Annotated in this window: 52 protein-coding genes and 1 other RNA gene (1 of these 53 running past the window's edge); 14 read left to right on the top strand and 39 right to left on the bottom strand. The window is 64.0% G+C overall.

The window, feature by feature from the left end; genetic code table 11:
* The 6 genes from lnt to C84B14_RS15830 form a co-directional block, all read right to left on the bottom strand.
* Nucleotides 1-759, bottom strand: partial view of an apolipoprotein N-acyltransferase gene (gene lnt, locus C84B14_RS15855; protein WP_353225533.1) — the start only. The gene continues 762 nt to the left of window position 1, outside the view; the window shows 759 of its 1,521 coding nt (coding positions 1-759); the start codon lies at nt 757-759; the stop codon falls past the left edge of the window.
* Between the two features lie 3 nt (nt 760-762).
* Nucleotides 763-1,623 (bottom strand): CorC family transporter, encoded by an 861-nt coding sequence (locus C84B14_RS15850; RefSeq protein ID WP_348765804.1) that lies wholly within the window; start codon nt 1,621-1,623, stop codon nt 763-765.
* 73 nt (nt 1,624-1,696) lie between these two features.
* Nucleotides 1,697-2,164, bottom strand: a complete 468-nt coding sequence (gene ybeY / locus C84B14_RS15845) for an rRNA maturation RNase YbeY (protein WP_353225531.1) — start codon at nt 2,162-2,164, stop codon at nt 1,697-1,699.
* Nucleotides 2,165-2,175: 11 nt separating this feature from the next.
* Nucleotides 2,176-3,159, bottom strand: coding sequence for a PhoH family protein (locus tag C84B14_RS15840; RefSeq protein WP_353225529.1), 984 nt, complete (start codon nt 3,157-3,159; stop codon nt 2,176-2,178).
* 30 nt (nt 3,160-3,189) lie between these two features.
* The gene (miaB, locus tag C84B14_RS15835; protein ID WP_353225527.1) at nt 3,190-4,572 is read right to left on the bottom strand and encodes a tRNA (N6-isopentenyl adenosine(37)-C2)-methylthiotransferase MiaB; all 1,383 of its coding nucleotides are present in this window, start codon (nt 4,570-4,572) and stop codon (nt 3,190-3,192) included.
* A 109-nt stretch (nt 4,573-4,681) separates the two neighbouring features.
* Nucleotides 4,682-5,428, bottom strand: a complete 747-nt coding sequence (locus tag C84B14_RS15830) for a helix-turn-helix domain-containing protein (protein WP_348765800.1) — start codon at nt 5,426-5,428, stop codon at nt 4,682-4,684.
* Nucleotides 5,429-5,666: 238 nt separating this feature from the next.
* Between C84B14_RS15830 and C84B14_RS15825 the strand changes: the two genes are divergently transcribed.
* The 3 genes from C84B14_RS15825 to C84B14_RS15815 all read left to right on the top strand — a co-directional run bounded on the left by C84B14_RS15825 (nt 5,667) and on the right by C84B14_RS15815 (nt 7,613).
* Nucleotides 5,667-6,347: an OmpW/AlkL family protein gene (locus tag C84B14_RS15825; RefSeq protein ID WP_353225525.1), complete on the top strand. Its 681-nt coding sequence runs from the start codon at nt 5,667-5,669 to the stop codon at nt 6,345-6,347.
* Nucleotides 6,348-6,635: 288 nt separating this feature from the next.
* Nucleotides 6,636-7,118, top strand: a complete 483-nt coding sequence (locus C84B14_RS15820; RefSeq protein WP_353225523.1) for a universal stress protein — start codon at nt 6,636-6,638, stop codon at nt 7,116-7,118.
* A gap of 51 nt (nt 7,119-7,169) precedes the next feature.
* The gene (locus tag C84B14_RS15815; RefSeq protein ID WP_353225521.1) at nt 7,170-7,613 is read left to right on the top strand and encodes a universal stress protein; all 444 of its coding nucleotides are present in this window, start codon (nt 7,170-7,172) and stop codon (nt 7,611-7,613) included.
* A gap of 48 nt (nt 7,614-7,661) precedes the next feature.
* Here the strand turns inward: C84B14_RS15815 and C84B14_RS15810 are convergent, their stop codons facing one another.
* From C84B14_RS15810 to C84B14_RS15795, 4 genes are all read right to left on the bottom strand, one after another.
* Nucleotides 7,662-8,255: a pyridoxine/pyridoxamine 5'-phosphate oxidase gene (locus C84B14_RS15810; RefSeq protein WP_353225519.1), complete on the bottom strand. Its 594-nt coding sequence runs from the start codon at nt 8,253-8,255 to the stop codon at nt 7,662-7,664.
* A 131-nt stretch (nt 8,256-8,386) separates the two neighbouring features.
* A complete protein-coding gene (locus C84B14_RS15805) occupies nt 8,387-9,115 on the bottom strand; it encodes a Crp/Fnr family transcriptional regulator (RefSeq protein ID WP_353225517.1) in 729 nt (242 codons plus the stop codon).
* 399 nt (nt 9,116-9,514) lie between these two features.
* A complete protein-coding gene (gene ssb / locus C84B14_RS15800; RefSeq protein ID WP_353225516.1) occupies nt 9,515-10,045 on the bottom strand; it encodes a single-stranded DNA-binding protein in 531 nt (176 codons plus the stop codon).
* 18 nt (nt 10,046-10,063) lie between these two features.
* The gene (locus C84B14_RS15795) at nt 10,064-11,446 is read right to left on the bottom strand and encodes an MFS transporter (RefSeq protein ID WP_353225514.1); all 1,383 of its coding nucleotides are present in this window, start codon (nt 11,444-11,446) and stop codon (nt 10,064-10,066) included.
* 285 nt (nt 11,447-11,731) lie between these two features.
* Between C84B14_RS15795 and uvrA the strand changes: the two genes are divergently transcribed.
* Nucleotides 11,732-14,701 carry an excinuclease ABC subunit UvrA gene (gene uvrA / locus C84B14_RS15790; protein WP_353225512.1) on the top strand — a complete coding sequence of 990 codons (2,970 nt, stop codon included), beginning with the start codon at nt 11,732-11,734 and terminating at the stop codon, nt 14,699-14,701.
* Between the two features lie 19 nt (nt 14,702-14,720).
* Here the strand turns inward: uvrA and pgeF are convergent, their stop codons facing one another.
* Nucleotides 14,721-15,473, bottom strand: coding sequence for a peptidoglycan editing factor PgeF (gene pgeF / locus C84B14_RS15785; RefSeq protein ID WP_353225510.1), 753 nt, complete (start codon nt 15,471-15,473; stop codon nt 14,721-14,723).
* Complete coding sequence (rluD, locus tag C84B14_RS15780) at nt 15,466-16,443, bottom strand: 23S rRNA pseudouridine(1911/1915/1917) synthase RluD (RefSeq protein WP_348767768.1); 978 nt, start codon at nt 16,441-16,443, stop codon at nt 15,466-15,468. Before rluD ends, pgeF begins: the two co-directional genes overlap by 8 nt.
* Before the next feature lie 116 nt (nt 16,444-16,559).
* Between rluD and C84B14_RS15775 the strand changes: the two genes are divergently transcribed.
* Nucleotides 16,560-17,471, top strand: coding sequence for an outer membrane protein assembly factor BamD (locus C84B14_RS15775; RefSeq protein ID WP_348767769.1), 912 nt, complete (start codon nt 16,560-16,562; stop codon nt 17,469-17,471).
* Between the two features lie 81 nt (nt 17,472-17,552).
* Here the strand turns inward: C84B14_RS15775 and C84B14_RS15770 are convergent, their stop codons facing one another.
* From C84B14_RS15770 to sucC, 6 genes are all read right to left on the bottom strand, one after another.
* Nucleotides 17,553-19,178: an NAD+ synthase gene (locus C84B14_RS15770; RefSeq protein ID WP_353225508.1), complete on the bottom strand. Its 1,626-nt coding sequence runs from the start codon at nt 19,176-19,178 to the stop codon at nt 17,553-17,555.
* Nucleotides 19,179-19,320: 142 nt separating this feature from the next.
* Nucleotides 19,321-19,749, bottom strand: a complete 429-nt coding sequence (locus tag C84B14_RS15765; protein ID WP_353225506.1) for a GFA family protein — start codon at nt 19,747-19,749, stop codon at nt 19,321-19,323.
* Nucleotides 19,750-20,232: 483 nt separating this feature from the next.
* Nucleotides 20,233-21,102 carry a DNA-3-methyladenine glycosylase family protein gene (locus tag C84B14_RS15760; protein WP_353225504.1) on the bottom strand — a complete coding sequence of 290 codons (870 nt, stop codon included), beginning with the start codon at nt 21,100-21,102 and terminating at the stop codon, nt 20,233-20,235.
* A 4-nt stretch (nt 21,103-21,106) separates the two neighbouring features.
* A complete protein-coding gene (locus tag C84B14_RS15755) occupies nt 21,107-22,186 on the bottom strand; it encodes a bifunctional transcriptional activator/DNA repair enzyme AdaA (RefSeq protein WP_353225502.1) in 1,080 nt (359 codons plus the stop codon).
* 868 nt (nt 22,187-23,054) lie between these two features.
* The gene (gene sucD / locus C84B14_RS15750) at nt 23,055-23,924 is read right to left on the bottom strand and encodes a succinate--CoA ligase subunit alpha (RefSeq protein ID WP_348767772.1); all 870 of its coding nucleotides are present in this window, start codon (nt 23,922-23,924) and stop codon (nt 23,055-23,057) included.
* A 54-nt stretch (nt 23,925-23,978) separates the two neighbouring features.
* Nucleotides 23,979-25,142 (bottom strand): ADP-forming succinate--CoA ligase subunit beta, encoded by a 1,164-nt coding sequence (sucC, locus tag C84B14_RS15745; RefSeq protein ID WP_353225500.1) that lies wholly within the window; start codon nt 25,140-25,142, stop codon nt 23,979-23,981.
* A gap of 171 nt (nt 25,143-25,313) precedes the next feature.
* Between sucC and C84B14_RS15740 the strand changes: the two genes are divergently transcribed.
* The 8 genes from C84B14_RS15740 to C84B14_RS15705 all read left to right on the top strand — a co-directional run bounded on the left by C84B14_RS15740 (nt 25,314) and on the right by C84B14_RS15705 (nt 32,625).
* Entirely contained in the window at nt 25,314-25,559 is a 246-nt protein-coding gene (locus C84B14_RS15740; RefSeq protein WP_353225498.1) for a hypothetical protein, read from the top strand.
* Nucleotides 25,559-27,205, top strand: coding sequence for a sensor histidine kinase (locus C84B14_RS15735; RefSeq protein ID WP_353225496.1), 1,647 nt, complete (start codon nt 25,559-25,561; stop codon nt 27,203-27,205). Before C84B14_RS15740 ends, C84B14_RS15735 begins: the two co-directional genes overlap by 1 nt.
* The gene (locus C84B14_RS15730) at nt 27,192-28,616 is read left to right on the top strand and encodes a sigma-54-dependent transcriptional regulator (RefSeq protein WP_348766326.1); all 1,425 of its coding nucleotides are present in this window, start codon (nt 27,192-27,194) and stop codon (nt 28,614-28,616) included. The genes C84B14_RS15735 and C84B14_RS15730 overlap by 14 nt, the downstream gene beginning before the upstream one ends.
* 86 nt (nt 28,617-28,702) lie before the next feature.
* Nucleotides 28,703-29,917: a type II secretion system F family protein gene (locus C84B14_RS15725; protein WP_348766327.1), complete on the top strand. Its 1,215-nt coding sequence runs from the start codon at nt 28,703-28,705 to the stop codon at nt 29,915-29,917.
* Between the two features lie 46 nt (nt 29,918-29,963).
* Nucleotides 29,964-30,845 carry a prepilin peptidase gene (locus tag C84B14_RS15720; protein WP_353225493.1) on the top strand — a complete coding sequence of 294 codons (882 nt, stop codon included), beginning with the start codon at nt 29,964-29,966 and terminating at the stop codon, nt 30,843-30,845.
* Nucleotides 30,846-30,929: 84 nt separating this feature from the next.
* Nucleotides 30,930-31,571 (top strand): dephospho-CoA kinase, encoded by a 642-nt coding sequence (gene coaE / locus C84B14_RS15715; RefSeq protein ID WP_348766329.1) that lies wholly within the window; start codon nt 30,930-30,932, stop codon nt 31,569-31,571.
* An 80-nt stretch (nt 31,572-31,651) separates the two neighbouring features.
* Nucleotides 31,652-32,422, top strand: coding sequence for a cell division protein ZapD (gene zapD, locus C84B14_RS15710; RefSeq protein ID WP_348766330.1), 771 nt, complete (start codon nt 31,652-31,654; stop codon nt 32,420-32,422).
* A complete protein-coding gene (locus C84B14_RS15705; protein WP_348766331.1) occupies nt 32,422-32,625 on the top strand; it encodes a DNA gyrase inhibitor YacG in 204 nt (67 codons plus the stop codon). The genes zapD and C84B14_RS15705 overlap by 1 nt, the downstream gene beginning before the upstream one ends.
* A 367-nt stretch (nt 32,626-32,992) precedes the next feature.
* Here C84B14_RS15705 and C84B14_RS15700 read toward each other — a convergent pair whose 3' ends face one another.
* From C84B14_RS15700 to secA, 3 genes are read right to left on the bottom strand one after another with little or no spacing between them, the layout of a single operon-like run.
* Complete coding sequence (locus C84B14_RS15700) at nt 32,993-33,964, bottom strand: Nudix family hydrolase (protein ID WP_353225490.1); 972 nt, start codon at nt 33,962-33,964, stop codon at nt 32,993-32,995.
* A 6-nt stretch (nt 33,965-33,970) separates the two neighbouring features.
* Complete coding sequence (gene argJ, locus C84B14_RS15695) at nt 33,971-35,185, bottom strand: bifunctional glutamate N-acetyltransferase/amino-acid acetyltransferase ArgJ (RefSeq protein WP_353225488.1); 1,215 nt, start codon at nt 35,183-35,185, stop codon at nt 33,971-33,973.
* A gap of 6 nt (nt 35,186-35,191) precedes the next feature.
* Entirely contained in the window at nt 35,192-37,993 is a 2,802-nt protein-coding gene (gene secA / locus C84B14_RS15690; protein ID WP_353225486.1) for a preprotein translocase subunit SecA, read from the bottom strand.
* Nucleotides 37,994-38,147: 154 nt separating this feature from the next.
* Here secA and C84B14_RS15685 point away from each other — a divergent pair, with 154 nt between their 5' ends.
* Nucleotides 38,148-38,597, top strand: a complete 450-nt coding sequence (locus tag C84B14_RS15685; protein WP_348766335.1) for a DUF721 domain-containing protein — start codon at nt 38,148-38,150, stop codon at nt 38,595-38,597.
* Nucleotides 38,598-38,606: 9 nt separating this feature from the next.
* Here C84B14_RS15685 and lpxC read toward each other — a convergent pair whose 3' ends face one another.
* The 18 genes from lpxC to C84B14_RS15595 form a co-directional block, all read right to left on the bottom strand.
* Nucleotides 38,607-39,524 carry a UDP-3-O-acyl-N-acetylglucosamine deacetylase gene (lpxC, locus tag C84B14_RS15680; RefSeq protein ID WP_348766336.1) on the bottom strand — a complete coding sequence of 306 codons (918 nt, stop codon included), beginning with the start codon at nt 39,522-39,524 and terminating at the stop codon, nt 38,607-38,609.
* A gap of 279 nt (nt 39,525-39,803) precedes the next feature.
* Nucleotides 39,804-40,949, bottom strand: a complete 1,146-nt coding sequence (gene ftsZ, locus C84B14_RS15675) for a cell division protein FtsZ (RefSeq protein ID WP_293628475.1) — start codon at nt 40,947-40,949, stop codon at nt 39,804-39,806.
* Nucleotides 40,950-41,050: 101 nt separating this feature from the next.
* On the bottom strand, nt 41,051-42,286 hold the full coding sequence (ftsA, locus tag C84B14_RS15670) for a cell division protein FtsA (protein ID WP_348766337.1): 1,236 nt from the start codon (nt 42,284-42,286) through the stop codon (nt 41,051-41,053).
* Complete coding sequence (locus C84B14_RS15665) at nt 42,270-43,016, bottom strand: cell division protein FtsQ/DivIB (RefSeq protein WP_353225483.1); 747 nt, start codon at nt 43,014-43,016, stop codon at nt 42,270-42,272. Before C84B14_RS15665 ends, ftsA begins: the two co-directional genes overlap by 17 nt.
* Nucleotides 43,003-43,968 (bottom strand): D-alanine--D-alanine ligase, encoded by a 966-nt coding sequence (locus tag C84B14_RS15660; protein WP_353225481.1) that lies wholly within the window; start codon nt 43,966-43,968, stop codon nt 43,003-43,005. The genes C84B14_RS15665 and C84B14_RS15660 overlap by 14 nt, the downstream gene beginning before the upstream one ends.
* Nucleotides 43,965-45,419 (bottom strand): UDP-N-acetylmuramate--L-alanine ligase, encoded by a 1,455-nt coding sequence (murC, locus tag C84B14_RS15655; RefSeq protein WP_353225479.1) that lies wholly within the window; start codon nt 45,417-45,419, stop codon nt 43,965-43,967. Before murC ends, C84B14_RS15660 begins: the two co-directional genes overlap by 4 nt.
* Nucleotides 45,416-46,519: an undecaprenyldiphospho-muramoylpentapeptide beta-N-acetylglucosaminyltransferase gene (gene murG / locus C84B14_RS15650; RefSeq protein ID WP_353225477.1), complete on the bottom strand. Its 1,104-nt coding sequence runs from the start codon at nt 46,517-46,519 to the stop codon at nt 45,416-45,418. The genes murC and murG overlap by 4 nt, the downstream gene beginning before the upstream one ends.
* A complete protein-coding gene (gene ftsW, locus C84B14_RS15645) occupies nt 46,516-47,667 on the bottom strand; it encodes a putative lipid II flippase FtsW (protein WP_348766342.1) in 1,152 nt (383 codons plus the stop codon). Before ftsW ends, murG begins: the two co-directional genes overlap by 4 nt.
* A complete protein-coding gene (murD, locus tag C84B14_RS15640; protein ID WP_353225476.1) occupies nt 47,664-49,004 on the bottom strand; it encodes a UDP-N-acetylmuramoyl-L-alanine--D-glutamate ligase in 1,341 nt (446 codons plus the stop codon). The genes ftsW and murD overlap by 4 nt, the downstream gene beginning before the upstream one ends.
* Nucleotides 49,001-50,083, bottom strand: a complete 1,083-nt coding sequence (mraY, locus tag C84B14_RS15635) for a phospho-N-acetylmuramoyl-pentapeptide-transferase (protein WP_353225475.1) — start codon at nt 50,081-50,083, stop codon at nt 49,001-49,003. Before mraY ends, murD begins: the two co-directional genes overlap by 4 nt.
* Entirely contained in the window at nt 50,077-51,459 is a 1,383-nt protein-coding gene (locus C84B14_RS15630) for a UDP-N-acetylmuramoyl-tripeptide--D-alanyl-D-alanine ligase (protein ID WP_353225473.1), read from the bottom strand. The genes mraY and C84B14_RS15630 overlap by 7 nt, the downstream gene beginning before the upstream one ends.
* Entirely contained in the window at nt 51,456-52,946 is a 1,491-nt protein-coding gene (locus C84B14_RS15625) for a UDP-N-acetylmuramoyl-L-alanyl-D-glutamate--2,6-diaminopimelate ligase (protein WP_353225471.1), read from the bottom strand. The genes C84B14_RS15630 and C84B14_RS15625 overlap by 4 nt, the downstream gene beginning before the upstream one ends.
* Nucleotides 52,943-54,703 carry a peptidoglycan D,D-transpeptidase FtsI family protein gene (locus C84B14_RS15620; RefSeq protein WP_353225469.1) on the bottom strand — a complete coding sequence of 587 codons (1,761 nt, stop codon included), beginning with the start codon at nt 54,701-54,703 and terminating at the stop codon, nt 52,943-52,945. The genes C84B14_RS15625 and C84B14_RS15620 overlap by 4 nt, the downstream gene beginning before the upstream one ends.
* Nucleotides 54,700-54,969: a cell division protein FtsL gene (gene ftsL, locus C84B14_RS15615; protein WP_348766348.1), complete on the bottom strand. Its 270-nt coding sequence runs from the start codon at nt 54,967-54,969 to the stop codon at nt 54,700-54,702. The genes C84B14_RS15620 and ftsL overlap by 4 nt, the downstream gene beginning before the upstream one ends.
* Nucleotides 54,966-55,916, bottom strand: a complete 951-nt coding sequence (gene rsmH, locus C84B14_RS15610) for a 16S rRNA (cytosine(1402)-N(4))-methyltransferase RsmH (RefSeq protein ID WP_353225467.1) — start codon at nt 55,914-55,916, stop codon at nt 54,966-54,968. The genes ftsL and rsmH overlap by 4 nt, the downstream gene beginning before the upstream one ends.
* Nucleotides 55,917-55,968: 52 nt before the next feature.
* Nucleotides 55,969-56,430, bottom strand: coding sequence for a division/cell wall cluster transcriptional repressor MraZ (mraZ, locus tag C84B14_RS15605; RefSeq protein WP_293628447.1), 462 nt, complete (start codon nt 56,428-56,430; stop codon nt 55,969-55,971).
* 381 nt (nt 56,431-56,811) lie between these two features.
* Nucleotides 56,812-57,164: RNase P RNA component class A (gene rnpB, locus C84B14_RS15600), an RNA gene on the bottom strand.
* Nucleotides 57,165-57,203: 39 nt separating this feature from the next.
* A partial coding sequence (locus C84B14_RS15595) for an SAM-dependent methyltransferase (RefSeq protein WP_502949916.1) occupies nt 57,204-57,671 on the bottom strand: 468 nt, incomplete at its 5' end.

The raw sequence follows: 57,671 nt of genomic DNA, 5'->3' as shown, positions 1-57,671 counted from the left end.
GCGATAGCGCTCGAGGGTGGTGCGGAACATGTCGCGATCCCATTTGATCGCCTGCGCGAAATTGCCCTGGACGATATCCACGCTCACCGGCTCGCCGCTGGGCCGGGTCCATGCCGTGGTCGGCGGCGTATACCAAAGCCCCAGCGGGGCGAGCGCGATCAGCACTACCGCCAGCGCCCGTGCCGGTATGGAACCGGCGAACAACAGCGCCACCGTGCCGGCGCTGGCCATCATCAGCAGGCCGAGAAAATACACGCCGCCGATCGGGGCCAGCGCGGTCACCGGCGCGTCGATCAGCGAGTAGCCCAGTGAGAGCCAGGGAAAGCCGGTCATGACCCAGCTGCGCACCAGTTCCGCAAGCAGCCAGGCAAAAGGCACCACCACCAGCGCCCACAGCGTACGGGGCAGTCCCCGCGTGGCGCCGGCGAGCGCGCCCACCAGCAACGGATAGAGCGCCAGGTACACGCTCAGCGCGGCCACGAGCCCAATCGCCATCGGCAGCGGCGCGCCGCCGTAGTAGTAGGTGGAAACGAAGGTCCAGTAGATGCCGGTGCCGAAGTGCGCCAGGCCGAACACGAAGCCGCGCCAGGCGCCGCGCCGGGCAGACGCATGCCACCACAGCGCGATCAGCCCGATCAGGGCAAGCAGCGTCAGTCCGTAGTAACCAAAAGGCGCAAAGCCGAGCGTGGCCAGGCCGCCGAACAGCGCCGGCAGCACCACATCGAACGCAGCGACCCGAAGCACGCGCTTTGCGCCCATGTGCTACTCGGAGGCCTCCGGCAGCACGGTCATCTGGAACAGATGAATACGGCGCGAATCGGCCCGCTGCACGTTGAACTGGAAGCGATCGATGATGGTGGTTTCGCCACGCTTGGGCATATGCCCGAATTCATGCACGACCAGGCCGCCGATGGTGTCGAAGTCCTCGTCGGAAAACTCGGTGTCGAAGTATTCGTTGAACTCCTCGACCGGGGTGAGGCTGCGAATGAGAAAACGATTGTGCTCCTGGCGCAGGATATTGGCGCCTTCGGCCTGATCGTATTCGTCGTCGATTTCGCCCACGATTTGCTCGAGCGCGTCTTCGATGGTCACCAGGCCGGCGACACCGCCATACTCGTCCACGACCACGGCCATGTGGTTGCGCGAAGCCTTGAACTCCTTGAGCAGCACGTTCACGCGCTTGGACTCGGGCACGTAGACCGCCGGCCTGAGCACCGCCCCCAGTTCGAAGGCTTCGCGGTCGTCGCCCTCCTCGGCCAGCTGCAGCATGTCCTTGGCCAGCAGAATACCGACGACCTCGTCTCGCGACTCGCCGATCACCGGAAAGCGTGAATGGCCCGAATCGATCGCGATGGACAGGATATCCGCCGCGGCGGCATCGGATTCGACCACCACCATTTGCGAGCGCGGCACCATGATGTCGCGCACCTGCTGCTCGGAGACCTTGAGCACCCCCTGCATCATCCAGAGCGCGTCGATATCCAGCAGCTCGTTTTCCTGTGCTTCCTTGAGCACCTCGACCAGCTCGTCGCGATCGCGCGGTGGCCCGGCCAGGCTCATGCCGATCTGGCGCAGCCAATTGCCGCTACTTCGACTCTGTTCGCTGTCGTCCTCGTCGCTCATCGCATGCGGCCGCAGCCGCGCCCTCCTCTCAAGCCTGTCTATCTGGCTCGGCCCTACGGCCTGCGGTATTCGTTCAGACGCCGAGCACGCGGTAAGGATCGTCGTGGCCAAGCTCGGCCATCACGTCGCGCTCGATCGCCTCCATGGTTTCGGCTTCATCGTCGCCGATATGGTCATAGCCGAGCAAGTGCAGGACCCCGTGTACCACCATATGCGACAGATGTGCGACGTCGCTCTTGCCCTGCTCTTTCGCTTCACGCGCGATGACCGGCATGCAGATCACCAGATCGCCGAGCACGGTCAGGCCCGGCAATTCGGCGCCGGCAGGGAATGACAGCACGTTGGTGGCATACGGCTTGTCGCGATAGTCGCCGTTCAGTCGCGCGGATTCGCCCTCGTCTACAAGACAAACGGCGAGTTCATAAGCCACGTCTTCGCTGCACGATGCCCCGCGCAGCGCAGCCGCTGCGGCGCGTTCGAGCATGTCGGTATCGGGCGCGTGGATGCCCGGCGCGCAGTCCAGCGCGAGTTCGATATCCATGCGGTTGCCGCTTAGCTGTGCTCGCCCGCTTCGCTTTCGCGATCGTAGGCCTGGACGATGCGCTGGACCAGCGGGTGGCGCACCACGTCGCGCGCCGAGAACTTGGTCACGCTGATGCCCTCGATATCCTGGAGCAGACGCACCGCATGGCGCAGGCCCGATTTCTTGGCCACGGGCAGATCCACCTGGGTCATGTCGCCCGTGACCACGGCAGTCGAACCAAAGCCGATACGGGTCAGAAACATCTTCATCTGCTCGATGGTGGTGTTCTGCGCTTCGTCGAGAATGATGAACGCTTCGTTGAGGGTGCGCCCGCGCATATAGGCCAGCGGCGCGATCTCGATGACGTTGCGCTCGATCAGACGCCCCACCCGATCGAAACCGAGCATTTCATAGAGCGCGTCGTAGAGCGGGCGCAGATAGGGGTCGATCTTCTGGGCCAGATCGCCGGGCAGAAAACCCAGCCGTTCCCCGGCTTCCACCGCCGGGCGCACCAGCAGCAGACGGCGCACGCGCTCGGACTCCAGCGCATCGACGGCCGCGGCCACGGCCAGATAGGTCTTGCCGGTACCGGCCGGGCCGATGCCGAAGTTCAGGTCGTTGTCGGCGAGATTGGCCAGATAGCGGCGCTGACTCGGCCCGCGCCCGCGTACCAGACCCAGACGGGTCTTGATGACGACGTCGCGGGGTTCGGACGCCCCGCCCTGGGCCTCGCCGCGCAGCTCGCGCTCGGCCGTGCGGGCCACGATATGCACCCGATCCGGGCCAATTTCGCCGGCCGCGGTGGCGCTATAAAGCTCGTTGAGGGCGTCGATGGCCGCCGTCGCGGCGCCTTCGCTGCCCTCTACCTGAAACAGATGGCCGCGGTTGTGCACCTGCACGTCCAGTGTCCGCTCGATCAGGCGCAGATGCTGGTCTTGCGGGCCACACAGATAAGCCAGCCGGGTGGTATCCGGCGGGTCCAGTTCCAGGGTCTTGCGGATGGATTCGTTCAAGATGCTTTGTCGGGTTGGCAACGTGGCCGATCAGCCGGCCGCGGCCGCGAGATCGGGCATGGGCGCATGATCCTCGCGGGTCACGACGCGACCCCGCAGCGAGTTGTCGAGCGCTTCGGTGATTTCGACTTCCAGGAAATGCCCGGCCATGCGCGGGTGGCCGTCGAAGTTCACCCAGCGGTTGGAGTCGGTACGCCCGGCCATCTGGCCGCCGCCGCGCTTGGACTCGCGTTCGACCAGCACACGCTGGGTGGTACCGATCATGTCCTGCATGTACTGGCGGTTGAACTCTGCGATACGGGCCTGCAGACGCGCCAGGCGCGCCTTCTTGACCTCGCGCGGGGTGTCGTCGGTCATGTCCGCGGCCGGCGTGCCCGGACGCTTGCTGTAGACGAAGGAGAACGCCGCGTCGAAGCGCATGTCTTCGACCAGCTGCATGGTGGCCTTGAACTCGGCCTCGCCCTCGCCCGGATGGCCGACGATGATATCGGTCGACAGGCTGATATCCGGGCGTACCGCGCGCAGCTTGGCGATGCGCTCGCGAAAATGATCGGCCGTGTAGCCGCGTTTCATATCCGCCAGCACCGTATCCGAACCCGACTGCACGGGCAGATGCAGGTAGTTGGCGAGCTTGGGCACGCGCGCATAGGCTTCGATGAGCGCATCCGAGAATTCCAGCGGGTGGCTGGTGGTATAGCGAATACGCTCGATGCCGTCGATCTCGGCCACGAATTCCACCAGCATGGCCAGATCGCAGATCGAGCCGTCTTCCATCGGCCCGCGATAGCCGTTCACGTTCTGGCCCAACAGGGTGATTTCCTTCACGCCCTGCTCGGCCAGTTCCGCGACCTCCAGAATCACGTCGTCGAAGGGACGCGAGATTTCTTCACCGCGCGTGTAGGGCACGACACAGAAGCTGCAGTATTTCGAACAGCCTTCCATGATCGACACGAACGCCGTGGCGCCCTCGGCCTTGGCCGGCGGCATGTGGTCGAACTTGTCGATTTCCGGGAAGGCGATATCGACGATGCCGGCGCCGTTGTCCTGGACCGCGTCCAGCATCTCCGGCAGCCGGTGCAGCGTCTGCGGGCCGAACACCATGTCCACGAACGGCGCGCGCTCGCGAATCGCATGGCCTTCCTGGGAGGCCACGCAGCCGCCGACGCCGATCACGATATCGGGACGCTCGGCCTTGAGTTCGCGCCAGCGCCCGAGCTGCGAAAACACCTTCTCCGCGGCCTTTTCGCGGATCGAACAGGTGTTGAGCAGGATGATGTCGGCTTCTTCCGGCGTGTTTACGCGCTCGGCGTTGCGCTGCTTGCGCAGCACCTCGACCATCTTGGCCGAGTCGTATTCGTTCATCTGGCAGCCCCAGGTCTGAACGAAGACCTTGGGTTGAGTCGCGCTGGTCATGACCCGTCCGGCCCGTTTTCGGGCGAGTTCAAGCAAGCGCCGTAGTGTAAACGATCGTGCAAGGCGCTTGCCCACGCGCGAGCGGGTATATCCGCCCGACATGCGACAGTCACGATTGATCCGCTACCCAGGCGCCGCGGCTCGAGCGCTCGCGCAGGGCGTCGCGATCGAGAATTTCAACCCGGTGCTGCGACACTTTGATGATCTGTGCACGTTGCAGCCGCGTGAGTACGCGGCTGACCGTTTCCAGGCGCATGGAAAGAAAGTTGGCCAGATCGGCACGCTTCATGTTCAAAGGCACGGTGGTGGCCGGCATACCGCGAAGTGCGCGCCGGCGGCTCAGCCCCAGCAGCAGGCTGCTGATACGGCCTTCGCTGTCCTTGCGGCCCAGGGTCAGCATCATGCGTCCGTCTTCGGAGAGCACCTGGCTCATCAGACGCGTCAGGCGCTGGCGCAGGCTCGGCAGCTCGTCGACCAACGCATCGAGCTGGTCGACCGGGATACGACAGAAATGGCTGGTTTCCAGGGCCACCGCGCTGCAGTGGTGGTGCTGATCGGCAAAACCGTCGAAGCCGAGGATGTCGCCCGGATAGTAGAAACCCAGGATCTGTTCGAAGCCTTCCTCGTCGATGCGCACAGTCTTGGCGGAGCCGTCGCGTACGGCATAGATGTGGGTCAGGCCGTCGCCCTGGGCGAACAGCTCGGTGTCGGCCACCACCGGCGCGCCCGAATCGACCAGACGCTCGAGCTTTTCGAGATCATGCGTATCGAGATGGTCGGGCAAACACAGATAGCGCAACGAGCAATGACTGCACGTTTCGCTCAACTGCTGCATTTGCTGGGAGAGTGGCGGCATTGGGGTTGCTCTGGGGTTCAAAATAAAAAACGCGCGTATAACCTTGCAATCCTAGCCGAATACCGCGCGATTTTCAGGCTTCTTTAGTCGCGCGCGAGCGCATTGCGGCGCACCTATTAGCACACAATCCAATTATGAGCCGACGTCGGCGCCTTTATTGACCTAAATCAACACGGCCGCAGCGCAACCCCGCCAACCTGTTCTCCAGACGCTTAAACCATAGAACAGGAGCCCTGCCATGACGTCTTTCCCGCGTGCCGTAATCGCCCCCGCGGCCCTTGCCCTGACCTCGGTATTCATCGCGGGCGTGGCCCATGCCGAAGCCGGCGATTGGATCGTGCGCGGCGGCGTAACCTACGTCGCCCCCAACGATGACACCTCGAGCCGTAACGGCGAACTTGCGCCCGCGCTTCAGGGCACGGACGTGGCCGTGAGCTCCGAGCCGCAATTCGGACTGACCATCGCCTATCTGCTCAGCGACAATCTGGCGGTCGAACTGCTGGGCGCCTCGCCCTTCGAGCACGACCTCACTCTCAGCGGCGGCGCGCTCGACGGCGCCCCGCTGGGCGATATCAAGCACCTGCCGCCCACTCTGAGCCTGCAGTACCGCTTCAACAACGAGTCGGCATTCACGCCCTATGTTGGCCTGGGGCTGAACTACACGTTCTTCTTTTCGGAAGACGTCTCGGACGAGGCACGGGCGCTGGGCATCGAGAAGATCGAGCTGGACGACTCCTTCGGCCCGGCCGCACAGGTGGGCGTGGACTACGCACTCAACGACCGCTGGTTGATCAACGCCGACGTGCGCTATCTGCAGATCGATACAACCGCCGAGGTGCGTACCGCCACCGGCAGCACCCACGTCGACGTGGATATCGACCCCTGGGTCTACACCCTCGCGCTGGGCTATCGCTTCTAGCCGTTACGACACCGCCGCAGCCAGCGCTGCTGGCTGCGGCGGGGCCGACCTCGTGCTCGCCCCACCGTTGTTCGCCATGGCGGCCCATCAGGCGTTGCTGCACCCCGCATCGACGCGCATCCGAACCACTGGCGCTCGGCGCAGATTGCTCAACTTCAGACTGCAACCGATCCGCCATCCATCAGCCCGCGAATTTCATGTTGCGCCACTCATCGGCCTTTGATCTAGATCAAGCCCTGCATCCGGCGACGACGTAATACTGCAAGTACACAAGAAAAGGAGATCGATATGTCACAGACCATCCTTGTACCGCTGGACCTGAATCAGGACGCGGTTTTCGAGAGCGTGTTCGAAAACGTCAAACGCGTGGCCGGCAATACCGGCGCGACGGTCGTGCTGTTGAGCGTCATTCCGCAGATTGATGCCGGCGACTTTCCTTACGTCGGCACCGATTATGTGCGCAAACTCGGCGAAACCGCGCATGCACAGCTCGAACGCGTCGGCCGGCAATACCTGGGCGAAGACGGTAACTGGCAGGTCGACGTGCGCGTGGGCCCGGTGGCCCGCACGATCGTGCGTCGTGCCGACCACTTCGGCGTCGATCTCATCGTCATGGCGTCCCACAACCCGAAGTTCTGGGACGTGCTGTTGGGCAGCATCGCCAGCCAGGTGGTCAAGCATTCGCAGCACTCGGTTCTGGTGGTACGCCAGAAACGCGAACCCCATGCCGCCGAGATCCACGACGAAAGCCGCGACCCGCTGTCGGACTGATCGCATTCCAGTCCGGCCGGAGCACCACCGACCCTTTGCGCGAGTGCCGATATGAAGAACTGCATCCTCGTACCGATCGATCTCGCACACGAGGCGAACTTCGATTTGATCTTTTCGGCTACGACGACGCTGGCCCGTCGGCACCACGCCAAGCTTCATTTGCTTAGCGTGGTGCCGACGGAAATCTCGGTATGGCCCTATGTGCCGCACAACTTCGTGGGCGAAGCGCAGAAGCTGACCGAGTCGCAGCTCGAAGAGCTGGCCCGACTCGAGTACGCCGACGACATCCACTGGACCAGCGAAGCGGTGATCGGGCCCATCGCCCAGACCATCGTCAAACGTGCGCAGGATCTCGGTGCCGGGCTGATCGCCATCGCCTCGCACGATCCGAAGGTGCGCGACCTGGTACTCGGCGGCACCGCAGACCGGGTGGTGCGACGTGCACGCGCGAGCGTTCTGGTGCTGCACCACAGCGACTGCTGGGAGTGGAGCTGAGCGACCAGCTTGTCACGAAAACGCCCGGCTTCGCCGGGCGTTGTCTATTCAGGGCTCCTGCACGCTGGACTGCCAGCCGCCCTCCGGCGCACGCTCGAACAGCCAGCGCGGATGCTGGCGGTGCCATCCTGCCGCCCAGAACTCCAGGCGGGTAGCAAGCAACCGGTAGCCGACCCAGTTCTGCGGACGGGGCACGTGCTCGAAGTCGTAGCTCTGGCGTTCCTGCTCGCGCCGCTGCCGAAAGGCCTCGGGATCGCCGAACACGGCCTGCTGTTGCGAACTGCGGGCGGTGAGCTGGCTGTCGCGCGAGCGCTGTGCCCAAAGCCGGTCCGCGTCGCCTGCCTCGAGCGCCTCGACCACGCCTTCCACGGTGATTTGCTGCTGTAGACCGTGCCAGAAAAAGCAAAGCGCAACATAGGGATGCCACTGCAGCTGCTGGCCCTTGCCGGTATGGGCGTTGACGAAGAACACCAGCGAATCGGCGTCGATCTGGACGTTGATCGTGCGCACGCTCGGCCGGGCAAATGCCGGGTCCACCGTTGCCAGGGTCGCGGTTTGCGGATCGGGCTCGCCGCGTACACCGGCCGCGGCGATCCAGTCGATCAGCCCCCGGACCGGATCTGCGCTATCGGGCGGATTCATTGGCCATACCTCGCATGAATAAACAAGATGACCGGCTGGCGCCCCTCGTGGTTAAACGATGCGCGCAGCCGGGCCGTTGAATGCGGCAACGACGGGACGCGATCGACCCGACGCTGCTCGAATAAAGACGCTCACGAGGCCACGCCCGCGGATTTGGCACGCAGGGCATGGCGCAGAACTTTTGGGTTGGGCACCTCGATCATGCGGCCCCCGCACAGCACGATCGTGCCGTTCTCGGCGAGTTGACGCAGCGTGCGCGAAAACGTTTCCGCGCGAATCGCCAAACGCCCTGCGATCGCGCTCTTCGAGGTGGGCAGACACAGCTGTACCGGCCCGGTTGCCCGCTCGGGGATCAGCTCCAGCAGGTAGTTGACCACGCGATAGCGGCTGTCCTTGAGCGTGAGCGACTCGACCTCGTCGAGCAGGCGTTCGATACGGGCGGTAAGCTTGTGCATCACCGCCATGCAGGTGGTAGAGCAATGCTGGATTTCGTCGAGATAATCGGCGCGATTGATCGCCACCACACGGCTGTTCTCCAGCGCCTGCGCGCTGACCGGGTAACGCGCGGGGTCCATGAACAGTATGCCCTCGCCAAAGCTCTCGCCGGCGCCGACCAGGCCCATGATCTTTTCGTCGCCGTCGATGGATAGCCGATAGAGCTTGACCCGACCCTCGAGCACGACGAAGAAGCTTTCGGCCATATCGCCGCGATGAAACAGCGTCTGGCCGGCCGCAAAAGCATGGGTACTGGCACTGTTCAACAGGCGCGCCCGGCGCACCTCCGACATGCCTTCGAGGAAATACTGGGGCGCGAGGGCCGTGCGTATCTCGCGTGCGGCAACGCTATCGTTAACAGCCATCGCCACGACCCGCCGTCAGCCGTGTCACGCTTCGCGCGACCCGGATAAGGGCCACCGTGCGGCCATGCACCGATACGAAAACTGGATTCATCACGCGATGATCGCGTGCGCCTGGGCCCCATACATTGATCTGGGTCAAGGCGACGCCCGCGAGGCCTTGTAGGGCGGGCTGCTCTGCCTCGCACCGGGTCCTGTTAACCCGGCACGGAAACAGATGATTTATCGGGTGGGCAACGCGCGTGCATGCAGGCACGCGCGCCACGGCCGACGGTCGAAAAGCGATCGAAAAGAAACAACGGGCAGGTGCCCGCGTTTGTTTCGACGCCGTTGAAAACTGCTGCGGCCGTCAGCGGGTCGGGCAGCGGATGGATATCAGACGGTCTGCCCGATCAGGACAAGCTAGAACGGGATATCGTCGTCCAGGTCGTCGTCGAAACCGGGGTCACCACCGGCGGGCTCGCGCTGCGGCGGCTGATAGGACTGCTGTCCACCGCGACCACCCTGGCCGCCGTAGCCGCCGCCCTGCTGGGGCGGGCGCTGCTGCTGGCCGCCACCGCCGCCGAACGGGGCACTGCCGCCGCCGCTGCCGCCCTTGGTATCTAGCATCTGCATTTCGTTGCCGACGATCTCGGTGGTGTAGACGTCCTGGCCGTCCTTGTTCTGGTACTTGCGGGTCTGGATACGCCCCTCGACATAGATCTTGGAGCCCTTGCGCAGGTATTCACCGGCCACTTCGGCCAGGCGCGCAAAAAACACCACGCGATGCCATTCGGTGCGTTCCTGCATTTCGCCGCTGGACTTGTCGCGCCAAGTGTCGGACGTGGCGAGATTGACGTTGGTCACCGCGGTGCCGCCGGCGGTATAGCGGGTTTCCGGGTCGGCGCCGAGATTGCCGATCAGAATCGCCTTGTTGATGCCCCTACTTGCCATTGCAACACTCCATCGATGTTAGGTCGGCTGGCTCGCACTGGTTTGTGCGGAGCGCCGTGAAAATGCGTCGAGATCGACATCGTCTGCCTGCGCGCTGTCGACTTTTATATAGGCCACGCCTTCGTCGAGCGCAACCGTCGCTTCGACCACGCCCGCCTGCGCGAGCAGCTCGGCCTCCAGCGCCCGCGCCTCGGCCGCGTCCGCGACCTCAACGCTGATCATGCGCGTACGCGTAAAGCGCGGCGGCTTCATGGTGACCGCCACCACGAACCATAGCAGCGCCACGATCGCCGAAAAAATGAAGACCCCGGCCGGCCCGTCCAGACCGTAGGCCCAGCCGCCGATCGTGCCACCGACGAAGATGCCGAAGAACTGCGAACTCGAATAAACGCCCATGGCCGTGCCCTTGGCATCGGCCGGCGCGGCCTTGGAGATCAGCGACGGCAGGCTGGCCTCCATGGTATTGAAGGCAGCGAAGAACAGCGTCAGCACCACCACCAGTTCGACCAGGCTGTTGTGCCAGGCCAGCAGCGCGAGCTGGCTAAGACCCAGCGTCACGACCGCGCCCACAAAGACGGACTTCATCTTCCGCTTGGCCTCGGCGAGGATGATCATTGGCACCATGATCATGACCGATACTGCCAATACGGGCAGATAGACCATCCACAGCTCGTTTTCGGCCACGCCCACCACGTCGCGCAGCAGTACCGGCACGGCAATGAAACTCGCGGTCAGCATGGCGTGCAAGGCGAAAATGCCGAAATCCAGGCGTAACAACTGCGGGTCGGTCAGCACGCGCTTGAACATCGCCGGCACAGCGCCCGTATCGCGGTGCGAGTGCAGCGCGACCGGCTGCGGCGTAACGGCATAGAGCACGCCGATACCGGCCAGCGCCATGACCGCTGTCGTCCAGAAGATGCCGGAGACGCCGATTACGGCGTTAAGCAAGGGCCCGAGCACCAGTGCCAGGGCGAACGACAGGCCGATGGTCATGCCGATGACCGCCATCGTCTTGGTGCGCTGTTCTTCGCGGGTGAGGTCCGCGCCAAGGGCAAGAATCACGGATCCGACCGCACCTGCGCCCTGCAGAACACGCCCGGCAATCACGCCATAAATACTGTCCGACAGTGCCGCTACAACGCTGCCCAACGCAAAGATCAGCAGGCCGATACAGATCATGCGCTTGCGCCCGAAGCGATCGGAAAGCATGCCGAAGGGAATTTGCAGCAGGGCCTGCGTCAGCCCGTATGCACCCAGGGCCAGGCCCACCGTGAACGGTGTGGAACCGTCCAGATGCTTGGCATAGAACGTGAACACCGGGTAGATCATGAACAGCCCGAGCATGCGCAGGGAGAAAATGCCTGCCAGCGAGAAGGCCGCCCGGGTTTCGAATCTGGTCATGAGCAACTCTTGCCAGGTATGGGTGCGATACCGGCGGCAGCACGACGCATGCGGTGCCTGTCACCCGTCACGCACCGCTGAGGCACGTAATCGAGCGGCATTCGCGGGCCGTGCCGACAAGCCACACGACGCGAACGCACGGCTGCCGGGGCCGTCGATTGGCGGGGCCAATCAGGCCGCGAATTCTACCACAGCGGCCTGTACCCGCCGGGGCTAACGTTGTTTGGGGCGTACTTGCGGCGCTGCGTATACTTGTGGGCTATTCCTCCCCATCGCGCCCGCTTCATGGACAGTATCCGCATTCGCGGTGCCCGTACGCACAACCTTCAGAACATCGACCTCGATCTGCCGCGTAACCAGCTGATCGTGATTACCGGGCTGTCCGGCTCGGGTAAGTCGAGCCTCGCCTTCGATACGGTCTATGCCGAAGGCCAGCGTCGCTATGTCGAATCGCTGTCAGCCTATGCCCGCCAGTTCCTGTCGATGATGGAAAAGCCGGACCTGGATTCCATCGAGGGTCTGTCGCCGGCGATTTCCATCGAACAGAAATCGACCTCGCACAACCCGCGCTCCACCGTGGGCACGGTCACCGAAATCCACGATTATCTGCGCCTGCTGTTCGCCCGCGCGGGCACGCCCTATTGCCCCGATCATGACGAACCGCTGACCGCACAGAGCGTGTCGCAGATGGTCGATCAGACGCTGGAAAAAGAGGCCGAATCGGCCTGGATGCTGCTTGCGCCGGTGATTCGCTCACGCAAGGGCGAGCACCGCGACGTATTCGAGCAGATGCGTGGCCAGGGTTTCGTGCGCATGCGGGTGGACGGCGAGATCGTCGAAATCGACGAGGTGCCGGAACTCAACCCGAAGGTGAAGCACGATATCGAAGTGGTGGTCGACCGCTTCAAGATCCGCGACGGCATTCAGCAGCGTCTGGCCGAGTCCTTCGAGACGGCGTTGCGGCTGTCCGAAGGCATTGCCTGGATTCTGCCCTGGCGTGGCGACGGCGAGCCGGAGGTGTTTTCCTCCCAGTTCGCCTGTCCGGTCTGCGGCTATTCCATCAACGACATGGAACCGCGACTGTTCTCCTTCAACTCGCCGCACGGCGCCTGCAGCGCCTGCGACGGCCTGGGTTCGCTGGCGGTGTTCGATGTCGACCGCGTGATCACCGACGATTCGCTGAGCCTGGCCGGCGGCGCGGTGCGCGGCTGGGATCGGCGCAACCCCTACTTCTTCGGCCTGATTCAGTCGCTGGCCGAGAAATACGGCTTCGACGTGGATACGCCCTGGCGCGACCTGCCGGAGAAAGCCCGCAAGATCATCCTGCACGGCTCCGGCCGAGAGCAGATCGAGTTCCGTTACGTGAATGCCCGCGGGCGTACGCGCGTGCGCAAACACGCCTTCGAAGGCGTGCTCGACAACATGCAGCGCCGCTACGCCGAAACCGATTCCATGGCGGTGCGCGAAGAATTGGCCAAGTATCTGTCGGACAAGGCCTGCCCGACCTGTGGCGGCGCACGCCTGAACCAGGCCGCCCGGCATGTACGCGTAGCCGACCGCACCCTGCCCGAAATCAATGCCGCCAGCATTGCCGGCGCCTATGAGATCGCCGAATCGCTGAATATCCCGGGCCATCGCGCCGAGATCGCCGAACCGATCCTCAAGGAGATCAAGGCCCGGGTGAAGTTTTTGCTCGACGTGGGCCTGAATTATCTGACCCTGTCACGCAGCGCAGAAACCCTGTCCGGCGGTGAAGCCCAGCGTATTCGTCTGGCCAGCCAGATCGGTGCCGGGCTCGTGGGCGTGATGTATGTCCTCGACGAGCCGTCGATCGGCCTGCACCAGCGCGACAATCGGCGCCTGCTCAACACCCTCGAACGCCTGCGCGATCTGGGCAATACCGTGATCGTGGTCGAACACGACGAAGACGCCATCCGCGAAGCGGAATACGTGGTCGACATGGGCCTGGGCGCGGGCGACCACGGCGGCCACGTCATCGCCCAGGGCAGCGCAGAACAGATCGCGGCCAACGAACAATCGCTGACCGGCCAGTATCTGTCCGGCCGGCTGACGATCCCGATTCCGGAAAAGCGCATCGCCTTCGACAAAGAACGCGTGATCAAGATCAACGGCGCACGCGGCAACAACCTCAAGAACGTCTCGGTCGAGCTGTCCATGGGCCAGCTCACCTGTATTACCGGCGTGTCCGGATCGGGCAAGTCGACGCTGATCAACGAAACCCTGTTTCCGGCCGCCGCGCGCCAGGTCAACCGGGCGGTGGCACGGGCCGCGCCCATGACCTCGATCGAAGGCCTGGAGCATCTCGACAAGGTCATCGATATCAGCCAGGCCCCGATCGGGCGTACGCCGCGCTCCAATCCGGCCACCTATACCGGCCTGTTCGGCACCATCCGCGAGCTGTTCGCGAATACGCCGGAAGCCCGTGCCCGTGGCTACCAGCCGGGGCGTTTTTCGTTCAACGTCAAGGGCGGGCGCTGCGAAGCCTGTCAGGGCGATGGCGTGATCAAGGTGGAAATGCACTTCCTGCCGGACATCTACGTCACCTGCGATACCTGCAAGGGCGCGCGCTACAACCGCGAAACCCTGCAGGTGCACTACAAGGGCAAGACCATTTCCGACGTGCTGGAAATGCGGGTGGAAGCCGCGCTGGAGTTCTTCGCCCCGGTGCCAAGCCTGAAACGCAAGCTGGAAACGCTCATGGACGTGGGCCTGAGCTATGTGAAGCTCGGCCAGAACGCGACCACGCTATCCGGCGGCGAAGCACAGCGCATCAAGCTCGCCCGCGAGCTGTCCAAGCGCGATACCGGGCGTACGCTCTATCTGCTGGACGAACCCACCACCGGCCTGCACTTTCACGACATCAACCAGCTGCTGAAGGTGTTGTTGCGCCTGCGCGATGCCGGCAACGCGGTGATCGTGATCGAGCACAACCTGGACGTGATCAAGTCCGCGGACTGGCTCGTCGATCTGGGCCCGGAAGGCGGCGAAGGCGGCGGCGAAATCATCGCCACCGGCACGCCGGAAGACGTGGCCGCAATCGAGGCTTCGCACACCGGACGCTTTCTCAAGCCCATGCTGGGCGAGAGCGCGCCGGGCACCGGTCACAACACCAGCGGCGACAAGCGCGATCTTGCCCTGCCGCCCAAGAAAGAAAAGCCGGAAAAGAAAAAGGCCGCGGCCAAGTCGTCCAAGACCCAGCCCGGCACGCGGGCACGCAAGAAGACGTCGAGCTGAACCTGAGCCGCGTACGGGCTCACCTGCCCGTGCGGGTGCTCCAGATCAGGCTGGCCATGCGGCCGGTTTTCGGCTCGCGCCGATAGGAATAGAAGCGCTGTGCATCGTCGATGGTGCACAGCCCGCCGCCATAAACGGCGTGCACGCCAGCGCGATCGAGGCGCGCCCGGGCGAGTGCATAGATATCGGCCAAGTACTTGCCGGGCGTGTCACGGGCAACGAACGCGGATGCATCGGCCGGGGCGCGCTCGCAGAACGCAGCCCGCACGTCCTCGCCCACCTCGAAGTTATGGGCACCGATCGAGGGCCCCAGCCAGGCCATGAGATCGGCAGGCCTTGCCGGTAACGCGTCGATTGTGGCTTCCAGCACGCCGGCCGCCAGTCCGCGCCAGCCGGCATGCGCCGCACCCCAGCACTCGCCGGCCGTATCGCAGAACAATACCGGCAGGCAATCGGCCGTGAGCACGGCACACACGGCATCGCTATGGCTGGCGACGCTGGCGTCGGCCTCGCCGGAGCTGTCGCCATCGGCATCGACCACTCGGGTGCCGTGGACCTGATAAAGCCAGACGGGCTCGCCCGGTAGCGCCAGGGCTGTGCGAATGTGCTCACGGTTGGCGGCCACCGCGGCCGGCTCGTCACCGGCGCGATCGCCCAGGTTGAGGCTGTCGAACGGCGCTACGCTCACCCCGCCCGTGCGCAGCGTGGTACCGGCCTTGATATGGGCCGGCGCCGGCCAGTCGGCGGGCAGGAATCCGATCGGCTCAACCATCGCCATGGGCCTGTGCATCGGCTGCGAGGGCTGCCAGCAGCTGCTCGAAATCATCGGGCCGCGGCGCGCTCCAGCTCATGTATTCGCCGGTCACCGGATGCGTGAGCCCGAGCCGGCGTGCATGCAGTGCCTGCCGACGAAAGCCGCGCAGCGCGGTCGCGAACGCGTCGCTGGAATCGCGCGGCACGGCCAGCCGACGACCGTAGGTGGCATCGCCCAGCAACGGAAACCGGATATGGGCCAGATGCACGCGAATCTGATGGGTGCGCCCGGTTTCCAGCCGGCAACGTACATGGGTATGCGCGCGATAGCGGTCGATCACGCGGTAATGCGTGATCGCCTCGCGCCCGGAATCACGCACGGCCATGCGTTTGCGATCCACCGGATGGCGATCGATCGGTGCGTCGACGTGGCCGCCTGCGGTCATCACGCCTACGGCCACGGCCTCGTATTCGCGCTTGACCGTGCGTTCCGCCAGATCGGCGACCAGCTTTGCGTGCGCGGCGAACGTACGGGCGACCACCAGAATGCCGGAGGTGTCCTTGTCCAGACGATGCACGATGCCGGCCCGTGGCAGCGCGGCCATCGATTCGTCGTGATGGATCAGCGCGTTCTGCAGGGTGCCATCGGGGTTGCCGGCGCCCGGGTGCATGACCAGCCCGGCCGGCTTGTCGAGCACGATGATGGCCTCGTCCTCGTAGATGATGTTCAGGCCGATCGGCTCGGCGACCACCCGCGCGTCGTCCGGCTCGCTGGGCACGGTCAGGCGCACGGTTTCGCCGCCGGCCACCTTGGTCTTTGCCGGCGGGTTTTCGCCATCGACGGTCAGTGCCCCTTCGGCCAGCCAGTTCTGCAGGCGCGAGCGCGAATAATCGGGCAGCATCGCTGCCAGGGCACGATCCAGCCGGGCGCCGGAAAACTCTTCTGGGATCGGCGCCTCGAAATCCGGGGCACGATAACTTGCCGACATGGGCGTTTCTCTTGGTTTGCGAACACAAAGCGTGACATGGCGTACCGCGCGACCGTATAGGTATACTCCGCGTTCGTTTTTGATCTGTCGACGTGCGGCGCACGTCCGGGACTGGCATGCGGAAAATCGTTCTCGCGCTTTGTATTCTGATGGTTCTTGCGATCACCGGTTGCGGCGGCGACAAGGGCGTCAACGAAACCGGCTACAGCAGCGAGCCGCTGGTCGACCGTGACGGCAACAAGCTCGACTCGGCCGACGCCGAGCGCCTGTACAAATCCGCGCGTGAATTTCTCGTCGACGGCGACCCCGATCGAGCACTGAGATTATACGCCGAAGTCCAGGCGCGCTTTCCGTTCTCGCCCTATGCAGCGCAGGCGGAAATGGAATCGGTGGCCGCGCATTACAAGGCCAAGGAGTACGAGGCCGCGGTCTCGGCTGCCGATCGTTTCATCAAGCAGCGCCCGCGTAACGCGCATATCGACTACATCTACTATCTGCGCGGCCTGGCGAACTACGACCGCAACGACCCCGGCCTGCTCGGCGGCGATCCGGACAAGCGCGATACCCGCTTCCTGCAGCAGGCGTTCACCGACTTCAACCTGCTGGTGGAAAACTATCCGCAGAGCGTCTATCGCAAGGACGCCCAGCTGCACATGGTCGAAATCCGCAACCGCTTGGCGCAGTTCGAAATCAACGTCGCCGAGTACTATTTGCGGCGCCGGGCCTACGTAGCCGCCAGCCGCCGCGCCGAAACCGTGATCGAACGCTATCAGGGTTCGGATTCCGTGCCGCGCGCGCTGGAGATCATGGAAGAAAGCTATGCGAAGCTGGGGCTGGCCGACCTGGCCGAGGATGCCCGGGCAATCCTACAGGCCTCCTATCCGAATTACGTGCTCCACCGCGACGAGTTCTATCGCCAGCGGGCTGGTGAGAAACCGCGTTACAGTCTGCCGGCGATGGACGCCCCCGCCAGCGAGGGCCAGACCATCGACGACGACGCCGATAGCGACGACGCACAGGCGCAGTAACGATATAACTCGGAAGGCGGCGGCTGGCTCTGAGGCCGCGACCGTCGCGTCCCGCGCCAATGCGCGCAGACGCTGACGGGGCTAGAGGTCGCCGTACACCGCAGTGATCGGATAACGCCGATCGCGGCCAAAGGCACGACGGGTGACCTTCGGCCCCGGGGCGGCCTGACGGCGCTTGTACTCGTTGCGTCGAATCAGGCCCGCGACCTGACGGACGTCCTGTTCGGCAAAACCCCGTTCGCAGATCCCCTCGATCGATTCCGCCTGTTCGACATAGGCTTCGATGATGGGATCGAGCACGTCGTACTCGGGTAGCGTATCCGTATCGGCCTGGTCGGCGCGCAGTTCTGCCGACGGCGGACGGGTGATCACGCGTTCGGGTATCACATCGCTGCGGGTATTGCGGAACTTGGCGAGCCGATACACCCAGGTCTTGTAGACATCCTTGAGGGGCGCAAAACCGCCGCACATATCGCCGTAAAGGGTGGCATAGCCCACCGCCATTTCCGACTTGTTGCCGGTGGCCAGCACCACATGGCCGAACTTGTTCGATAGCGACATCAGCAGCGCGCCGCGAATACGTGACTGCAGGTTTTCTTCGGCGGTATCCGGCTCGCGATCGCCAAACAGCGGTGCGAGCGTATCCAGCAGCGCGGTAAAGCCGGCTTCGATCGGCAGCTCGTCGTACTTCACGCCCATACGCTCGGCCTGCTCGGCGGCATCCACGTTGCTGATATCGGCGGTATAGCGCGACGGCATCGACACCGCCCAGACCCGCTCGCCGCCCAGGGCATCGGCCGCGATCGCCATCGCCAGGGCCGAATCGATGCCGCCGGAAGCGCCGATCAATGCGCCCGGAAAGCCGTTGCGATCGACATAATCGCGGGTCGCGCGCACCAGCGCGTCGTAGACCAGCGCTTCGTCGGATTCGTCAGCGACGATCGAGGGGGCGCCTTGCGCCCCGCCCTGCGCCTGGGTATCCACACAAAACACGCCCGACTCGAACGCCGGCGCCCGCAGGATCAGCTGGCCGGAGCGGTCGACCGCGCAGGAACGGCCGTCGAATACCAGCTCGTCCTGGCCCCCGACGCAGTTCACATAGCAGATGGCCAGATCATTCGCCCGGGCGCGCTCGGCCAGCAGACCCTCGCGCTCGGCCTGTTTCTCGACATGAAACGGCGAGGCGTTGAGGTTGATGAGCACCTCGGCACCGGCCGCCTTGGCCTGGGCGGCGGGGCCCTGCTCCCAGATATCCTCGCAGATGGTCACGCCGATGCGATGCGAGTCCAGTTCGAATATGCAGGGCGATTCGCCGGCACGATAATGCCGGCGTTCATCGAACACCCCGTAGTTGGGCAGGCACTGCTTGCGATAGCAGGCAATACGCTCGCCATCGCGAATCACCGCCGCGGCGTTATAGATGACGTCGCCGACATACTCGGGGTAGCCGACGATGGCCGTAACCCCGGTCAGCTGCTCGGTAAGCAGCGACAACGCGGAGTCGATAGCCGCCGGCAGCCCGCGCCGCAGCAACAGGTCGTCCGGCGGATAGCCCAGCAATGCCATTTCGGGAAAGGCCACGATATCGGCGCCGTCGCGATCGCGCGCGGTGGCAGCCGCTTCGATCATCTGACGTGCATTGCCCTCGATATCGCCCACCCAGACATTGAGCTGGGCCAGTGCGATACGTAGCGAAGATTCGCCCATGCCGTATTCAACTCCTCGACGCGTGCCGACGCCCGTTCGCGCGACGCGCTGTACATGACAACTGCCAAGGATACGCCAGCGCTTGGCGCTTGTGACCCGTCGCGTGCCGCCAGATCACAGCAAAGCGGCCGATCGACCGGGTTCAGCCGCTCAAACCCACCGCCGAACCGTCTTCACATTTTTCCAGACCATCGTCGATATCGAGCACGCGCTCGCGATAGAACAGATGCAACGTCGGCGCGAGTTCATCCGGCAGCTTGCCGCCGTTGGCCTTGCGAAACAGCCCGTGGGGGATCACGGGAATACCCGGCTTGTGTACCCCGTACATCGTCAGACCACATTTAGGGCAGCCGTAACGCGTCATCTGCTTGCCCTCGACCTTGTGCACGAACAGCCGGGATTGGTCCGGCAGCTCGACGTTCTCGTGTGCCCAGCCGACGGCCGACAGCACGTCGACGTTGTACAAGTCACGACAGCTACCGCAGTGGCAGTGCAGCGACAGTTTGGGCTGGTCGTACGCGGTCATGGTCACATGGCCGCAGTCGCAGCTGAGTTCGTAGGTTTTGCTCATTTCGATTGTGCTCAATTGAACTATCACTTCATTCGAGCATTCATGGGCGGGGTAACTCTATAACGCCGCTGTTGTGACGCTGCGGGACTGGCTCAGAAGACGAGCGGTTCGGGCTGCTGCGCGACTCATACTCTTTTGTTTGCCCGTACGGGCCGCACACATGAGCCATATGCTCAGAGAGACGTTGCGCATCCAACTTTAGCGAGGCAATGGTGCGAAATAGACGTCGTCGCAACCGCATTTCCAAGGCCGCACAAAAAGGAGGTCGAGAATGCGCACGAGCCATTTAACCATCCAACACCCGGCTAGTGCACCGCAGCGCAGGTTTGACCCGCATGTCGGCAATAATATTGTTACACCTACCCTCGACAGGCGACAGTACCCAAAGATGCTTGATGGACTCTGTCGAGCGCGAATCACGGCCCCAGTTGGCATGACTTCGCAGCCCGGCTCATCCCGCAAAACCAAGTCCGGACAGCACGATCACGCCATTCGCCATAAGCGCATGGCAGCGTATCCTCTATACGGACGCCAGCGGGCACTAAGCTGGGCGATCGAGGCTTCCCCGTGCACTTTTAGCCTTTTCTTAATCACGAGATCCGTATCGGGAAATGCGTCCTTGTCTCCAAGCGCACGCAGAGCGATGTAGCTTGCCGTCCAAGGGCCTATCCCGCGGATAGTCATTAGCTTTCGACATGTCTCGGAGCAGTCTAGCGACCCGTCGAAGCTAATAAAGCCATCACAAACACTTCGTGCAAGCGATATCAGCGTCTCAGCTCTTCGTGATGTGAGCCCAATCGCGCCAATCGCAGAATGGCTGGCGTTTGCTATATCGAAAGCGCTCGGCGTTAACTGCGCTAAATCGGGGAAGGGTGTTGCAACCTTTTTCCCGAAAAGCGTGGTTAGACGCGCAAAGAGCGTTGTCGCCGCTCTAACGCTAATCTGCTGTCCCAGCACCGCTCGCATGGCGACTTCGAACCCATCAAAAGCGCCTGGCACCCGGATTCCAGGGCTGAACTCTACCGACCTCGCCAGGATTGGGTCGCCCTTTAAATGATCGTCAATAGCTGAAGAGTCAGCCCAAAGATCGAATAGATGAGTTAAACGTTTCTGAACCTCTTCATGCTGCTCTTGTAAACGCTCGGGCAAGGCGACAGTTAACGAGTGCGAATATCGACAGTGTTCGACAGTCACCCAACCTCGGACAGCGTCGAGCTCGACGGTTCTGCGATATAAGCCGTTCTCGACCTGCTCAGCGCTGTGAGCACCGCGAACGCCAATGAACTTTAACAACGCCCCCCAAGCGATCGGTGGGTCGTAATTAATCGAGAACCTGAACTCACCCTGCCCCATCGACTCAACTCAAGCCGCGGTCCGACGACCGGTCATACCCCGTAACACCGCGCTCGAAATTGAGAAGTGCCTGCTTTCTCCAGATTCGTCCACCGTAGTTTGCGAGTCCGCCGGACGATGATATGACCCGATGGCAAGGAATTAATATAGCGAGCTGGTTCTTCGCGACCGCAGTTCCCACCGGCCTCGACAAGTTAGAAGAACCGATTCGAACAGCGACGTCTTTATAAGAAACAGTCGATCCCAGGGGAATATCTTGGAGCGCGCTCCAGACGCTCCGCTGGAACGGAGAGCCATAGGACGTAACCAGCGGAATCGTGAATTTTTTCCTAGACCCTGCAAAATACTCATCGAGCTGTTCGTGAATTAAACGGTGCATTTCGATCCGGTTGAATACGACGATGTAACGCTTGGCCATGGCGCTGATCTCTTGCTCGAGACCCAGACGATCAACGAACTCTAAAAGCAGACACCCCTTTGGGGTAGCGAGGCTTACCATTTCCCCAAGAGGCGTCGAAATCCGGTCGACGCATGCTTCTTCGCGCGTGGCCGAAGCACTCTGTCTAGTCAGACTTGCAGCGCCGTACATACGCTCAATAGCCAGCTTGAAAGCCGCCTCGCTTCTGTAGCCAGAGGCCTCCAGCTGGGCAGACTCGCCGCGTTTCGCCTTAACGTGAAGTGCTTCGTGCACGCGAGTGTTCCGTGCCAGCTTTAAGAAAGACAGTCCAAGCTCTTTCTCAAAATGCCGTCTTACGGTCGAGGGGTCGTACCCCCTCTTTCTCAGCTGCTTTTCCGACCAACGAAACGATGGATCGGCTCTGAGTTCGTCCAACAAGTCCAAGACGATCGGACTTCGCGGCGCCAACTCGTTGGGCTTGCAGCGCAGACATGGCCTGTAACCCAGCCTCTCACACTCATTCGACGAGGTATAGAAAATGCAGTTCCTAAAAAGCGGCTTTGCAGCGGGGCAAGATAGCCGGCAGTAGATGCCGGTCGATTTGACTGCCACGAAGACCAGCGCGTCGAGCGTGGCGTCTCGCCGCACGAGCATCTCGTAGAGCGCAACCTTCGATGCTGTTTCCATACCATGCTTTCTAACTGGGCGGGGAAAGACGGTACCAACTCCTAAGGAAAAAATCGGAGAAAAATTCGTGCAATAACCCGTACGATCAATACCCCCATCACAAGAAAAAATCATTGGATAAATTCGATGTGGCTTTTTATCGTCTAATAACTTTCATTTTAGTATTTTTAAAATATATCGAATTTTCATATATTAAAAAAAATGACTTATTAGCCTCACCACCAAAGCGCTAAATTCAGCGCGCTACTACATATCGTCTCTGGTTCGATGTTTAGGCACGGGAGATGGGCCGAAATTGGGCCTATGCCGATTTTCTCCGAGAAGTCATTGTGGATCGCTTTGAGCCCATGTCTTGGCTCTACGTCGCACCGCATGACCGAAAGCTCGTCGACAGTTCTCGTCTAAGCTTCTGGGATACCGTCTGCCTTTATAACTATCCAAAGCTTTTCAATATTTGTCGAACAGAGAGCTCAAGGATGTGCATCGGTCGACCCCCGGTTTCAGTAGCATTTCGATCCAGAGCCCGTCAGTTCAAATCGCCGCTTCTGCGGCTATTTGCGCAACATAGCCAGCGGGCGTAAGCACGCTTAGTTCTTTCTTAGGTCGCTCTTCGTTTTACTCACGATGCTAGCCGAGGATGATCGTGGTGGCGTGAGCGAGGCTCACGAACCAGTGCTCGTTCAAGCATTTAACTCAAAAACGGCCTTTGAAGAGTTCAGAGGATGGGCCGTACTACGCAGGTCGCTTCGCAACCAGCGACGTGAACGCTTATCGACTGATCGTCCGCTTTGAACCAAAAAAGCCGGCGCCGCGGAAGCGGACGCCGGCTTCGATCATCCAGCGGATGAGGATGCAATCAAGGCATCGATCAGCCCAGGATTTCTTCCATCTTGCTGCCGATCTCGGCGGTCGAACGCACGGTGGCGACACCGGCGGCTTCGAGGGCCTTGAACTTGTCGTCGGCCGTGCCCTTGCCGCCCGAGATGATGGCACCGGCATGGCCCATGCGCTTGCCGGGGGGCGCGGTCACGCCGGCGATATAAGCCACGACCGGCTTCTTCATGTTGCTCTTGATGAACTCGGCGGCTTCTTCTTCGGCGGTGCCGCCGATTTCGCCGACCATCACCACGCCTTCGGTCTGCTCGTCGTTCTCGAACATTTCGAGCACGTCGATGAAGTCCAGGCCGTGGATCGGATCGCCGCCGATACCCACGCAGGTGGACTGGCCAAGGCCGATGTTGGTGGTCTGGAAGACCGCTTCATAAGTGAGCGTGCCGGATCTGGAGACGATGCCGATCTTGCCCTTCTGGTGGATATGCGCCGGCATGATGCCGATCTTGCATTCGCCGGGGGTGATCACGCCGGGGCAGTTCGGGCCGATCAGCACGGAGTTGGACTCGTCCAGCACCGAGCGCACCTTGAGCATGTCCATGACCGGGATATGCTCGGTGATACAGATGATGGTTTCGATGCCGGCGGCTTCGGCTTCGAGAATCGCGTCGGCCGCGAACGGGGCCGGCACGTAGATCATCGTGGCGTTGGCGCCGGTTTCTTTCACCGCGTCCGCGCAGGTGTTGAACACCGGCAGGTCGAGATGGGTCTCGCCGCCGCGGCCGGGGGTCACACCGCCAACGATGTTGGTGCCGTAGGCGATGCACTGTTCGGAATGGAAGGTGCCCTGGGAGCCGGTGAAGCCCTGGACGATGAGTTTGGTGTCGTTATTGACGAGAATGCTCATGATTTGATCCTGGTCTAAAGCGTGTTCGTTGGAAGATCGATCGAAGGCCGGGGGTTAGCCCTTGGCCTCGGCGACGACCTTCTTGGCCGCGTCGGTCAGATCCTGAGCGGCGATGAGATCGAAGTCGCTCTCTTCGAGCAGCTTGCGGCCTTCTTCGGCGTTGGTGCCTTCCAGGCGCACGACCACCGGCACGCTGATGCCGACATCCTTGGCGGCGGTGATGATGCCTTCGGCGATCAGATCGCAGCGCACGATCCCTCCGAAGATGTTGACCAGAATCGCCTTCACGCCTTCACCGGCGGTGATCAGCTTGAACGCCTCGGTCACGCGCTCGGTGGTGGCGCCGCCGCCCACGTCCAGGAAGTTGGCCGGCTCGCCGCCGTGCAGCTTGACCAGGTCCATCGTGCCCATGGCCAGACCGGCGCCGTTGACCATGCAGCCGATGTTGCCGTCGAGCTGGATGTAGTTCAGATCGTGCTCGGCGGCCTGGGCTTCGCGCTCGTTTTCCTGGGTGAGGTCGCGCATGTCGGCGAACTCTTTATGCCGGAACAGCGCGTTGTCGTCGAAGTTGAGCTTGCCGTCGAGGGCCACGAGGCCCCCCTGCTTGGTGGTCACCAGCGGGTTGATCTCGACCAGCGAGGCGTCGCATTCGACGAACATTTCGTACAGGCCTTTCATGACCTTCACGAATTCGCCGACCTGCTTCTTGTCCAGGCCCAGGAAGAAGCCGAGCTGACGGCCCTGGTAGGCCTGGAAACCGGCGGCCGGATGGATCGCGACCTGGGTGATCTTTTCGGGGGTGGACTCGGCCACCTCCTCGATATCCATGCCGCCTTCGGGCGAGGCGATGAAGGTCACGCGGCGCGTGGCGCGATCGACCAGCACCGACAGATACAGCTCGGACTCGATATCCGCCGGCTTTTCGACATAGACCGAGTTGATGGGCAGGCCGACGTCGCCGGTCTGCTTGGTCTTGAGTTCGCCGCCGATCATGTCGGCCGCGGCCTGCTTGACCTCGTCCACGCTGGAACAGATCTTCACGCCGCCGGCCTTACCGCGCCCGCCGGCATGCACCTGGGCCTTGACTACCCATTTATCGCCGCCAAGCGATTTGGCCGCTTCGACCGCCTCGTCCGCGGACGCTGCGACCTTGCCTTCGCCGGCAGGTACGCCGTAGCGCGCAAAGATTTCCTTGGCCTGATATTCGTGAACGTTCATGGCATCGCCTTTTTGCAGAATCAATTCGTCGAGATGCTGCGCATTGTCGCTCTTGAACTTCGACGCGACAACTTTGCATGCGAGCCGCGCGCAGCCACTCGGCGGCATGCGCATTCCTAACGTATGATGGCGACGCAATCAATCGCGGCTTTTCTCGGTCGATTTCACGCCATGGCACGTCTGCTCGGACTCCTCCTATTACTTGGCCTCGGCTGGCTTGTGGTCAGGCAGCTGCTTGGCCCGCGTCGCGCACCTGACCGCGATTCCACGCCGCCGCGCTTCGAAAAGACAGTGCGCTGCAGCCGTTGCGGCGTGCATCTGCCGCTGACGCTTGCCAGCGAGGATGCAGACGGCGCTCCAATCTGTAACGACGCCCACTGCAGCGCGCATCAGCCGCGCGACCGCGACCCCCGTTAATGGGCATACGCGCCGGCGGCGGCCTGATCCGCCATGCCGAAGACTGGCGGGCAATCACCACGCTGAACATGTATCGCAGCCTGATCAGCTTCGGGCTGGTCGGGGCTTTGTTGTTCGGCGCCGCCGAGGGCATGTTCGATGTGGAACTGCCCGATGCCTTTCGTCTGACCTCGCTGCTATATCTCGCCCTGTGTGCGCTGGGCCTGGTAGCGGCGCTGCTGCGCAAGCCGGCGTTGCGGATACAGGTCCTGGTGGCCTGCGCGGTCGATATCGTCGTGTTTACTGCCCTCGCCCTTGCCGGCAGCGGGGTATCCGGCGGGCTCGGCATGCTCTTGATCACGCCAGTGGCGGCCGCGGGCATGTTACTGCCGCGGCGGGTGGCCGCGCTGCTGGCCGCCTGCGCAGCCCTCGGCATCCTCGGCCAGGAGGCCTGGCGCGCGTTGCAGCTGCCGGGCGGCCACGCGGAATTCGTCCAGGCCGGCATTTTGGGCGGGGTGTTCTTCATCACCGCCGGGGTTGCGCACTGGCTGGCGCTGCGCGTGCGCGAAAGCGAGGCGCTGGCCGCGGAGCGTGCCAGCGAGGTGCGCGATCTGGCCGCGCTCAACCGCCATATCATTCAACAGATGGAAGTCGGTGTCGTGGTCGTCGATGATCGACGCCACGTGCAGCTGATCAACGATGCCGCCATTCGTCTTCTGGAGCTCGAACAGCGCTCACATGCGGCGCGCGCGCTGGCCCGATTATCGCCCGCGCTCGATAGCGCACTGTCGCGCTGGTCGGCCCAGCACACCTCGGCCGGCGAAGTCATTCGCGCAGGCTCTCACGCGCTGTTGCCCGTCTTTTCGATCCTGGGCGACAACGACCGCGCAGGTGCGCTCATCTTTCTGGAGGATGCGCTGCGCCAGAACGAGCAGGCCCAGCAGCTCAAACTGGTATCCATCGGCCGCCTGTCGGCCAGCATCGCCCACGAAATCCGCAACCCGCTGGGCGCGATCAGCCACGCGGGCCAGTTGCTGGCCGAGTCGCCTTCGCTGGGCCCGGACGAAAACCGCATGCTGGACATCATCCATCGCCATACGCGCCGCATCGACGGCATCATCAACAGCGTGCTCGGGCTGTCGCGACGCTCGCAGACATCGCGGCGTACACTGGCGCTGTCGAACTGGCTGGACGACGCGATCGAGGATTATCTAACGTTCGACGACGATTCGCCGGATTTCGATGTTGAAGCCATCGACCCGCAGCTACAGGTCGAATTCGACCCCGATCATCTGCGTCAGGTGCTATTCAATCTCTGGGACAATGCCAAGGCCTATGCGCGTCGCGACGGGGTGGTGCTGACGGTTCATCTGAGCGGAGAACGCAACCGCAGCAATCGCTTCTGCCTGGATATCCGCGATAACGGCCCCGGCATCGACGAAACGATTTTCAACCAGATTCTGGAACCGTTCTTTACCACCACGCGCGATGGCACCGGCCTGGGCCTGCATATCGCCGCCGAGCTGTGCGAAGCCAACGGCGCGCAGCTCGTGCCAGTTGCACATTCCGGCGGAGCCTGCTTTCGTATCGTATTCGCCCCCATTCGCACCTCGCCCGCGCGCACCACTGCCTCGCCCATGCCAAGCAACGTTCATGACTTCGACTGATACCGTGCCCTATGCCCTGATCGTCGACGACGAAGCCGATATCCGCGAGCTGGTCGAGATCACGCTGGCCCGCATGTCCATCAAGACCCTGGCAGTGGCGGACCTGGCCGAGGCCAGGCAGGCATTTGCCGACGAACGCTTCGATCTGTGCCTGACCGATATGCGTTTGCCCGACGGCGACGGCCTGGAACTGGTGAGCTTTATCAGCGAAAACCATCCGCATTGCCCGGTGGCCGTGATTACCGCCTATGGCAGTGCCGACAGTGCGGTGGCCAGCCTCAAGGCCGGCGCATTCGACTTCGTATCGAAGCCGATCGACGTGGCCGGCCTGCGCGCGCTCGTGGCCCAGGCGCTCAAACTCGCCGGCCTCGACAACGACGCGCCACCGCATCCGTCGCTGGATGCTTCACCGCGGCTGATTGGCAACACCCCGTCCATGCAGCGACTGCGCGAAACCATTGGCAAACTCGCCCGCAGCCAGGCACCGGTCTATATCACCGGCGAATCCGGCACCGGCAAGGAGCTGGTCGCGCGCATGATTCATGCCGAAGGCCCACGCATGGGCAGCGCCTTCGTGCCGGTGAACTGCGGCGCGATTCCCTCGGAATTGATGGAATCCGAATTCTTCGGCTACGTCCGCGGCGCCTTTACCGGCGCCATGCGCGATACCTCGGGGCTGTTCGCGCGCGCCGATGGCGGCACGCTATTTCTCGACGAGGTCGCCGATTTGCCGTTGACCATGCAGGTCAAACTGCTGCGTGCGATTCAGGAACGCGCCATTCGCCCGGTCGGCGCGAATGATGAAACCGCCGTCGACGTACGCGTGATTTGTGCCACCCATCGCGACTTGGCCGCGGAAGTGGCACGCGGTCGTTTTCGCGAAGACCTTTACTACCGGCTGAACGTTATCGAAGTGCACGTGCCGCCGCTGCGCGAGCGCCGTGCCGATATCGCAGCGCTGGCCGGGCGCATTCTGGACGCGCTGGCAAGAAAGCTGCGCCTGCGGCATTCACCCACGCTGGCGCCGGACGCACTCGAGGCGCTGGAGCAGTACAGCTTTCCCGGCAACATACGTGAGCTGGAGAATATTCTGGAGCGCGCCGTTACCTTGAGCGAAGACGCGGTCATCGACCGCCGCTACCTGCGCCTGAACTCGCCGCTGCTGGAAGGCCAGGCGCATATCGAACCGCCAGCGAGCCAAGCATTGGCGAGCGCGGCCAATGCACCGTCGCGGCCTGCAGCGGCCGTGGATACCAGCGTCGATCTGGAAACCCAGCTCGAAACACTCGAACGCGAACGTATCCAGCATGCGCTGGAGACCTGTCACTACAACAAGACCAAAGCGGCCAAGCATCTGGGCATCACGTTTCGCGCGTTACGCTACCGTCTGGCCAAACTGGGGATGAATTAATAGCAGCGGCCGCCGATAAAGCGTTATGCGGCACAGGGGACGCCGAACACCCACGGCTAGCGGTACGGGGCAACATGGCAAGCACGATGAGCGAAAACCAGACTTTCTTCTGGATCGGCACCGATCGAAGCGGCGCACGTATCAAGGGCCAGACCGATGGCCCCAACGAGGCCATGGTCAAGGTCGCGCTGCGAAAACAGGGCATCAACCCGATCCGCGTACGCAAACAGACCACCATTTTCGGGCTGGGCGGCAAGCGCAAGAAAAAGATCAAGGCCGGCGATATCGCCATTTTCGCGCGCCAGCTCGCGACCATGCTCGCTGCTGGCGTACCGCTGGTGCAGTCGCTGGAAATTATCGCCAAAGGCGCCGACAACCCGTCGCTGGGCGAACTGGTGGATACCATTCGCGCGGATATCGAAGACGGTATTCCGCTCGCCCAGGCGCTCTCCCGTCATCCGAAATACTTCGACGATCTGTTCGTGAACCTGGTCGATGCCGGTGAAAAATCCGGCGCGCTCGAGTCGCTGCTCGACAAGATCGCCACCTACAAGGAAAAAACCGAAGCCATCAAGGCCAAGGTGCGCAAGGCGCTTTTCTACCCCAGCGCGGTCATCGTGGTGGCGGTCATCGTCATGGGCATCCTGCTCTACTTCGTGGTGCCGCAGTTCCAGTCGCTGTTCCAGGGCTTCGGTGCCGATCTTCCGGCCTTCACCCTGCTGGTCATCAGTCTGTCGGAAACGGTCCAGGCCTGGTGGTGGCTGATCCTCGCCATTATCGCGGCCGCGTTCTATGCCTTTTTCCAGGCGCGATTACGATCGCGATCGTTCAGGCGCATGAACGACCGGCTGGCTCTCAAGCTGCCCATTATCGGCGATATTCTTTACAAGGCCGCGGTGGCACGTTTTGCCCGCACCCTGTCGACGATGTTTGCCGCCGGCGTACCGCTGGTGGAAGCGATGGACTCGGTCGCCCGAGCGTCGGGCAATATCGTGTTCGAAGAGGCCATTCTGCAGATGCGCGATCAGGTCTCGTCGGGCGTACAGCTGCAGCTGGCCATGAACAATACGGGGCTGTTCCCGAGCATGGCGTTGCAGATGGTCGCGATTGGCGAAGAATCCGGCTCGCTCGATGCGATGTGCTCGCGCGTGGCGGATTTCTACGAGGCCGAAGTCGACAACCAGGTGGATTCCTTGTCCTCGCTGCTCGAACCCATGATCATGGCGATCATCGGCGTTCTGGTGGGTGGGCTCGTGATCGCCATGTACCTGCCGATATTCAAGCTCGGCTCGGTGGTCTGACGATCACCCGGCCAACGAACCCTCGCAGGAACCGGCACTGACCTCGATGCAGACCCTATTCGCCGAACAGCCGGTCTTTTGCTACATCGCCGTGGCGCTGTTCGGGTTGATCGTCGGCAGCTTTCTCAACGTCGTCATTCTGCGGCTGCCGCGCATGATGCAGGCCGAATGGCGCGCCAGCGCAGCTGAAATACTGAACCAGCCGGTCGCGACATTTTTCAGCCGCCGTGTCTCGCTATCGCATCCGCGCTCCGCATGCGGGCATTGCGGCACGCCAATCAAACCCTGGCACAACATCCCCGTACTCAGCTTCGTGCTGCTGCGCGGCCGATGCGCCAACTGTAGCCACCCCATCTCGTTGCAGTATCCCGCGGTGGAACTCGTCAGCGCCGCGATGGCGGTGGTGGTTCTGGCGGTATTCGGCATGACGCCGTTCACCGGTTTCGCGCTCGTGTTCACCTGGACGCTGATCGCGGCCGCAATGATCGACTGGCAAACCCAGCTGCTGCCCGACACGCTGGTGCTGCCGCTGCTCTGGCTCGGTCTGCTGCTCAGCCTGGGCCACGACGCAGGTTTTGCGCTGGTGGATCCGGCCACCGCCATTCTCGGTGCGGCGGGGGGCTATCTCGTGCTCTGGCTGGTTTTTCATGCCTTTCGTCTGGCCACCGGCAAGGAGGGCATGGGCTACGGCGACTTCAAGCTGCTCGCCGCCCTGGGCGCCTGGCTGGGCTGGCAGGCATTGCCGATGGTACTGCTGATGTCTTCGCTTGCCGGCGCGATTGTTGGCGGCACGCTGATGGCAACCGGGCTGCTCGAACGCGGTAAACCCATGCCGTTCGGTCCCTGGCTGGCGCTGGCCGGCTGGCTGACACTCGTTGCAGGCGATACAATCGGCGCCGCGTATTCATCCCTTGCCGGTTTGAACTAGCGGCCAACAGCCGCTCAGGGTTGGGTCATCGTCGCCAGGACGATGCACCGGCGTGCTGTATTCCGGCTGCAAAGGAACTAGCAAATGCCGAGTAGTCTCGTCGTCGGCCTTACCGGCGGCATCGCCAGCGGTAAGTCCTTGGTTTCCAGCGCGTTCGAGCGCCTGGGCGTGACCATCATCGATGCCGACGTCGTCGCACGCGACGTGGTCGAACCCGGCCAGCCGGCCCTGGAAGAGATCGTCGAGCGTTTCGGCGCCGATATCGTCGACGACGAGGGCCGACTCCGGCGCCGCGCCCTGCGCGAAATCGTGTTTGCCGACGATGCGCAGCGCGCCGAGCTCGAGCGCATCACCCACCCCCGCATTCGTGAAGAACTCGCGCGTCGCCGCGACGCCGCCCAGTCCGACTACTGTCTGCTGGTGGTGCCGCTGCTGGCCAAGTCGAGCATGCGCGACCTGGTCGACCGGGTCCTGGTGGTCGATGCACCGGAAGTCGTGCAGATGGACCGGCTCATGTCGCGCGACGACATCAACGAAGATCTGGCACGGCGCATGATCGCCGCCCAGGACAGTCGCGCCGAGCGCCTGGCCCTTGCCGACGACGTGCTCATCAATACCGGCCCGCGCAAGGATATCGCCGATCTCGCGGCCGCGCTGCATGCCGGCTACCTGCGTCTGGCACACGGCGAAGTAGCCGACCTGCCGCCCCTGCACCTGCCTGGCTGAACACAGCAAGGCGCGAATACTTTGATTGGCCGGTGCAGACGCATAGACTGACCGCCTGATTCATCCATCGAGGGTTGTCTGTGGCCGATAACGGCGCGTTCTGTTACGAGCAACCGCTCAACGAACGCATAAGAACCTTCCTGCGTCTCGAACACCTGATTGCGCGCCTGCGCCATCACGAAGCCGACGAAAGCCCGTGGGGCCGTCGCGCGACACTGGACGCCCTGATCGATATCCTCAACGTGATGTCGCGCTACGACACGCGCGCCGAGGTCAGCAAGGAACTCGGCAGCCGCTATGCCGCGTTCGAAAAGCTGGGCGACCGCGACGACGTCGACGAGCGCGCGCTCAAGCAGGTGCTGGGCGAACTCGATAGCCTCGGGCGTGCCATGCAGACCATGCCGCCGCAGTTCGCCTCCTACCAACTGCGCGACAACGAACTGCTCAACAGCCTCAATAACCGCAGCCCGATCGCCGGCGGCGATTGCGGCTTCGACCTCCCCGCGTTCCAGCACTGGCTGTCGCAGAAGAACGCCGACCAGGCCCGCGACCTGAAAGCCTGGGCCGGGCATATCCAGCCGTTCGAGCAGGCTATTGGCATGCTGCTGCGGCTGTTACGCGAAAGTACCAGCCCGGCGTTGCAAACGGCCAAGAAAGGCGTACTCGTACACAACATGGACCCCAGCACCCAGCTCATCCGCGTGCTGATCGACGACGCCCGCGTATTTCCGGAGATCAGCGCCGGGCGCCACCGCGCCACGATTCGCTTTGTCGAAGTGCAGGACAAGAAGCTGCGCGTGCGCCAGTACCCGTCCAATGTCGAATTCCGTATGGCCTGCTGCCGTTTCTAATGACCAAGACGATCGAATGCCCGCAATGTGGCAAACCGGCCCGCATCGGCCGTGATAATGACTATCGGCCGTTCTGCTCGCGCCGCTGCAAGCTGATCGACCTGGGCGACTGGCTCGATGAAAGCAACCGGATTCCGGACCCTACCGGCTCGGCCGGCGGCGTGCTGCCCGACGACGCGGACGACTCGGGCCTGCCGCACTAACCTCGCAAGGCACGGCTCGCAGGGATCTCAAACTCCGGTGGCCGCAAGCGGCGCCCCCATGCGCCAGCCGACAGCGGATCCAGGCCCTGTTAACGCGAACGAAATCGCCGCGCCGCGGCCCGTTTTTGGGCAACAGAATGCGCGGGTGAGCGTGGTGACGCTTTGCGACATGAGCGCGCGGCATTGCCTGCTGGACTGTGCGCCTCGAATCATTACGCCCGGCCCGCTTGCCGACGGGTTGCGCCCGGAAATCCCCCGTGCGGCGTTGCGCGTCGTTCCTTTGGGTCGCCAAGCATCTCGGCTCGTGCCTTGCCGGGCCAATTTCTGACAAGGCAGCACGACGATTGGCGTTGGGTGTTAGCAGGCGCTAATCGGTGGCCTTCCAGAACGCCCGGATGGCTGCGACGCCCTGGGCGTTGCGTTGCTGGGCCGCGCTCAGGTCGTCCTCTCCCAGGCCGCCCAAGGCATAAACCGGCAAGGCATGGTCGGCCCGGGCAGCGCACCAGCCCTTCCAGCCGAGCGCCGGTGCGCCCGGATGGGTCGGCGTCGCTGCGACCGGCGATAGCACCGCGAAATCGGCGCCACGCTCGACCGCCGCGACGAGATCCGCGCCGGTATGCGCAGATACAGCCAATAGCTGGCCCGGCGCCAGCGCGGGCCGCCCTGATTCGAGCAATCGCGCCACCGACCAGTGCAGCCCGTCTGCGCCCGCCGCCTCGCATACGGCCAGCGACCGATCGACCAGTACGGCGACGCCGTGGCGGTGGCCCGCGTCAACAACCTTCGCTGCCAGCGCCTGATAGGAGCTATCCTCCAGCCCCTGGTCGCGCAGGCGGAGCAGACGTGTCTGCGGCTGCGCGAGCAGCGTCTCGAGCCGCGCCCACCAAGCATTCGGGTCGGCCGCGCTCAGCGCCGGGGTGATCGGATATCGGTCCGGCAGGTCGAACGCGCACAGAATTACGTCGGTGGCCGGCAGCAGTTGATAATCCGCCAGCGCACGTCGCTCGACCCAGGCCAATTGCTGGCCTTCGAGGCCGCGTGGCTCGCCCTGCCACTGATCGATACGCCAGACATGCAGACGCACCGGGCGTTCGCCCTTCGTATGCATGAACCGGATCAGCGGCGTATCGAGCCGACAGTCGGTTACGCCGACTTCCTCGGCCAGTTCCCGAGCCAGGCAGTCGCGCATCGGCTCTTCGTTTTCGCGCTTGCCGCCGGGGAACTCCCAAAGTCCTTCGCCCGGCGTGCCGGGCCGGCGCCGGGCAATCAACAGGCGGCCGGCCTGATCAACCAGAATACCCACCGCAATATCCAGCGGCACCTGCTTATCTGATGGCATGACGGTTCAGCTGCGGTATTCGGCGTTGATACGCACGTATTCGTAGGACAAATCGGAGGTCCAGATACGGGCCGACGCATCGCCGCGCCCGAGATCGATGGCAATGGTGTACTCGCTTTGGGCCATGACCGCGGCGGCATCGCTTTCCATATAGTCGTCTCGCGGCTCGCCGTCGGCCACGATCGCGACCGCGTCGAGCGCGATGGCGACATGATCGATCGCGAAATCCGCCACCGGCGCACGTCCGACCGCGGCCAGGATGCGCCCCCAGTTCGGGTCGCCGGCAAAACAGGCGGTCTTGACCAGCGGCGAATGGGCGACCGTAAAGGCCACCGCCCTCGCCTCGGCCTCGTCGCGGGCACCGCTGATATCGAGCGTGATGAAGCGTGTCGCGCCCTCGCCGTCGCGCACGATGGCCTGCGCCAGTTCGCGGGCCAGGTCGGTCAGCGCATCGATAAAGGCGCCCCAGCCGGGCGCGCTCGGTGCAAGCTCTGCCCCCGCGCCGGTGGCACAGGCGATACAGGCATCGTTGGTCGAGGTATCGCCGTCGACCGACATGGCATTGAAGGAATGCGTCATCGCCGTACGCAAGGCGGTGTCGAGCGCCTCCGCGTCGATCGCGGCATCGGTGGCGATAAAGGCAAGCATGGTGGCCATATCCGGCCGGATCATGCCCGACCCCTTGGCGATACCGGTCAAGGTCACGGTAGCGCCGTCGCCGATATCCACGCTGCGCGACGCGCCCTTGGCGACCGTATCGGTGGTCATGATCGCCTGGGCCGCGTCCAGCCAGTGATCCGGGTCCAGACCGGCGTCAAGACCGGCGATACAGGCCTGCATACGCTCGACCGGCAGATGCTGGCCGATCACGCCGGTCGAGAACGGCAGCACCTGCTCCGATCCCAGCGCCAGGCTATCGGCCACGCTCTTGCAACACGCCAGGGCGTCGGCTTCGCCGCGTCGGCCAGTGCCGGCATTGGCGTTGCCGCTGTTGATCACCAGCGCGCGCACCGGCCCTGCGGCCAGATGGCGCTGTGCCACGCGTACCGGCGCGGCGGCGAAGGCGTTTTGTGTGAACACGCCGGCCACGGTGGCGGTATCCGCCAGCTTGAGCACGGCCATGTCGTTGCGGCCGGGTTTCTTGATCGCGGCTTCACCCACGGCCCACGCAGCGCCGGCGACCGGCAGCAGGCGCGCCGGCGCACTCAGATTAACGGCCATATCGCTTCAGTCTCGTCCGTGGCAATGCTTGAACTTCTTGCCCGAGCCGCAGGGACAGGGCTCGTTGCGACCGATCTTGCGTTCGTTGCGCACGAAGGTTTCGGGCCGCTGGTCGCCGTCGCCCGGTTCGCGTGCGGCCGGCGCATCCGAACCCGGCAGATTGGCGCGGGCGGCCTGTTCGGCGGGGTCCGGCGCCTGGCCATCGGGCTGCTGCTGAGCCGCGGCTGCCGCGGCCACGGCCTGGTCGGCCGCGCTGGCCGCTTCCGCATGCTGGAAGTCGAGGTTTTCCATCTGCTTGCGGCGTTCTTCCCGGGCTTCCTCGGTGGCCTCGGCACGAACCCGGCCGCGGGCGAGTACGGTCACCGTTTCGTGCTTGAGCCGCGTGAGCATGTCGTTGAACATCTCGAAGGCTTCACGCTTGTACTCGTTCTTCGGATCCTTCTGGGCATAGCCGCGCAGGTGGATGCCCTTGCGCAGGTAGTCCATGGACGCCAGATGCTCGCGCCAGAGCGAGTCGAGCACCTGGAGCAGCACGGCCTTTTCGATCTGGGCCAGCACGTCGGAGCCGGCCTCTTCACGCTTGTCCTCGTAGGCCTGCTTCAACTGCGCGGCAATACGCTCGCGCAGGCCTTCCTCGTCGAGCATCTTCTCTTCGTCCAGCCACTGCTGAATCGGCAGTTCCTGGCCGAAATCGCGCTGGATCGCCTCGACCAGGCCGGGAATATCCCACTGCTCTTCCAGGCTCTGCGGCGGGATATGCTGGCTGATGACGTCGTTGACGACCTCGTCCCAGATGTTTTCAACGATATCGCCGACATCCTCGGCGTCCATGATCTCGTTGCGCTGCTCGTAAACCACCTGGCGCTGGTCGTTGGCGACGTTGTCGTACTCAAGCAGCTGCTTGCGGATATCGAAATGGTGGGATTCGACCTTGCGCTGCGCGTTCTCGATCGCCCGCGTGACCCACTTGTGCTCGATCGCCTCGCCTTTTTCCAGGCCGAGATTCTGCAGCATGGCGCGCAGCCGCGGCGGCGTGAAGATACGCATGAGGCTGTCTTCGAGCGACAGATAGAAGCGCGACGCGCCCGGGTCACCCTGGCGACCCGAACGACCGCGCAGCTGGTTGTCCACGCGTCGTGATTCGTGGCGTTCCGAGCCGATCACGTACAGGCCGCCGGCTTCGAGCACGGCTTGGTGGGTCTTGGCCCATTCATCCTGCAGGCGCTGGCGGCCGGCCTGGTCGTCTTGCATGGCCTCCAGCGCTTCCTGGATATTGCCGCCCAGCACGATATCGGTACCGCGCCCGGCCATGTTGGTGGCAATCGTGACCGCGCCGGGACGCCCGGCCTGGGCAATGATCTCGGCCTCGCGCTCATGCTGCTTGGCGTTGAGCACCTCGTGGCGGATGCCGAGCTGGCGCAGCAGCCGCGAGGACAGCTCGGAGGCTTCGATCGAGGCGGTACCGATGAGCACCGGCTGGCCGGCTTCGCTGGCACGCTTGGCTTCCTCGGCAATGGCCTGGAACTTCTCGGCGCCGGTCATGAAGATCTGATCGGGCAGGTCCTTGCGCAGCAGCGGCTTGTTGGTGGGTATGACCACCACTTCCAGACCGTAGATCGACTGAAACTCGAAGGCTTCGGTGTCGGCCGTGCCGGTCATGCCCGAGAGCTTGTCGTAGAGGCGGAAGAAGTTCTGGAAGGTGATCGAGGCCAGGGTCTGATTCTCTTTCTGAATCTTGACGCCTTCCTTGGCCTCGATGGCCTGATGCAGGCCATCCGACCAGCGCCGCCCGGGCATGGTACGGCCGGTGAACTCGTCCACGATCACGATCTGGCCGTCGGCGATGATGTAGTCCACATCGCGCTGATAGAGCACGTGTGCACGCAGGGCCGCGTTCATGTGGTGCATGAGCGCGACGTTGTTGGCGTCGTAGAGGCTTTCTTCTGCATCGAGCAGGCCCGCCTCGCGCATCAGCGCCTCCACCTTCTGGTGGCCGTCTTCGGTCAGAAAGACCTGCTTGTTCTTTTCTTCCGGCGAGTAGTCGCCGGGGCCGTCTTCTTCGGTCTGCTCGTCGAGGTGCTTGACCAGGCGGTCCACCCGCATCGAGGTTTCCGGATCGTCGTCGGTGGGCCCCGAGATGATCAGCGGCGTACGGGCCTCGTCGATGAGAATGGAGTCGACTTCGTCGATGATGGCGTAGTGGAGCGGCCGCTGAACGCGATCGGCCGGCGAGAACGCCATGTTGTCGCGCAGATAGTCGAAGCCGAACTCGTTGTTCGTACCGTAGGTGATATCGCAGGCATAGGCCGCACGCTTGCCCTGCGGATCCTGGCCGGAATAGATCACGCCCACCGTCAGACCCAGAAAGCGATAAAGACGGCCCATCCATTCGGCGTCGCGGCTGGCCAGATAGTCGTTGACCGTGATGATGTGAACGCCCTGCGCGGGCAGCGCGTTCAGATACGTGGTCAGCGTCGCGACCAGCGTCTTGCCTTCGCCGGTCTTCATCTCGGCGATCTTGCCCTGGTGAAGCACCAGACCGCCGACGAGCTGGACATCGAAATGCCGCATGCCGAGCACGCGCTTGCCGGCTTCACGCACGGTGGCGAACGCCTCGGCGGTGAGGTCGTCGAGCTTCGCGCCCTGTTCGAGCCGCGCGCGGAACTCTTCGGTCTTGGCCTGCAGCTGCTCGTCGCTGAGTGCCTCGTATTCGGTCTCGAGGGCGTTGACGGCGCCGACAATGCGGTGCAACCGCTTGACCACCCGCTGATTACGGCTACCGAGAAGCTTGGTCAGAATATTGCTCATGAACCCTCGTCGTCTGGCCCGATCGAAGCGCCGCGAACATCGCGCGCGGTGCAAAACGGGCATGATACCGCAGGCCTTGTCTGCCTTTCAGTGACGACAGCCGAATACGGCTGCTACGCTTTGGACAATCCGTTTGCGTCGGCCTGGAAAGAGCATGGGGACGACACCGCAATCAATCCAGTCCCTGCTGCATACAGCGACCCCGGATATTGCCGATCTGATCGGACGGGCGCGTTTTCTCGAGCGCATGCGCCAGTCGCTGCTGGAAATTCTGCCGGAAGCCGCAGGCCCGCACGTACGCGTCGCGGCCTATGAAGGCTATCGTCTGCGCCTGCACGTCACCCACGCCGGGTGGGCGACCCGGCTACGCTATATGCAGCCGGCGATCGTACAGGCACTCGCACAGCGCATGCGCCTGCATATCGAAGGTGTCGAAATCAAGGTACGCCCGGACCTGACGCCCGCGCCGCCACCCGAGGCGGTGCGCACGATCAGCGATACCGCACGGGCGCATCTGCGCCGCAGCGCGTCCTATATCGCCGACAAACAGCTCGCCGACGCGCTCGCGCGCCTGGCCGAAGCCGGGCGCCGCGACGACGGCTAGCCCGCTTGTCTACGCAGCCGCGACGGGGCGGGCGTTGATATAGGAAATCGGGGAATCCTCGATATCCTCGTAGGTGACCTCTTCCCAGGCTTTTTCTTCCGACAGCAGCGCGCGCAGCAGCTTGTTGTTGAGCGCGTGCCCCGACTTGTAGCCGGAATAGCTGCCGATCAGGCCATGGCCCAGCAAATAAAGGTCGCCGATCGCGTCGAGGATCTTGTGGCGCACGAATTCGTTGTCGTAGCGAAGACCGTCGGCGTTGAGTACGCGATAGTCGTCGAGAACAACGGCATTATCCATGCTGCCGCCGCGCGCGAGGTTGTTCGAGCGCAGGAATTCGATATCGCGCATGAAGCCAAAGGTCCGCGCACGGCTGACTTCACGAACGAACGAGGTCGTGGAGAAATCGACGGTCGCCGACTGAGTGTCGGAATCGAACGCCGGATGGTCGAAGTCGATACAGAAGCTCACCTTGAAGCCGTCGAACGGGTCAAAGCGCGCCCATTTGTCGCCGTCGGTGACCTGAACCGAACGCTTGATACGGATGAACTTCTTTGGCGCATCCAGCTCCTGAATGCCGGCCGACTGGATCAGGAACACGAAAGGCCCAGCGCTGCCATCCATGATCGGCAGCTCGTCGGAAGACAGCTCGACGATCGCGTTATCGATGCCCAGACCCGCCATCGCCGACAGCAGATGCTCCACGGTCTGAACGCGCACGCCGTCGTCGACAAGCGTGGTCGCCAGCGTCGTATCACCCACCTTGAACGCATCGCCACGGAACTCCTTGACCGGAGTGCAGTCCGTACGACGAAACACAATGCCCATATCCGCCTGTGCCGGGCGCAGGGTCATATAAACCTTCTGGCCGGTATGCAAGCCGACGCCGGTCGCCCGGATGGGGTTCTTCAAGGTGCGTTGTCTAAGCATCGAGTTCTTATCCTTGTGGCGGTTTGTCATGCTCGGCTTGCCATGTCATAAAGCCGTCACCTGACGGTCAGATACTTTATGCACAGTGGCTTAATTTCGCCTTAACTCGCCGCGTCCTGCTACCGCTCGCGCCCGGAACCCGAAAAAGCCCGGTCCGCAAAGCCGCTTAGATTAACACAGGGATGCCGGTTGGCAGCGCACGGCTACCGCCAACCGGCATGTTTTCGACTACCGCCGGCCCGCAGGCCGGCTCCGGCAGACGCCCTGCAACCATGGCCTTTAGTCGGCCTGGTTACGCAGAAACGCCGGCACGTCGAAGTAATCCATATCGACCGCGGCGTTCTCGCGCGAGGACTGCTGCGGACGGTTACGGATCACCGTGGGACGATCCAGATCCTCGTAGCGCATCTGGCCGCCGGCATCACGCTTGACGGCACGAATGGCTTCGCGCTCTTCGGCCTGACGGCCCAGGCCCGTAGCCACGACGGTTACGCAGATTTCGTCGCCCATGCTCGGATCTTCGGCCATGCCGACGATGACTTCGGCGTTGTCCGCGCCCATATCGGCGATGACTTCGTTTACGATCTGGAACTCGTGGATGCCCAGGTTCTCGTCGCCCGAGACGTTGACCAGCAGGCCCTGGGCGCCGTGCAGGCTCAGATCATCCAGCAGCGGCGAGGCCAGCGCGGCTTCTGCGGCTTCGCGGGCACGGTCGTCGCCGACGGCCGTCGCACGGCCCATCATGGCCATACCCTGCACCGACATCACGCGACGCACGTCGGCAAAGTCGACGTTGATCACACCCGGACGGGTAATCAGATCGGAAATGCCCTGCACCGCGTTGTGCAGCACATTGTTGGCCGCCTGGAAGGCGTTCTTGAGCGTGGTCGCCTTGCCCAGGGCGGTGAGCAGCTTTTCGTTCGGGATCACGATCAGCGAATCGACATAGCGACCCAGCTCTTCAATGCCCTGCTTGGCGATTTCCATGCGACGGCCGCGCTCGAACGGGAACGGCTTGGTCACGACGGCCAGGGTGAGAATGCCCATTTCGCGGGCGATCTCGGCCACGACCGGCGCCGCGCCGGTGCCGGTGCCGCCACCCATGCCGGCGGTAATGAACAGCATATCCGCGCCTTCGATGGATTCACGAATGCGGTCGCGATCCTCTTCGGCGGCCTGACGGCCGATGGCCGGATCCGCACCGGCGCCCAGGCCGCGGGTGACGTTCATGCCGAGCTGTACGAGCACATCGGCATCGCAACGCTCCAGATGCTGGGCATCGGTGTTGGCACAGATGAAGTCCACGCCTTCGATGCCGCCGTTGACCATCTGGTTGATGGTGTTGCCGCCGCCACCGCCGACGCCGATGACCTTGATAATGGCCTTATCGGTCTTTTGATCTGCAAATTCAAATACTTCAGGCATGATGCACCTCTATCTTGGTTGCCGTGCTTTTTCCTTGCGGAAAAACTTTTGTGTCGGGCCGGCGACTGCCGGCAATTGACCGACGTTGATCGAACGCGAAACTAGAAATTCCCCTGGAACCAGGCCTTCATCCGCTCCCAGACCTGCGCAAACGAATTATCTTTATTGGAAATATCGATTCCCGGCCGCGGCTGGGAACGGTTACCGAACTCGAGCAGACCCACGCCCGTGGCATGGATCGGATTCTTCACCACATCCGAAAGTCCCTGCACGCGCTGCGGCGTACCCAGGCGAACCGACATATGGAACACCTCTTCGGCCAGGTCGGTGAGCCCTTCCATCTTGGATGAGCCACCGGTGATCACCACGCCGCCGGCCAGCAGATCCTCGAAACCGGAGCGCACCAGTTCCTTGTGGATGAGCATGAACAGCTCTTCGTAGCGCGGCTTGATCACCTCGGCGAGCGTATAGCGCGACAGCCGCCGCGGCGGGCGTTCGCCGACACTCGGTACTTCAATGGCATCGTCGTCCTCGATGAGTTCCGGCAAGGCACAGCCATAGCGAATCTTGATGCCCTCGGCATGCTGGGTCGGCGTACGCAGCGCGACCGCGATATCGTTGGTCACCTGATCGCCGGCGATCGGGATCACCGCCGTATGCCGAATTGAGCCGTTGACGAACACGGCGATATCCGAGGTACCGCCGCCAATATCGACCAGGGCGACGCCCAGATCCTTTTCGTCGTCGGAAAGCACCGCATAGCTGGACGCCAGCTGTTCGAGCGACAGCTTGGAGACTTCCAGGCCGCAACGGCCGACGCATTTCTGAATATTCTGTGCCGAGGTCACCGCGCCGGTGACGATATGCACCTTGGCCTCCAGACGCACGCCGGACATGCCGACCGGCTCCTGGATACCTTCGTTGTCGTCGACGGCGAATTCCTGAGGCAGCACGTGCAGGATCTTCTGGTCGGCCGGAATCGCGACCGCGCAGGCGGCATCGATCACGCGCTCGATATCCGATTCGGTGACTTCCTTGTTGCGCACCGCCACGATGCCGTGCGAATTCAGCGAGCGCACATGGGCGCCCGAGATTCCGCAGTGCACGGACTGGATCCGGCAACCGGCCATCAACTCGGCTTCTTCGACCGCGCGACGAATGGAATCGGTGGTGGATTCGATATTGACCACCATCCCCTTCTTCATGCCGCGCGACGGCGCACTACCCAGACCGATGATCTCGAGCTTGCCCTCGTTGATCTCGGCGACGATACAGGCAACCTTGGAGGTGCCGATATCGAGGCCGACGACGAGATTCTGGTCAGGCCGCTTGCTCATCACCTTTCTCCTGATTGCCGGTCGCGGCACGCGTGCCGCCGACTGCAAAACCATCGCTGTAGCGCAAATCCACATAGCCGGCATCGGCCAGACGGCTGCGCGCCTGCTCATCACCCAGCGCATAGCGCACGAAACGCTGCACGCGGGCATCGATATCGTCGCGGCCCAGGCGCAGCTCGAGCCCATCGGCCAGCTGCGCGCTCCACGAGCCACGCGCGTCCAACGCGAGACTATGCAGCTCGACGTCGGAAGCCGCTAGCGTCTCGGCCAGCTTTTGATACATGTTATAGACCTTCAGGCCCGCCGTATCCGGGCCGTGGAGTTGTACCAGCCCCGCGGGCCGTGTCTGCGCCGACGGCGTAAAAACCTGACCGTCTGCCGCGAGCACGGAGTTTTCGCCCCATAGCGCGACGGGCTCGTGCTCGCTTACCCGGACGACCACACCATCCGGCCAGTGGCGCGAAACCTTCACTTCGCGCAACCATGCCAGATTACCGAGTTTTGCCTGCAATCCCTCCAAATCCACGTCGAAAAAGGAGGCATCCAGGTAAGGCGCGGCGATTTCCGCGATCCGATCGTCGCTGACATGCACCGCGTCGCCGCTAATATACAGGTGCCGAGCGGCTTCGCCTTCCGGCTTGATCCCCTGCCAGGTACAGGCTGCCACACCCAGCAGCAAACCTGCGCCCACCAGGGCGTCCCGCCAGCGCTTGGGTTCACGCCAGTTCATTGTCTTTCTCCTGATTAGCCGTGTTCAGCGTGGCGGCAAGAATGCGCCACACCAGTTCGTCGAAATCCATTCCTGCGGCGCGCGCCGCCATCGGCACAAGCGAATGCGAAGTCATGCCGGGAATGGCGTTGAGTTCCAGAAACCACGGCTGGCCGGCCGCATCGAGCATGAAGTCGACGCGCCCCCAGCCGCGCGCCCCGGTGATCTCGAAAGCACGCAGCGCCAGGCGCTGCAGCTCGGCCTCGCGGCCCTGTTCGAGATCGCAGGGGCAGTGATAAAGGGTGTCGTTGGCGACGTACTTCGCTTCGTAGTCGTAGAAACCGCTGGACGGCTCGATATGAATCAGCGGCAAGGCGCGCCCATCCAGAATCGATGCCGTGTATTCGGGCCCGGCCACGAACTGCTCGGCCATCACCTCGCGATCGTATTTCGCGGCCGCGGCGCGCGCGGCATCCAGATCCTCGATGCGCTCGACCTTGCTGATGCCGATGGTTGAGCCTTCATGCACCGGCTTGACGATCAGCGGCAGCCCGAGCGCGTCGACCACGGCCTGCGAATCGGTGCGGGAATCCAGCAGCCGATGGGCCGGCGTCGGGATACCCTGCGCGGCCCACAGCGCTTTCGTGCGCACCTTGTCCATAGACAAGGCACTGGCCAGCACGCCGCTGCCCGTATAAGGCAGCCCTTGCAGCTCGAGCGCGCCCTGGACCAGGCCGTCTTCGCCGCCGCGGCCATGCAATGCCAGCCACACGCGGTCGAAGCCTTCCTCAGCCAGACCGAGCACGCGCCGCTGGTCGACGTCGATGATCGTGACATCCACGCCGCGGCGTTCCAGGGCGGCACCCACCGCTGCGCCAGAATCCAAAGATACGGCGCGCTCGGCCGACCAGCCGCCCATGAGAACGGCAACACGGCCAAACGCGCTTGCATCGGTAATACGCGGGCTGTTCATGTCGTTGCTTCCTTAAATGTGCGAGCCATCTGCTGGGCCACCGCGCCGATATCGCCGGCGCCGAGAGTGAGCAGTACGTCGCCGTCGCGCACCACCCCGCTGAGCACGTCGCTCAGGCGCTGCACGTCGTCGACGAATACCGGGTCGACCTTGCCGCGCGCACGCACGCCGCGTGCCAGCGCGCGGCCGTCGGCGCCGGCGATCGGATGTTCGCCCGCGGCATAGACTTCGCAGAGCACGAGTACGTTCAGTTCTGCCAGCACCTGGCAGAAGTCGTCGAACAGATCGCGGGTGCGCGAAAAACGGTGCGGCTGGAATACCACCACCAGCCGCCGATCGGGCCAGGCGTTGCGCGCGGCGCTGATGATGCTCACCAGCTCGCGCGGATGATGGCCGTAGTCGTCGACCAGCAGCACGCGCTGGCCGGCGAGCACGATCTCGCCATGGACTTCGCAGCGACGGCCGATACCGGCGAACTGGGACAGCGCCTGGCCGATCGCGGCCATGTCCACACCCAGTTCGTGCGCCACCGCGGCGGCGGCCAGGGCGTTAAGCACGTTGTGCTTGCCCGGCAGGTTGAGATGCACGGCATGGCCCGGCTCGCCGTTACGGCGCAGCGTGAAGCGCGTGCCGGTGCCGTCGAAGGCCAGATCCTCGGCCATGATGTCGGCATCGTGGTCGATGCCGTAGGTCACGATCGGGCGGCCCACATCGGCCAGAATCGAACGCACCACCGGGTCGTCGGCACAGAGCACGGCCAGGCCATAGAACGGCAGGTGATGCAGGAATTCCACGAAGGTTTCGGTCAGGCGCGAGAACTCGCCGCCATAGGTTTCCAGATGGTCGGCATCGATATTGGTAACGATCGCCATCATCGGGGTCAGAAACAGAAAGCTCGCGTCGGACTCGTCGGCCTCGGCAACCAGATACGGACCCTCGCCCAGGCGTGCGTTGCTGTTGGCGCCCAGCACCTTGCCGCCGACGATGAAGGTCGGGTCCAGCCCGCCGCCGGCCAGCAGTGCGGCAACCAGACTCGTGGTCGTGGTCTTGCCATGGGTGCCGGCCACGGCGATGCCATAGCGAAAACGCATCAGTTCGGCGAGCATTTCGGCACGACGCACCACTGGCACGAGCCGTTCGTGCGCGGTGGCGACCTCCGGATTGTCCTCGGACACCGCGGTTGAAACGACCACCACGTCGGCGCCTTCAACGTTCTCGGCGGCATGGCCGATGAAGATCTTCGCGCCCTGGGCCGCCAGCGCCTGCGTGGTCACCCCATCCTTGATATCGCTGCCGGTCACGGCATAGCCGAGGTTGAGCAGCACGCTGGCGATACCGGCCATGCCGACGCCGCCGATGCCCACCATATGCACGGTACGCACGCGCCGCATCGGCCGCTCGGCCAGCGGCTGGAAATCGCCGTTGGGGCTACGTCCCTGGGGGGCAATCATGCGGCCTCCATGGTGTCGAAGCAGGCGGTGACGATATCGTCGGTGGCATGCGGCCAGGCGACGCGCCGGGCAGCCTCGGCGCGTTCGCGCAGCGCGTTGCGATCGGCGCACAGGCGCTCGATCTCTTCGGCAAGGCGCTCGACGCTCAGTTCGGACTGGTCGATAAGGGTCGCCGCCCCCGCGTCCACCAGATACTGACCGTTGGCGCGCTGGTGGTCGTCGACCGCAAACGGATACGGCACCAGCAGTGCCGCCACGCCGGCCGCGGCCAGTTCTGCCACGGTAAGCGCGCCGCTGCGACAGATCACCACATCGGCCCAGGCATAGGCGGCCGCCATGTCGTCGATGAAGGCACTCACATCGGCCTCGACGCCGGCCTGCGCGTAGGCCGCCTCGGCCTGTTCGAGCGTGCGCCCGGCCTGATGCCGAACCTGCGGCCGCTTGTTCGTATCGATACGGGCCAGTGCCGCCGGCACGCGCTCGTTGATGGCCAGCGCGCCACCGCTGCCACCGAGCACAAGCAGCTTAATCGGGCCATCGCGGTCGGCAAACCGCGCGGCCGGGCCCGGCAGATCCAGAATTTCGGCGCGCACGGGATTGCCCACGCTGCGGGCCGTGTCGCCGGCAAACGTATTCGGAAATGCCTGCAGCACGGTGGTGGCCATACGCGCCAGCAGGCGATTGGTCAGACCGGCGGCCGCGTTCTGCTCATGGATAAGCAGCGGCCGTCCGGTCAGACGCGCGGCCAGCCCTCCAGGCCCGGCCGCGAATCCGCCCATGCCGACGACCAGCTGCGGCGCGACGCGGCGAACCACGGCAAGAGCCTGCAGGCAGGCACGGGCCAGACGCAGCGGCGCGGCCAGCCACGAAAGCGTGCCCTTGCCGCGCAGGCCGGCCACGTCGATGGTATGCAGGGTCAGATCGTTGGCCGGCACCAGACGTGCCTCGATACCGGCCGCCGTGCCCAGCCAGCTCACCTGCACGCCGTGCGCCCGCAGCGCCTTGGCCACCGCCAACGCGGGAAAGACGTGGCCGCCGGTGCCACCGGCCATGATCAGCACGTGCGGCGCCTGGGTGCTCTTGCTTGCGGGCGTAGTCATCGCGCGCCCCCTTTCTCGGGCGTGCGCGTTTCGATGTCCACACGCAGCAACAGCGCACAGAGCACGCACATCATCACCAGGCTGGAACCGCCGTAGCTCATCAACGGCAGGGTCAGGCCTTTGGTCGGCAGCAGCCCCATGTTCACGGCGATATTGAGAAAGGCCTGCAAAACCAGCCAGCTCGACATGCCATAGGCCACGAAGCCGGCGAACAGTTGCTCGGCGAGCACCGCACGGCGGGCGATAACGAAGCCGCGCCAGACCACGGTGGCGAACAGGCCGATCAGCACCAGCGTGCCGATCAGGCCGAATTCCTCGGCATAGACGGCAAACAGAAAGTCGGTATGGGTTTCCGGCAGATACAGCAGTTTCTGCACCGAATTGCCCAGGCCGACGCCGGCGATCTCGCCGCGGCCGATGGCGATCAACGACTGGGTGAGCTGAAAACCGCTGGCATAGGGATGCGCCCAGGGATCGGAAAAGCTCAGCAGACGCGCCAGACGATACGGCGACGACAGCACCAGACCCACCACCGCGGTGCCGGCCAGCGTGCCGAGCACGAGCAGGTAGGTCAGCCGTGCGCCGGCCAGAAACAGAATCATTGCGGCCACGGCGACCATGACCGCGGCTGCACCGAAGTCGGGTTCGATCAGCAGCAGGAAGCTGGCCAGTGCCATGAAGAACATCGGCCGGAACAGCCCGCCCCAGCTGGTGGCAAGCTCGCTCTGGCGGCGTGCGGCATAGCCGGCGACATACAGGATCAGGCAGAACCGCGCCGGCTCAGAAGCCTGCATGGAGAACGGCCCCAGATCGATCCAGCGGCGAGCGCCGTTGACGGCATGACCGATACCCGGGATAAGCACGATCACCAGCAGCAACAGCCCGATACCCAGCAGCGTGAAGGTATTCGCCTGCCACACACGCATCGGCACATGCAGCACGACAAAGCCGGCCACCAGCCCCACCACTGCGAATACGGCCTGACGATAAAAGAAATACATCGGGTCGTCGGTCAGCCGATCGGCGACCGCGACCGAAGCCGAGCCCACCATGACCAGACCGATGCCGCCAATCAGCGCCAGCGCGACCATAAGCGCCGTATCGGGCTGTACCCGCGGCAGTTGAATGCTCTGCAAAGCGCGGATCATGCCGCCAGCTCCTCTACGGCGGCCACGAAGCTCTCGCCGCGATGCACGTAATTGTCGAACTGATCGAAGCTCGCACAGCCCGGCGAGAACAGCACCGTATCGCCGCGCTCGGCGCGGTTCGCGGCGGCGCGCACGGCCTGTTGCAACGTATCGACCCGCTCGACGGGGACATAGGCGTCGACCGCCGCCGCAATCGTGTCGCGATCCTGGCCGAACACGATCACGACCCGCGCCTTGTCGCCGGCCAGCGGTCCGAGCTCGGCGAAGTCCGCGCCCTTGGCCTGGCCGCCCGCCAGCAACAGCACCGGCGTATCCATGCCGGCCAGCGAGGCCATCATGGCGCCGGGATTGGTGCCCTTGGAATCATTGATCCAGCGCACGCCCTTAATTTCGGCAACGGTTTCGCAGCGATGCGGCAAGCCGGCAAAACGCGTCAGGCCGCGGCGAATCACCGCCTGGTCGATGCCCGCGGCCTCGGCCAATGCCCACACCGCCAGCGCGTTGAGCTGGTTGTGGCGTCCGGCCAGGCGTAGTTCTTCACAGGCCAGCCACGGCTGATCGCCGCGGGCGAGATAGCGTGCATCGCCCGTATCGAGCAGGCGATAGTCGGCCTGCGGCGCCGCGCCGAAGCGCAAGGCACGGGCGGAACCGGTGGGCATGGCCGCTACGCGGGCATCGTCCGTATTGGTCACGGCCACTTCGGCCGCGGCGAAAATACGCGCCTTGAGCGCAGCGTAGTGCTCGACCGTGCCATGCCGGTCGATATGATCGGCGCTGATGTTGAGCACGGTCGCCGCCCGCGCGGCCAGCCGGTGCGTAAGCTCGAGCTGAAAACTCGACAGCTCCAGTACATAGAGTTCGATCTCGTCGGCGAGCAGATCCAGCGCCGGCGTGCCGAAATTGCCGCCCATGGCGTAGTTCAGGCCTGCGGCCTGCGCGATCTCGCCCACCCAGGCGGTGACCGTGGACTTGCCGTTGGACCCGGTAATCGCGACCACCGGCGCATCGACGACCTGGGCGAACCATTCGATATCGCCCACGACATCGAGACCGCGCTCGCGCGCGGCCTCGATCAGCGGCTCGCGCAGGTCAACCCCGGGCGACACCACGATATGGGTCATGCCTTCGAGCAGCATGGGATCGAGTTCGCCCACGATCAGGCTCGCCTTGGGGCAATGTTCGAACAGCGCCGGCGCGCCCGGCGGCTCGTCGCGGCTGTCGACCACGCGTACGCGCGCGCCGCAGGCGCTGGCAAAGCGTGCGGCCGATACGCCGGACACGCCACAGCCGACCACCAGCACGGCGGCATCGGCGAGTTGTTCGCGCAGGCCGCTCATCGGATCTTCAACGTGGACAAACCAATCAGGACCAGCACCAGCGTGACGATCCAGAAGCGCACGATGATCTTGGGCTCGGGCCAGCCCTTGAGTTCGAAATGATGATGCAGCGGCGCCATGCGGAACATGCGCTTGCCGGTGAGCTTGAAGGTGGCCACCTGCAGGATGACCGACACCGTCTCGGCCACGAAGATGCCGCCCATGACCACCAGCACCAGCTCCTGGCGTACGGCCACGGCGACCACGCCAAGAGCCGCGCCCAGCGCGAGCGCGCCCACGTCGCCCATGAACACCTGGGCCGGGTAGGCGTTGAACCATAGAAAGCCCAACCCGGCACCGCCGATCGCGGTACAGAAGATCGACAGCTCGCCCACGCCTTCGATATAGGCAAAGCCGAGATAATCGGCAAACTGCACGTTGCCGGCGACATAGGCGAAGATCGCCAGCGCCGAGGCCACCAGCACGCAGGGCATGATCGCCAGCCCGTCGAGGCCGTCGGTGAGGTTCACCGCGTTGCTCGAGCCCACGATCACCAGATAGCTCCACAGGATATAACCGGCGCCCAGCGGCACCGACACGTCCTTGAGCATGGGTATGAGCACGCTGGTTTCGGCTACGCTCGTCGCACCCAGATACAGCCACAGCCCGGCGGCCAGGCCCACGAGAGTCTGGGCGCTGTATTTGGCCTTGGCCGAGAGCCCCTTGCTGTTGCCGAACTTGAGCTTGCGATAGTCGTCGAGAAAACCGATCACCCCGAATGCGGCCGTGACCAGCATCACCAGCCACACCCAGCGGTTGCTCAGATCGCCCCACAGCAAGGTGGCCACCAAGACCGCGGCGATGATGAGGGTGCCGCCCATGGTGGGCGTACCGGCTTTCACCAGATGACTCTGCGGACCGTCATCGCGCACATGCTGGCCGATCTGATGAAAGGTCAGCTTGCGGATCATCATCGGGCCGAACACGAACGAAAACACCATCGCCGTGAGCACGCCGAGAATCGCGCGCAGGGTGATGAACTGGAATACCCGAAAGCCGCTGTGCAACGGCTCAAGCCAGTCGGCAAGAAAAGTCAGCATGACACCCCCGCCTTGGCAGGCGCCTGCAGGGCAAGCGCGTCGGCCACGCGATCCATGCGCGCGCTGCGCGAGCCCTTGATCAGCAGCGTGGTTTCGCTCTGGCGTACCGACAACGCGGTTTCGAGTGCCGCGATCAGCTCGCCGTGATTGGAGAACCACTGTGCGCCGGGACCGAAGGCCTCGGCCGTGAGCCGGCTGAGCTCACCCGTGACCCAAAGCCGCTCTATGCCCGATTCGCGGGCGGCCCGGCCGGCATCGCGGTGGGCCTGTTCGGCCTGCTCGCCAAGCTCGGCCATATCGCCGAGCGCGGCCCAGCGCGCACCGCGCTGCTGGGCCAGCCAGCCCAGCGCGGCGGCGAGAGAATTGGGATTGGCGTTGTAGCTGTCGTCGATCAGGCGGGCACCATGACGGCCGGCGACGATCGCCAGGCGGCCGCCGACACCCTTCATTGCCCCCAGTGCGCGAGCGATAAGGTCGGCGTCCAGTTCAATGGCGCAGGCTGCGGCCGCTGCGGCCAGCGCGTTGCTGATGTTATGCGCGCCCGCCAGCGGCAGTACGACATCGGCCGCGCCCGTCGGCGTATGCAGCGTGAAACGGCTGTGATCGGCGCCCAGTTCGATATCGCTGGCGAACACGTCGGCTTCGGCCCGTGCGTGACGGGCAAAGACCAGCCGCCGACGCGCCCCGGCCAGCTCTTGCCAGAGCGGCGCGAAATCGTCGTCGCCGTTGATTACGGCAACGCCGTCGGCGTCGAGGCCGGCGAACATTTCGCCCTTGGCCCGGGCCACGCCTTCGCGACTGCCGAAGCCTTCGATATGGGCCATACCCGCATTGGTGACCACGCCCACCTGCGGACGGGCCAGCTCGGCGAGCATGGCGATCTCGCCGGCATGCGAGGCGCCCATTTCGACAACCGCACGCTTGACGCTGTCGTTGAGCCGCATGAGCGTGATCGGCACGCCCAGGTGGTTATTCAGGTTGCCTTCGGTGGCGAGTACCGAGCCGGCTTCGGCCAGAATGGCGGCCAGCATCTGCTTGACCGTGGTCTTGCCGTTGCTGCCGGTCACACCGATCACGGTGCCGTCGAACGCCCGCCGCGAAGCCGCACCGGCCTGCTGCAACGCCTGTTCCACGTCGGCAACCACCAGCTGCGGCAGCGGCGAATCCACGACGCGTGCCACCACTGCGGCGGCCGCGCCCAGGCTCGCCGCCCGGCCGACGAAGTCGTGCCCGTCGACGCGCGCGCCCGGCAAGGCAAAGAACAGCGCGTTGCGCTCGAGCCGACGCGTATCGATGCTTGCGCCCGCATAGTCGGCGTCGCGGCCGTGCAGGCTTGCGTTCAACGTGTGTGCCAGTTCCGACAGGCGACCGTTCATAGCGCCTCCAGCGCGTCGTGGGCGGCCAGACGGTCGTCGAAGATCCGTCGCGTGGCGCCGATCTGCTGGGTGGTTTCGTGACCCTTGCCGGCAATCAAGACCACATCGCCCGGCCGGGCGGCATGGATGGCATCCGCAATCGCGGCGGCGCGGTCGTGTTCGATCGTCACGGGGGTATTGCCCTGCATGCCGGCGCTGATCGCGGCCACGATCGCCGCCGGCGATTCGCTGCGCGGATTGTCGTCGGTGAGCCATACCGCATCGGCGGCCTCGGCGGCCGCGCCCATGAGCGGGCGCTTGCCGGCATCGCGGTCGCCGCCGCAGCCGAATACACACAGCACGCGTGCGGCCGCATGCTCGCGCACCGCGGCAATCGCATGGGCGAGCGCCCCCGGGGTATGGGCATAGTCGACCACCACCATGGGCTGGTCGTCGCGGGTATCCACCCGCTGCATGCGCCCGGGCACGGTGGTCAGCTGGGCGAGCACCGCCGTCGCCGCGTCGAAATCGACGCCGCGCGCCAGCAGCACGGCCAGCACCGCGGCCAGATTCATGGCGTTGAAACGCCCCACCAGCACGCTGTCGATAACGGCGCGTCCCCAGCTTGTATCCAGGGTCAGCGACAGGCCGTCCACGCGGGTGGCAACAGACTCGATACGCACGTAGTTGTCGGCCAGGGCGGCCATATCGCCGCAGCCGTAAGCAATCGGCGTGACGTCGGCGGCCAGCGCAGCCAGCCACTCGCGGCCGTAGGCGTCGTCGCCGTTGAGCACCGCGCTGCTCAGCCCGTCGAAAGCGAACAGCCGCTGCTTGGCCGCGGCGTAGGCTTCGAGGCTCGCGTGATAATCCAGATGGTCGCGGCCGAGCTGGGTGAGCACCGCCACGTCGAACGCCACGCCGTCAACGCGATGCTGATCGAGCGCATGCGAGGACACCTCGAAGGCCACGGCGCTGGCATCGGCGGCGGCCAGTCGGGCCAGCCAGTCCTGAACGGCCACCGGATCGGGCGTGGTATGCGTGGCCTCGGCCAGATCGTCGGCAAAACCGAAGCCCAGCGTGCCGATATAGCCGCAGCGCGCGCCGAGAAGCTCGAGCGCCTGCGACAGCAGCCATGCACAGGATGTCTTGCCGTCGGTGCCGGTCACCCCGGCCACGAACAGCTTCTGCGAGGGCTCGTCATAGAAACGCCCGGCGATCCGACTCGCGCGGCTGGCAAGCGCCTCGACGCGTACGCTCGGCACATCCAACGCGGGCGGATGCGCGTCGTCCCAGGCCACCGCGACCGCGCCTGCGGCAACGGCGGCTTCGACATGATCGAGCCCATGGCTTTGCGTTCCGCGATAGGCCAGAAATAGCGAGCCGGGCTTCACCCGGCGGCTGTCGATCGCCACCCCGGCGATATCCACGCCCGGAACGTCGCAGGCCAGCCCGTCGAGGAGGCTGGCCAGGGGCCGTGCTTTATTGCTTACCGGTGCCAGCCCGTTCATGTGCCGGCTCCGTTGGATCGTGTTTCCGCCGAGGCGGTCAATACGCCCGGGTCGTCCGGCGGCACCCGAAGCAGGCGCAGCGCATCGCGCATGACGGCCGCAAACACGGGCGCGGCAACGGCGCCGCCGTAATAGGCATCCTTCTTCGGCTCGTCGAGCATGACCAGCGTCACCAGCGCCGGCTTTTCGGCCGGCGCCATGCCCACGAACAGGGCCTGATGACGGTCGGCGTTATAGCCGCCGGTACCGGCCTTGCGGGCCGTACCCGTCTTGCCGGCCACGCGGTAGCCCGGAATTGCCGCCTTCGTGGCCGTGCCGGCCGGGGTGATCACACCCTCCAGAAGGTGGCGCATCGTGCGCGCGGTTTTGGCCTTGAGCACGCGCTTGGGCGGGGCATGCATGTCGGCGCCCTCGCCTTCGATCAGGCGCAGGCTGCGCAACATGCCGTCGTCGGCGATGGCGCCATAGGCGCGGATGAGCTGAAAGGCGGTCACGGCCAGGCCATAGCCATAGGAGGCCGTGGCCGTTTCGACGTTATTCCACTCGTAGAAATCCTTGAGCACGCCGAACCGCTCGCCGGGAAAGCCGCTGCCGGTGATATCGCCGAAGCCGAAGTCGTTATAGGCACGCCAGACGCCTTCAGCGCCCATCTTCAGGCCCACATGCGCAGCGCCCACGTTGCTGGATTTCTGCAGGATCTTGGCGAAATCGACGTCGCCGTAGTTGCGAAAGTCCTTGACCGTGAGCCGGCCGACCATGAACCAGCCCTTGGTATGAATCACGTCGTCGGTGTCGAACAAACCACTATCCAGCGCCTTGGCCAGCAGCAGTGGTTTGACCGTTGAACCGGGCTCCATGACGTCGGTGGCCGCGCGCGCTCGCACGCCGGACGGATCGATGGAGTCGCGATCGTTGGGGTTGAAGCTCGGATAGGACGCCACCGCGCGCAGCTCGCCGGTGGTGGGATCGAGCATGACCACCATACCGCCCTTCGCATCGTTCTTGACCACGGCCGCCTTGATGTGACGGTAGGCCATGTACTGCATGCGCGAATCGATGGTCAGACGCAGGTCATGACCTGCCTGAGGCGGCTGGAATTCGGCCAGATCCTCGACCACACGGCCGACCCGGTCCTTGACCACGCGCCGACTGCCCGGCTCACCGTGCAGATAATCGTCGCGGTTGAGCTCGAGGCCTTCCTGACCGCGGCCGTCGATATTGGTCATGCCCACGATCTGGGCGGCAGCCTCGCCGGCCGGGTAGTAGCGCTTGTACTCGCGCTGCAGGAACACGCCCGGTGCGTCGACTGCCATTACCGCACGTGCATCGGTCGGTGCGAGCTGGCGACGCAGGTACAAGAACTGGCGCCCTTTGTAGCTTTCCAGACGGCTGCGCAGCTCGGAAACGGGAATATTCAACTCATGCGCGAGCGGCGCGATCTTGTCCGGCGCCTCGAGCACGGCGCCGGGCACCGCCCAGACGGATTCGGTCGGCGCCGAAAGCGCCAGCGGCTCGCCGTTGCGATCCTTGATCACGCCGCGACCGGCCGGCACCGAGACGCTGCGCAGATGACGCTTGTCGCCTTCCTTGGTCAGGAACGCCTGATCGAGCACCTGCAAATCGAACGCCCGACCGGCCAGCACCACGGCAAAGCCCACGAACAATGTCAGCACAAACCAGCCGCGCCAGCCCGGAGGAGGCGGCGTTTGGTTGCGTTTGGGTCGCTGGCTGTTGCGTTGATGGTCGTGGCGGCTCATCGCTGCGACTCCAGCACCACGTATTGACGCGGCTGCACCATGCCCAGCTCGCGACGGGCCACCTGGGCCACGCGATCAGGGTTCGCCCAGGCGCTCTCTTCAAGCTGCAGCTGGGCCCATTCGGTGGAGAGCTTGTCGCGCTCGACGCGTTCGACCTGCAGCTGGTGCGCCATTTCACGCGTTTTGTGCTTGGCCTGCACGACGGCCACCGCGCTCACCAGAATGGTCAACGACAGGCCGATGATGGTAAGCACGGGCCGACTCACGTCGTCACCTTCGCTGCCGCGGTACGTTCAGCCACCCGCAGGATGGCGCTACGCGCACGGGCGTTGACGGCAAGCTCGGCCGCGTCGGCGCGTACCGGCTTGCCGATTTCGCTCAAGGCCGGTTCGACGACCGGCGCCATCGGCACCGGCGGCGGGGCCGGGCGTGCCTGGGCGCGAATGAAGCGCTTGACCCGACGGTCTTCGAGCGAATGAAAGCTGATTACGGCGAGCCGCCCGCCCGGCGCCAGCACGTCAAAGGCGCTCTCGAGCCCGCGATCGAGCGCACCGATCTCATCGTTGATATACATGCGAAACGCCTGAAAAGTGCGGGTCGCCGGATGTATGCGCTTGCCGGCCGCTACCCGGGCCGGGATCGCCCCGGCCACGATCGCGGCGAGACGCCCGGTGTCCTGAATCGGCCCGGCCGCGCGCGCATCGACTATCGCCCCCGCGATACGACCCGCCATGGGCTCTTCGCCGTAGCGCTTGATTACGGACGCAATTTCGCCGTGGCTTGCGGCATGCAGCCACGTCGACAGCGGCTGCCCGGCGTCGGGATTCATGCGCATGTCCAGCGGGCCGGCATGACGAAACGAGAAGCCGCGCTCGGCGACATCGAACTGGGGTGACGAGACGCCCAGGTCGAACAACACACCGTCAACGCGCCCGGCGAGGCCGAGTGCGGCGATACGCTCACCCAGCTCGGCAAAGGAGCTACGCACAAAGCTGAACCGGGCATCGCCCTCGACCAGCGGCCGGGCATGCGCCTCGGCGTCCGGATCCTGATCGAATGCAATCAGCCGACCCTTCTCGCCCAGCCGGGCCAACACGCCCCGACTATGACCGCCGCGGCCGAACGTGGCATCCACGTACACGCCGTGCGCACGCACGCCAAGCCCGGTCAGGGCGGCGTCGAGCAACACCGGTTGATGTTCGGCCTGCGGCATGTGAGCAGCGGTCCTCATGACTTGAATGAAATGCGGCGGTTAATGGAGAGGGTCACAGGCTCAGATCCATGAGCACGTCGGGCAGTTCGCCATTGGCGGCGTCTTCGGACAGCTGGGCGGCGATGTCGGCCGAACGCGCGTGATAGGTCGCTTCGTCCCACAGCTCGAAAAGATTGCCCATACCCGACAGCACGGCTTTGGATTCCAGATGCGCATAGCCACGCAGATTGGCCGGCAACAGCAGCCGACCCTGTTTATCCATCTCGACGTCGCGGGCATTGCCAATCAGAAAACGCTGGATGTTTCTTACCTTCGGATCGAGCCCGCCTTTGGCCAGCAGTTTCTTCTCGAACGCCTGAAATTCGGACAACGGGTAGATCAGCAGGCAGCCATCCCAGTGCTGGGTCACGACGAGCCGGCCCGCACAGTCGTCAACCAACGACTGGCGATACGACGCCGGGATCGCAATACGACCCTTGGCATCGATGGTGACCGGATGCGACCCCTTGAACACGCTGCGGCCTCATTTCTGCCGTTGTACCACTTTGCCCCACTTCCTACCCCACGCCACCACTATAGGCAGTGCCGCTTTCGGGTGTCAAGCAAACGACGGGAGGTAAAAAAACCCAGCAAAACAGTGATTTCTGAAGCCTTCACAGCCCAATTTACGATGAAAAAGGACGCTGCCATTTTGTTTTGTTTTTTAGGGTTTTAGCGGTTTTAGCTCGACGACTTTGTAAGCCGGCGCCCGCTGCAAAGCCTTCATTCGCGCAAATTGCTGGCGGCGACCGAATCGCGTGGCGCCAAAACCGGCGCATGGTTTGCGCAGGTGGGGCGCTCGCCCACGCAGACGCGAGCAGAAGTCGGCCAGAGCGGCCGTTCGGCGTAACAAGAGGGTCGGAGTCGGCCGATAAGCCGGGTTCTGTCGTGCGCAATCATTCATCTGGGACATGCGTCACCGCATGTCTCATGCGACCTACCCGAGGACTGTGCGGGCCGCACGTCGTCCTCCTATTTGGTCTTGCTCCGGATGGGGTTTACCGTGCCGCGAACCGTTGCCGGACGCGCGGTGCGCTCTTACCGCACCCTTTCACCCTTACCTGGCTCGAAAACGAGCCATAGGCGGTCTACTCTCTGTTGCACTTTCCGTAGGCTCACGCCTCCCAGGCGTTACCTGGCATCCTGCCCTGTGGAGCCCGGACTTTCCTCCGTGCCCTTGTCGGGCACCGCGATTGCGTGGCCGACTCCGAGCACGGATTCTATCACCCGTGGCTACGCTGCGGTGCATCAATCGGCAGCGGCAAGCTCCAGCGCCCGGGCATAAATCTCGTTGGTCGCGCGCCCGGTCAGACGGGCCGCGGCCTTGGCCGCCTGCTTGGTGCCGGTCAACGCCAGCAGCTCGCCGAGCAACGCATCCAGGTCGATTTCGCCCCGCTCGCCGCTCGCCTCGGTCGACCCTGCCACCACCAGCACGAATTCACCGCGACGGCGGTTGTCGTCCGCGGCGAGCCAGTCGCCGAGCGCCCCGGCTTCGAGCACCACACTCTGTTCGTGCAGCTTGCTGAGTTCGCGGCACAGGCCGATCCGCCGCCCGGCGCCGAGCACATCGCACATATCACGCACGCAGCGTTCGATGCGATGACTCGACTCATAGAAGATGAGCGTACGGTTTTCCTCGGCCAGCTCTGCCAGACGGCTGCGGCGGGCGGTGGCCTTGGACGGCAGAAAGCCCTCGAATACGAAGCGGTCGCTAGG

The organism is Salinisphaera sp. C84B14 (genome assembly GCF_040361435.1).
Lineage (GTDB): Bacteria > Pseudomonadota > Gammaproteobacteria > Nevskiales > Salinisphaeraceae > Salinisphaera.
Note: the sequence above shows the minus strand (reverse complement) of the source record. Positions and strands in the feature narration are given on the sequence as shown.

Coding starts and splice junctions, on each gene's coding strand:
- C84B14_RS15850 (WP_348765804.1), bottom strand. CDS start 1,623: ATGAGCGACGAGGACGACAGCGAACAGAGTCGAAGTAGCGGCAATTGG.
- ybeY (WP_353225531.1), bottom strand. CDS start 2,164: ATGGATATCGAACTCGCGCTGGACTGCGCGCCGGGCATCCACGCGCCC.
- miaB (WP_353225527.1), bottom strand. CDS start 4,572: ATGACCAGCGCGACTCAACCCAAGGTCTTCGTTCAGACCTGGGGCTGC.
- C84B14_RS15830 (WP_348765800.1), bottom strand. CDS start 5,428: ATGCCGCCACTCTCCCAGCAAATGCAGCAGTTGAGCGAAACGTGCAGT.
- C84B14_RS15825 (WP_353225525.1), top strand. CDS start 5,667: ATGACGTCTTTCCCGCGTGCCGTAATCGCCCCCGCGGCCCTTGCCCTG.
- C84B14_RS15820 (WP_353225523.1), top strand. CDS start 6,636: ATGTCACAGACCATCCTTGTACCGCTGGACCTGAATCAGGACGCGGTT.
- C84B14_RS15815 (WP_353225521.1), top strand. CDS start 7,170: ATGAAGAACTGCATCCTCGTACCGATCGATCTCGCACACGAGGCGAAC.
- C84B14_RS15810 (WP_353225519.1), bottom strand. CDS start 8,255: ATGAATCCGCCCGATAGCGCAGATCCGGTCCGGGGGCTGATCGACTGG.
- C84B14_RS15805 (WP_353225517.1), bottom strand. CDS start 9,115: ATGGCTGTTAACGATAGCGTTGCCGCACGCGAGATACGCACGGCCCTC.
- ssb (WP_353225516.1), bottom strand. CDS start 10,045: ATGGCAAGTAGGGGCATCAACAAGGCGATTCTGATCGGCAATCTCGGC.
- C84B14_RS15795 (WP_353225514.1), bottom strand. CDS start 11,446: ATGACCAGATTCGAAACCCGGGCGGCCTTCTCGCTGGCAGGCATTTTC.
- uvrA (WP_353225512.1), top strand. CDS start 11,732: ATGGACAGTATCCGCATTCGCGGTGCCCGTACGCACAACCTTCAGAAC.
- pgeF (WP_353225510.1), bottom strand. CDS start 15,473: ATGGTTGAGCCGATCGGATTCCTGCCCGCCGACTGGCCGGCGCCGGCC.
- rluD (WP_348767768.1), bottom strand. CDS start 16,443: ATGTCGGCAAGTTATCGTGCCCCGGATTTCGAGGCGCCGATCCCAGAA.
- C84B14_RS15775 (WP_348767769.1), top strand. CDS start 16,560: ATGCGGAAAATCGTTCTCGCGCTTTGTATTCTGATGGTTCTTGCGATC.
- C84B14_RS15770 (WP_353225508.1), bottom strand. CDS start 19,178: ATGGGCGAATCTTCGCTACGTATCGCACTGGCCCAGCTCAATGTCTGG.
- C84B14_RS15765 (WP_353225506.1), bottom strand. CDS start 19,749: ATGAGCAAAACCTACGAACTCAGCTGCGACTGCGGCCATGTGACCATG.
- C84B14_RS15760 (WP_353225504.1), bottom strand. CDS start 21,102: ATGGGGCAGGGTGAGTTCAGGTTCTCGATTAATTACGACCCACCGATC.
- C84B14_RS15755 (WP_353225502.1), bottom strand. CDS start 22,186: ATGGAAACAGCATCGAAGGTTGCGCTCTACGAGATGCTCGTGCGGCGA.
- sucD (WP_348767772.1), bottom strand. CDS start 23,924: ATGAGCATTCTCGTCAATAACGACACCAAACTCATCGTCCAGGGCTTC.
- sucC (WP_353225500.1), bottom strand. CDS start 25,142: ATGAACGTTCACGAATATCAGGCCAAGGAAATCTTTGCGCGCTACGGC.
- C84B14_RS15740 (WP_353225498.1), top strand. CDS start 25,314: ATGGCACGTCTGCTCGGACTCCTCCTATTACTTGGCCTCGGCTGGCTT.
- C84B14_RS15735 (WP_353225496.1), top strand. CDS start 25,559: ATGGGCATACGCGCCGGCGGCGGCCTGATCCGCCATGCCGAAGACTGG.
- C84B14_RS15730 (WP_348766326.1), top strand. CDS start 27,192: ATGACTTCGACTGATACCGTGCCCTATGCCCTGATCGTCGACGACGAA.
- C84B14_RS15725 (WP_348766327.1), top strand. CDS start 28,703: ATGAGCGAAAACCAGACTTTCTTCTGGATCGGCACCGATCGAAGCGGC.
- C84B14_RS15720 (WP_353225493.1), top strand. CDS start 29,964: ATGCAGACCCTATTCGCCGAACAGCCGGTCTTTTGCTACATCGCCGTG.
- coaE (WP_348766329.1), top strand. CDS start 30,930: ATGCCGAGTAGTCTCGTCGTCGGCCTTACCGGCGGCATCGCCAGCGGT.
- C84B14_RS15705 (WP_348766331.1), top strand. CDS start 32,422: ATGACCAAGACGATCGAATGCCCGCAATGTGGCAAACCGGCCCGCATC.
- C84B14_RS15700 (WP_353225490.1), bottom strand. CDS start 33,964: ATGCCATCAGATAAGCAGGTGCCGCTGGATATTGCGGTGGGTATTCTG.
- argJ (WP_353225488.1), bottom strand. CDS start 35,185: ATGGCCGTTAATCTGAGTGCGCCGGCGCGCCTGCTGCCGGTCGCCGGC.
- secA (WP_353225486.1), bottom strand. CDS start 37,993: ATGAGCAATATTCTGACCAAGCTTCTCGGTAGCCGTAATCAGCGGGTG.
- C84B14_RS15685 (WP_348766335.1), top strand. CDS start 38,148: ATGGGGACGACACCGCAATCAATCCAGTCCCTGCTGCATACAGCGACC.
- lpxC (WP_348766336.1), bottom strand. CDS start 39,524: ATGCTTAGACAACGCACCTTGAAGAACCCCATCCGGGCGACCGGCGTC.
- ftsZ (WP_293628475.1), bottom strand. CDS start 40,949: ATGCCTGAAGTATTTGAATTTGCAGATCAAAAGACCGATAAGGCCATT.
- ftsA (WP_348766337.1), bottom strand. CDS start 42,286: ATGAGCAAGCGGCCTGACCAGAATCTCGTCGTCGGCCTCGATATCGGC.
- C84B14_RS15665 (WP_353225483.1), bottom strand. CDS start 43,016: ATGAACTGGCGTGAACCCAAGCGCTGGCGGGACGCCCTGGTGGGCGCA.
- C84B14_RS15660 (WP_353225481.1), bottom strand. CDS start 43,968: ATGAACAGCCCGCGTATTACCGATGCAAGCGCGTTTGGCCGTGTTGCC.
- murC (WP_353225479.1), bottom strand. CDS start 45,419: ATGATTGCCCCCCAGGGACGTAGCCCCAACGGCGATTTCCAGCCGCTG.
- murG (WP_353225477.1), bottom strand. CDS start 46,519: ATGACTACGCCCGCAAGCAAGAGCACCCAGGCGCCGCACGTGCTGATC.
- ftsW (WP_348766342.1), bottom strand. CDS start 47,667: ATGATCCGCGCTTTGCAGAGCATTCAACTGCCGCGGGTACAGCCCGAT.
- murD (WP_353225476.1), bottom strand. CDS start 49,004: ATGAGCGGCCTGCGCGAACAACTCGCCGATGCCGCCGTGCTGGTGGTC.
- mraY (WP_353225475.1), bottom strand. CDS start 50,083: ATGCTGACTTTTCTTGCCGACTGGCTTGAGCCGTTGCACAGCGGCTTT.
- C84B14_RS15630 (WP_353225473.1), bottom strand. CDS start 51,459: ATGAACGGTCGCCTGTCGGAACTGGCACACACGTTGAACGCAAGCCTG.
- C84B14_RS15625 (WP_353225471.1), bottom strand. CDS start 52,946: ATGAACGGGCTGGCACCGGTAAGCAATAAAGCACGGCCCCTGGCCAGC.
- C84B14_RS15620 (WP_353225469.1), bottom strand. CDS start 54,703: ATGAGCCGCCACGACCATCAACGCAACAGCCAGCGACCCAAACGCAAC.
- rsmH (WP_353225467.1), bottom strand. CDS start 55,916: ATGCCGCAGGCCGAACATCAACCGGTGTTGCTCGACGCCGCCCTGACC.